This window comes from Cytobacillus sp. S13-E01, assembly GCF_029193815.1.
Taxonomy (GTDB): domain Bacteria; phylum Bacillota; class Bacilli; order Bacillales; family Bacillaceae_L; genus Bacillus_BV.
Genome location: NZ_JARFVC010000006.1, coordinates 115343 through 160701, shown reverse-complemented (window position 1 = coordinate 160701; position 45359 = coordinate 115343). Strand labels below are relative to the sequence as shown.

The window sequence follows — 45359 nt, the reverse complement described above, 5'->3', positions numbered from 1 at the left end:
CCTTCATTTAACAACTTACAAGGGTAGTAGTTTCAATTGGGCTTGTCAAGGAAAGCACTTGACAAGCCCAATTGAAACTACTAAATGGTCTGTAAGTTAAATGAAGGAGTTACTCTGATAACTCTGTTACCCTTAGGTTCAACCCACCGGCAATAAGATAGATCATTGTTATTAAGTTTTTAGTTGAACGGTATCCTCTTGCTTGTCGTTTGGCTGCTTGGATTAATCCGTTTGTTGCCTCAAGTATGCCATTATTGATACGACTCTTAAACCATTGAAGGATACCACCACGATGCTTGTGTACACTTTTGGCCACCTTCACCATATCAGGAATCTGGGATCGTCTTGCCCAAGAAAGCCATTCATCCAAATAGGCTTCTGCTTCGGAGACATCCTTTTGCCAGAACCGTTGAAATGCTACTTTCAGTTGATAGGCTTTCGCCGTCTTTAGGTCTTGATCCTTTAATTTAAGCAATGTTTCTTTTTGTTTCGTGTTTAAATTGTCTTCATTTTTTATCCATGCATACCGGCTATTTTTTAACTCGGGATGATCTTTTTGCTCTTTACGACGTGTTTCATCCACCGCCTCATTAATCATCTTCATGACATGAAATTTATCGAAGGTAAGGGAGGCTTTTGGGAACTGTTCTTCAGCCCCCTTGATAAAGGCTGGAGACATGTCAATACTGAATTCTTTAATATTATCGGGGTGGCCGCCATGAACCATTAAATCATGTTTAAATCCCTTTAATGTATGTTGATCTTTGCCCTCTGTAACAGAAATAACCTTACGCTCTTCAAGATCCATGAAGATAGAGACATATTCGTGCCCTCTTTTTCTGGATGTTTCATCAAATCCTACCTGCTTTACAGAGGAATAGTCTTCTCTTTCGCGTGCTTCATTTACATAATGATGAAGGATTGGCCAAAGAGTTGTATCATGTTCACCAACAAGATTTGCCACCTTTTTAACGGGCATAGCTTTCATTAGAAGGATGACGAACGCTTCAAAGTACACAGAGAAACCAGACCGTTCACGGGCCCAATTTGGTTTTATTGTTTTAGCAGATCCGTCACATTCTGGACAATCTGTACGTGGTAGTCTTGCATGAAGATAGGCTTGGTACTGAAAGAAATTTAAGTGTCTCCATGTTCGTTCACGTCCATGGTCATAAATACGGGCGGGACTGCCACAAGTAGAACACTCAAATTTGCTGCCTTTTACCGTTGAAGCATATATGTGTAATTCTTTATCATCGGGATTGAATTCTACATGATCTACTTTCCATCCAGGGCCTAAATTTAGTGCCATTTGTAATAACTCATTTTCTGTCATTTTTAAACTACCGCCTTATCAATTATATTGGTAGTATCATTGTTGACAGATTAATTCCATACTAAACTGCGATGAACCTGATTTCTGTTTATCATAGAAGACCCACCACTTCCGCTTTTGTCCAACCTTGGCATTCATCATTTCAAAAATTATCGTGATTAACGCTGCTGGAAAAAAACGTTTTATATTGCGCTCTCCTAAAAAAAATACCGATAACCAAGGAAACAAGATCATCGCAATATTAAAAGACAAATGCTGTTTTGATAGCATAATAAACACTCCTTTCGCTTTTTAATAGTTTCATTTCTCTATAATATACACCGGATAGCAAAATACATTTACTTCTGTGAAGGGTTTACAAGTGACTATTCCTATTATGATACATAAAGATAATAATTATTTGCGAATGCAAATAATCAAAGCAAATAAATTTTAAATCCTCGACTATCCTTTCTAAACCATATGCGGAAAGCCTGACAAACAGAAAACAAGCCGATATTTACAAGTGATGTTAAATCTTGTAAATCGGCTTGTTAAATTTATTACAAATGGACTCATAAAATTGAAGTTGTTTAAGGTTTAGACGTTGGTTTGCTTACTATTTCAGTTAAAGATTTTGTTACAAATTCACTGAATGGTTTGCCTATTAATTCATTAATTAACAAAGAAGAAACTTTAATAAATTTAGAAAAATCTTCTTTTGAAACTCTATCGATTAATTGAACTATCTGTAAATCCGAGTTTCTTGAATTTTCATCTATAAAGTCTTGTACAAGTTTCCGTCCATCTTTTGCTAAGGATATTTTCTTTGTCCGGGCATCATTACCATTTTCAATTACAACTAAACCATCTTCTTTAAGCTTAATTAATTGTCGAAATACATTTGAGATATTTGTTTGAGCTAGGTAAGTAAGATCTGACATTGTTATATTTGTATCAAAATACAGAATCCATAAAATGCGAAAACTAGGAAAAGTTAATTTATTATTTTTTAGCACTTGTCTTATATCGTTTTCAATTACAAAATTGAGACCTCTTATAAATGCAAATGCTACATAACTATTAGCAAACTGTTCTCTGGATATATCCATGTACCCTCCTAATAGAATCTTTGAGATTCCCTTACAAATGAAATTTTTACAAATCTAACGACGAGGACTCTCTATATATTATTACCAACTAATCTACCTTTAAACCTGATATAGGACGGAGGGATATGTTCATTGTCCCGTTTGACTCTCAAATTTACTCCTTTATTAGAAAATACTGCATGGATTATAAGAACATAGTATACACATGCTTAACCTGATGTATCTTTTCCAAAGTCTTTTAACAAATCCTCCCGTTTCGTATCATCTGTTGCAAACTACCTGCTACTTTTTTTGCCTTTCTAACATTGTAAGCTATACTCCTAGTAATTTCTGAACACTTAAAAGCGTATGTAATTACTTAATATAATACTTACCACTACAATGGAGATTAGGGAAATATAAAGCAGTTTTTTCATACTATTTCGCCTCAATGTTTCTATTTCTATTAATCTAGTTTATTCGTATTTAGCTAGTGCATGCCAAGATTATGTTAATCTTACCCTTCCATGTTTCCACTATCATAAAAACAAGAACACTTGTTTCGTTTTGTTCTGGTACATTTAAAAGAAACGTGATAATATGAATCTAGTAACTACATATGCAGGTGGGCAGTTCACCCATTTCCCTTACGTTAGGGGGTAGATCAATGACGACGTACGAAGCAATTACATTGGCACTTCAATCTAACTTAGTTTTAGTAGGCGTGTTAACAATTGTAGTTATGCTATTCGTCGCAAACAAAAAGAAGTAACTGCTCCCACCTGGCCAGGTCTATGAGTAGTTACTTCTTTATTGTAAGTACTATTATACTTTGGGTTAGCCGTTCACTTTGCGGCTGTAGTCGCATTGATCAGATGTTAGAGCATCTGGTCTCTTTTTATTTATACTAATTATAGAATAAATTATACATAAGAAGCAACATTTTTAAATAAGACCATTTATTAGCATTCATTAGTGGAGTCAATGCAATTTTAATTTTAAAAGTAATCATAGAAACAAGAATCTCATTTCTAATACCACGAAGATACGTTTCTTTCTGTGTATTTTTCTAGTTGAGGCAAGTGGGATAATAATCATAGAGAAAAGCCAAATATTTATAATTAGTTAATATCCTAAGACGTTCAACAATAACTTAGAAAAAGGCTAATCTTTTAAACTTTAACGCAGCAGGGATTAGGCCCTATTTTATTTTGGTTTCATCAATTTTCAGGAGTCGGACTTTTACTACTTCCTGTAATAGTTCTTCTATAGGTGCCATCTCTTCTTACGCATTACATATAAATCTCGTCGCTAACTATTATAGATATACAAATAAGCAGGTTTAATTTCTTGCCAAGTTAAGAGTATGAAATTTTAATTGATTAATCGCAATATTCTTCAACTGAGCTAAGCGCAAACTTAGACAGTGTCTAAGTTTTTAAAGGTAAAATGTTGGGACAAGAAACCTGTCCCCTTGTCCCTTCTCCCCTTGTCCCTTCTATTTTTTAAAATTCACCTTTTCTGCTAACTCCCCAAAAGTAATTGTTGTTTCACTTGGTTTCGTTTCAGAAATAATTTTACCGTTACGAATAGAGTAGCGAACTACTGCTTGCCTCCGAATCGCCTCATATTCACTTTCGGCCGCTAATACGATAAAATTAGCTGGTTTTCCCTTTTCTATTCCGTAGTTTTCTTCAATGTTTAACGTCTTAGCACTATTATTTGTAATTAAATCGATAGAATTTTTAATTTGTTCATATCCCATTAATTGTGTAACATGAATGCCCATATGCAAGACTTGAAGCATATTCCCAGTGCCTAGCGGGTACCATGGATCAAAGATATCATCATGCCCGAAACAAACATTTAACCCAGCTTCCTGCAATTCCTTTACTCGTGTTAGTCCTCTTCGTTTTGGATATGTATCAAATCTACCTTGAAGATGAATATTCACAAGTGGATTTGCTACAAAGTTAATGGAAGATAACTTTAATAGTCTAAATAATTTATAGGTGTAGGCATCATTATACGAGCCCATCGCTGTTGTATGACTAGCTGTTACACGATTTCCTAATCCTCGCTCATAACTTTCCGCTGCTACAACCTCAACAAATCGGGACTGTTCATCATCAATTTCATCACAATGGATATCAACCAGGCGATCATATTTTTCAGCAAGATCAAAAGCTGTCTTTAATGACGCTACCCCATATTCTCTTGTAAATTCAAAATGGGGAATACCACCGACTACATCAGCACCCATCTTTAGTGATTCTTCCATTAACTCCGCCCCATTTGGATATGAAAGAATCCCCTCTTGTGGAAAAGCAACAAGTTGTAAGTCAACATATGGAGCCATCTCTTCTTTTACTTCAAGCATCGCTTTTAAAGCCGTTAAGTCTGGATCAGTAACATCTACATGTGTACGGACATGTTGGATTCCTTGGGAAATTTGCCATTTTAAAGCCGTTTTCGCCCTTGTTTTCACATCTTCATGTGTTAAGCTTTCTTTTCTCTGGGCCCATCTTTGGATCCCTTCAAATAAAGTCCCGCTCCGATTCCACTCAGGCTCACCTGCCGTTAATGTTGTATCTAGGTGAATATGCGGCTCGATAAAAGGCGGGATGACAAGAGAACCATCTACATCTATGAGCTGTTGATTTGTTACTTCCATTATACCTTGTGAAATTTCATTTATCTTTCCGTCTATTACCGCTATATTCCATAACCCATCTTTTCCTCTTAGTTTTGCATTTTTAATAATCACTCTATTTACTCACCTTTTCCATTTCAGTTATAATGATAGGTTTTACCTCTGTATTCGCTGTCAGTTTGGAAACCAGTACAAACGTAACGGCAGAGCCTAATAGTGCATTAATTGGAGGCACACCTGGAACAAAATTCGCAATTGCTACCCCAGCGCCCCATGCTACTAGAGCTACCCAATTGACTGCTTTAAAGTTCATGTCTTCAAACCTTTTATATTTTCCACGATTCACTATGAAGTAATCGGCTAAAATAATGGCCCCAATTGAAGGTAATGTCGACCCTAAAATCGTAAGCCAGCCAACGAAGTTATTGTATAACCACATTGCAGCAATTGTACCAACTATTCCGTTAAATACAACTACTTTGCTTTTAGCGATTTTCGTAATATTAGAAAATCCTAAACCAGAAGCATATAGTGCATTATCGTTCGTTGTCCATATATTTAAACCAAGTACAATAATTGCTGGAATGATTAATCCTTGAAGAAACATCACTTCTGAAATGTCTGACTGGCTTGTAGCAATGGCACCGACTGCCCCAAAGAGAAACATTAGAGAATTCCCGATAAAGAAAGCAATTACTGTTGTGATAACAGCTGAACGTTTTGTTTTTGCAAAGCGTACAAAATCAGGTGTTAATGTTCCAGCACTAATAAATGAACCGATACAGATTGTTAAAGCAGCCGCCAGACCAATCGCTTCATTCGGTTGGTGTTGAAGTAACCCCTCTAAGCCACCTATAGTTTCTGTTGCTTTAAATACAGAAAAACTACCTAATATTGTAATTAACGGCACAGCTATAAAGCTAAGGATCGCTAATGCCTTCATACCGAAGAAAGCCGTTATTGTCATTAAAATCCCTGCGATCGCTATAAGCAAATAAGTATCTAAACCCGTAACTTTTTGAACTGGTATCGCAAACATTGCTACCCCAACGCCAAACCATCCAACTTGTGTAGCCGCCAGTAGAAATGATGATAAGTAAGACCCTTTTTCCCCAAAAGCATAACGAGTAAGTAAATGCGTAGATAATCCTGTCTTTGCTGCAATATAACCCAATGCCCCAGTGTACACCCCTAGAATTAGATTACCCGCTAAAACAATCCCCATAAATTGCATGAATGTTAATCCCGTACCTAATGTTCCGCCAGACCACATACTAGCTGAGAAGAATGTAAGTCCTAACATTACCACAAGCATTTTCCAGAATCCATTTCGATGTGCCTGTGGTACCGCCTCTAACGCAAAATCCAAATCCACCTTTTTCATACCAATTCCTCCAATATCATGTAGTTTTTGAAGCTGGTACCGAAGAATTCTTCGATTTGCTAGACGGTTAGGGAAAAAAACAGGCTTCTTGCCATTTTTCGACAAGAAGCCCGTTTATCTTACAATGAGCCCTAGATTAAGAATATCCATATCCATTATCCATAGTCATCATAATTTCCGTAGTCCTTGTCAGCCTCACGGGACTGAATTAAAGGTACCAGTATTTAATTATTTATATTATTACAAGAAAAGATATTGTTGTCAATATAAAATTAGGGGATTTATTAGCATCACTAAGTACATACATTAGGCAAGGGAAAGTCCGTTAAGTAGAAAAATTGGTTGAGTTTAATCGTTAAGCTTTCTTATAAACACAACCTTAAGATAGTTTCCTTCCTTAAATTGCTTACTTGTTCTAAAGTCATCAGGCAGTGAAAATTCCTCTTTTAGGCTATATTTCAGGTTAGATTCCTTAAATGCCGTATCAATGAAACCTTTAAATTTTTTCATGTCAAACGTAGCACAGTTTGTCGAGGCTACAATTAAACCATTATCCTCAGTAATTGCTATCGCTTCTTTCAGGAGGTTCTTATAGTCTTTAGCAGCACTGAAGGTGTATTTCTTAGATCTTGCAAAACTAGGTGGATCTAGAATGACCATATCAAATATTTTCTTTTTCTTACCTGCGTATTTAAAATAATTAAACACATCTTCGACAATAATATCATGTGCTTCGTAATCAATTCCGTTCACACTGAACTGTTCAATCGTCTTGCCTAAACTACGATTAGCAAGATCGACGCTTGTTGTTTTTGTCGCCCCACCTAAGGCTGCAAAAACAGAAAATGCCCCAGTATAGGAAAATGTGTTTAATACCTTCTTTCCTTCCGCATACTTATCACGAATCGTTCTTCTCACATCGCGCTGGTCGAGAAAAACACCGACCATAGCTTCTTCATTTATGTATACCGCAAAATGAACTCCATTTTCTTTAACAATAATCGGAAACTGACCTCTTACGCCAGTAACAAATCCATCTTCTTCACTATTTTGTTCAGTAGTGTTAAAACGCTTTTTTTGATAAATAGCTTTATAATTAACTAGCTTTTTTAAAGATGAAAGCACGTACTCGCTATACTTGTATATTCCTTTACTATACCAATTGATTAAATAATAGCCGTCAAAATAATCAATCGTTAAGCCTCCAATGCCATCACCTTCTGCATTAAATAAACGAAATGCGTTCGTTTCTTGGTTATCAAAAAATGATTGTCTAATGTCTAACGCAGCTTTAATTTTCTTTTCAAAAAACAACTGGTCAATTTTTTCTTTTTCATTTTGAGTGAGGACCCAGCCATATCCTTTATTTTGCTTGCCATAATAACCTTTTCCAATAAATCTATTTTCTTCATCAACAAGTTTAACAAGATCACCTTCTTCAGTTAGGGCGTTCATGTTAACAAGCGCATCTTTAAAAATAAGTGGATAACCCGCTTTATAACTTTTCACAAATTTTGATTTCACTTTGACCACTACTTCTAATCCCATTTTCTTCATCCTACCTTTTCGTTTCTTAAGGGACGGCGGGTCAGGTCCATTGTCCCGACTGTCTGTCTCTCTCACAATTGTTCGCTATATTGATGAGTAGTATACTTTGGCTTGTTTTGTTAGTTAACCTCTGAACAAGATTTTTTTCAGATGTTTCTATAGCATACCTGTCAAACTTTACTTAAAAACACTTACAGCTCCTAAATTCAAAGAAGCTTGACAGGGTCTACGCCAATCTATTTTGTTCTTATTTCAACCAAGTGGTCCAGACAGAAACCTGTCCCCATGTCTCCCACACCAAAAAAAGCTATTGAGTTATAAATCTCAATAGCTTTTATAAAAAGACATTATTTAATTTCGAGAATACCTTCACCTGTTATATCATAATTTATTTTTGGCACAAATTTATAATTATAGTCAAATTGTGAACGATCGACAGGAACAAACTCTTTAGGAGTGTAGAAACGTAAGAGATCCCCTTCTACAAGACGGTCAGAGTATCTTAGTTTCATATCCACAGCTTCTTGTAAGCGATTTGTTTCTTCAGTTGCTTTTATTTCAATTCCAGTGGATGAATCATAGAATTCGCCACCAGTATATGATACTGTCGGGCCTACAAAATCTCCATTTCTAAATGGGATTAATTCATCATGTTCTTCTGATAATAAATCAGTTCCAAATTGTACATATTGTTTTGTATCGATCCCTAATAAATGCATTAACGTTGGAAGTACGTCAATCTGTCCTCCATATTGACTCTGTGTACCACCTTCAACTCCAGGCACACGAATAAATAAAGGAACTCTTTGTAAGCCTGCACTTTCAAAAGGTGTAATTTCTTTGTCTAACACTTTTGACATTGCTTTATTACGATTATCAGAAACTCCATAATGGTCACCATACATAACAATCATTGAATTATCATATAAGCCAGATTCCTTCAAGTAATCAAAGAATTCTTTTAAAGCCTCGTCTGCATATCGTGCTGTCTGGAAGTAATTGTCTACAGTCTTATCACCAGTTGTATGTGGCGCAATGGTTGCCTTCTCTTGATCCATTGAATATGGATAATGGTTAGTAACTGTAATAAATTTTGTATAAAAAGGCTGCGGTAATGATTCAAGCAAAGGGATAGACTGTTCAAAGAATGGTTTATCCATTAACCCATACTCTGCTTGATCTTCTGGGTTCATATCATAATAACTTGAATCAAAAAAATTGTCATAGCCAAATGATTTATATATTTCATCACGATTCCAGAAAGACCCACTGTTACCATGGAAGACTGCTGAAGTGTAGCCATTTTGTCCTAAAATGGCAGGTGCCGCCTGGTATGTGTTTAACCCTTTGGTTGAAAACGCAGAGCCCTGTGGAAGTCCGTACAAGGAGTTCTCTAATAAAAATTCAGCGTCTGACGATTTCCCTTGCGCGGTTTGTTGGAAAAAGTTATCAAAATACATCGTGTTAGATTCTTTTGTTAAAGAATTTAAAAATGGTGTAACTTCTTCACCGCGAAGCTCATAATTGATAAGGAAATTTTGCATTGACTCAAGATGAATATAAATCACATTCATTCCTTTTGCTGCCCCAAAATATTCTGGGTTAGGGCTTGCATACTCCGATCTAGTAAAGTTAATCACTTCAGTAATATCATTACTATCTGCCATCGCACGTTTTGCAGATGCTTTCATACTCTGAACAGCGTCATAAATTGTGTAATTGTACATTCCTAAATATTTTACAATATAGTTACGGTCAAATGTTCTTGTCAATAATTGTGGGCGATCTTTCTCAGCCAAGCCTAAATTTACTGACATAATAAGAATAGCAGCTATAAATATAGTACCAATTCTTCTGCGCTCGATTTGAAAGACTTGATTTTTTTTATGTCCAACTATTACTAATACAAACAATACAATTGTATCTAGGAAGAATAATAGATCATAAGGTTTTAACAGTGAAGGCACACTTCCACTAACATCACCAAAGTTTTGGGTCTGCATTAACGTTGGTAATGTGATAAAATCACTAAAAAATCGATAGTACACAACATTTGCAAATAATAAAAAGCTTAATAACAAGTCTATTACAATGAGCCATATATATTTTCTTCTTCCCTTTGCTAATAAAGCAAACCCGAGGAAGAAAAGGGCTGAGCCTAAAGGGTTAAGAAATAGTAAAAATTCCTGTAAACCCTTTTCTACACCTAAATTAAATTCATTAAGCTGAACCAAATATGTTTTTATCCATAATAAAACAACAGCTAATAGGAAAAGGTTCATATAATTATCTTCGAATCTGATTTTGTTAATAAAATTCTTCATAATTCCACCTCTTCTAAATTTTATTCATAATTTCAGTTATATATTAAATAAATGTATCTATCTATTATTCTATAAAAATCACAAATTCCTCTTAAGGACTATACTAGATATTAACTCATTCTATGAAAAAGTCAAGAATCTAGAAATGTATAAATTCACGTAAAACTCTGTAACATTCGTAATGAAAACGCTTAGAAAAATATTTTACTTTATCACCAACTGCAAGATACAACAAACCATTTCACACTTGAGTATTTGAATATTTGAGTATTCACACTCAACAACAAAGAACACTCGCTTTTATATTTGTTTATAAATAAAGACTATTTTTGTTTTTATCTTACCCTCGAATTATTTCCCTAAGGATGATTTCCTTAACAGAAAATTCCTGTCTAAGGCACTTTATTGGACTAAAATAGACCAAGGTAGGTATACTAAATTGGATAAAGGAATGGAGGTAGACACGATGTTAATTGAAATGTGGACTGATTTTGCTTGACCGTTTTGCTATATTGGCAAAAAGCGTCTGGAGGACGCTCTTAAGAAAATTGACCAACCCGTTAAAGTTGTATATCGAAGCTTTGAATTAGATCCTACGGCAGAACGGGATATAAATGATAATATGTACGAGAAATTAGCAAATAAATATGGAATGAGCATTGAACAAGCAAAGGCAAACACCCAAAATTTGAAGCAAATGGCAAGTGAGGTTGGGTTGGACTTTCAATTGGATACACTGATTTTAACTAATACATTTGACGCCCATCGACTTGCATTCTACGCTAAAAAACAAGGTTTAATGAATGTGATGACGGATCGGATTTTACGCGCGTATTACACCGAGTCAAAGCATATTGGCGATCATTCAACTTTAATTGAGTTAGCGAAAGAAGTTGGCTTGGATGGAGACGCTGTTGCCAGCATGCTTGAAAGTGGTGACATGAGTAATGAGGTTCGTGCAGACGAACAAGAAGCAGCTGAGCTTGGTATCAGAAGCATTCCGTTTTTCCTCATAAACCGAAAATACACTGTCACAGGGGCCCAATCAACTGAGACATTTATACAAGCGATTGGCCAAATCATGGAACAAGATGGTCCATTTACAGATATTAGTGAATAGACTATGTCATGTGATGAAAATGGATGCGAAATTCCAAAACAATAAATCGGAAATAAAAGACAGTGGGTGAAAACTTCCGCTGTCTTTTGCATTTTGGGTCCCCAGTCAATTAATCCTTTACCGAACTTGGGGACAAGCCTCAAATATTAATTTTCTGTATCTGAACTAATGACTTTCAAGCCAGTTTCTAAAAAAGCAGCACCGTTGTGGTACTACTTACTTGTTTTGAAGCTCATTTCTATCGATTGCCATGGGTGGTTGCTCTAACCATCCATACTCAATAGTTAACCTCGCACCTTTTTCAGCATATTTTCCAATCTGAGCACCTAACTTTGTATACATAGCCGCAAGATCACGTCTTTGACTTGTTGCGATAGAGATTCCATAGTTACCAATACCAGTAGCAGTTGCCACACCAACATGGTACAACATTAGATAATCTGAAAACGCAGGTTCTTTAGAATCAGTTACCTCCTGAACCCAAGACGGTTGGTAAGAAAGAGAGTCTTCTGCTAATAATTGGGAGAACTTTTCCACCTGCTCTATTGCTACCTTATGTCCATCTTGAAAATACTCCCTAAGTTTTGGTTCTTTTGCTGTTTGACTAAACGCTGTCATTAGCGAAGTTCCCAGGAGATTATTTTCTATATTCATAAAGACTTTCGTGATCTCAATAGAGGTTAACGGTCTATTTTCACCAAACCATTCCCCCAAAAAGTCTTTGTTTTCCACAAAATCTACTTGTTTCGGTGTTGGAATCTCAGGTGGTCGAGCAGTAAGTCCTTTCTCTAACATTAATTTCATCGTTTGGTTAAAAAGCTCAGTGTCCTCATGTATACAATGCATGAAATACATCCTAATATCTTCTCTGTGTGAACTTGAAAAGGCTAGTGAGTAATTTGCTATCCCTCCGCGAAGTGCTTGGATAAGATAATACAAATAAAATTTATCAGTGAATAGCCGTGGTGCCTCAAGATTCACATCTTGTTCCCCAAATCCATGTGGTATTGGGAAATCTTCCTTTATAAAAAGATCCTTTGCTTGTTGAATATGTTTATTGGCAAGATCTTTCGCGCTAGATACGATATTTTCTATGTCTTTATCATCAATGTTACGAAGAAAGTGTTCGAAAATACAAACTAACATAGTATCTCCTATGTAATTTCGCCAAAGAAAAGACATTTCTGCAGTTGATAGTCCGACATTATCATGATGAACTTCCATTAATGGTTTAACCCCCTTTATTCATTCATTCATTCAGTAATAGTGTGGCTTTTTTGGATACGTTTTATAACTACAACTAAATAACAGAATTGCAAAAGAGCAAAAGAAAATATGCCTGACCCATCTTACAAATCCTTTGGATTCCGTGGTTATTGGGTAACCAATATGGTTTCCTCGGGTAACGCGATCAATATGATGTCCAATACTAAACGTTAAAGATTACTTTTTTGATGAGACCTATTAAAAACTATTACAGTATGAAATCAGAATTAACTGGATTAAATCTTGGTCGTATTAGGAGTATGAATATGAAGAAATTAACAGAAGACAAGCCTTTTAGGCTTGTCTTCTCATTATTTTTCATTTTTCTTAGCAAAGCGGTCTCTTACCTTTTTTAATCTATCCCGGTAAGAAATAACCTCCACGCGTGCCTTTTCTGCTTCGGGTGCAAGTGGTCTTAAGTTTTCTAGCTCCCAATATTCTACAATAACATCTAATACTTGGTCAAAGTATTCAAGAGGACCATAATTTGCTTCTTTAGCAATGATGCTCATTCTGTCTTCGAAGTCTGGCATTACGGTTCCAGGCATTTGAAAATTTTTAATAACATGACCAAGATAATAACAATAATTCGGCTCAATTTGTAAATGGAATTTAACAACGTCACGGTAGAAAGCATAATGTAAGATTTCATCTTTAGCTAATCTTCTTAAAAGAGTACCTAAATCTTTATCGTGTGTTCCAGCAACTTTTGCTACGTTGTTGTAAAAAACCATTGTTGCAAGTTCCTGAAGTGTCGTATATACCATTGTTTCAAAAGGAGTATGAAAATCAGGGGACCAACCGGCCTCAACTGTTTGTTTATGAAGTTCATGTAATCTTTTTGGGTCTACGTTTCGTGTAATTAATAAGTAATTTTCAATAAGATTGGAGTGTTGGTCTTCTTCCGCTGTCCAAGTATGCACGAAATCAGTAATAACTGACAATCCGCCTTTAAACGTTTGTTCCAAGTGAGAGGTAAACCAAGGTAGGTTTACTTCAGTTAGCAAGGCTGTTTCCACTGCTGTTATTATACCACTAGGAAGTGTAACTTGGCTCTTATCCCACGGAACTCTTCTAAAGTCTTGAGCTTTATCCCAAGGCAAAAATTCATAATAACCCCAATCTATTTTTGCAGAGCGCACTTTATGCTCTTCGTATATTTCTTTAATTTTAGCTTCTAATCGAAAATCCAAGTGGTTTGTTAGCAATTTAAAATCTCCCTTGCTACATATTTTTCCTCTTTAAGAATAGCATCTTTTCCTATAGATATACATATTTTAAGCATTCCTTATTTTCTTAAATTTGTACTGAGAAAATCCATTGTACAACTGCCTTCTTTGTAGTGAATAAAACATATCCAAGAAAAGGATTCTTTTTATTTATTTTCACTTGGAAAGTGAGTTCCTTAGATAAGGGTTTCTAGCTTTTTTGTGTTTTTCGATGAATAATGTAGGTTCGAAATAAGTTATAAAAATTATGTCGCATAGCATATTAATAATAAACTGCTAATATGAGGAGTGACATTGCAAATTTCAATTTTTATTTACTATATCTTATTTTCACTAATAATTACAGGATGCACTAACGATGTAATTAAAACAAATAAAAGTAGTATTAAATCGGAAGGTTTACCAGAAAGTAGCGAAAATTTTCAGAAGTTTGAAGGGTATGTATCAAAAATTAATTTTAAAAGACGGAAAAATACTAATTATTAAAGAGACTGATAACAAAAAAGAAGAATCTATTTGGTTAATATTGTCAAGCACAAATAAAGTCAAAGTGGGGGATAACATCATTGCTTATATAGAAGGACCAATATTTTATTCGAATCCTTTACAAGCAACATCAAAAAAATTGAAATTAATGATTATGAATTGTGTTAATAAAACAACTTATAATCTTTCGCCTAAAAATTGGCTACTTTTTAGGCGAAAGATTATTATTGAACAAGATTATCCTAGTTAAGCAAAGGATATAATCCTACATCTTCATAAATATTTCTTGCATGTATATAGATTGTAGGATAAAACCCTACTCCACCTTGAACAATTCCTTTTAATTCACTTCATAGTATACTGTGCCTTCACTATCTCCGCCTGTTGAATTCATTGAAGTTCCTCTGATATTTTGAAAATGTATACCATCTTGATATTACTAGCGCTTTTTAATTCTTTTAGCAACTTATATAGTTCATATCGATATCTACGTTCAACCTCTTCCACATAAGCAGGATATTTAGAACCATTGAATCTAACAAATCCACTCGGCAACGATAATAGCTGGAACGAGGAACCTTTAGAACCTGTAAAATCGCGGGTAATACTGTACTTTTTATGAAATTTTTCTACCAACTGTACTACTACTCTTTTTTTCACTCTTTTTCATTGTTATATTTAGTCCAAACCCATTAAAGATATCCATTTTTTTTTGCAATTTTATAACGACTTTTTTCTATGAACGAGCTTTATCCTTTTTTATTTGCTTACTTCTCAACTGGCCACATGCAGCATCAATATCTGAACCTTGTTCTACGCGAACACCACAATTAATGCCATGCTTCAACAATGTTTCATAAAACTCGAGTATTGCCTTCTTCGTACTTCTTTCGTATTGATTATGTTCATCGACAGGATTATAAGGTATCAGATTGACATAGGATAAATGTCGTTTGTTTTTAAGCAATTTAACGAGTTCGATTGCTTCTTCTTTATGATCATTTACATCCTTTAGTAGGATATACTCAAATGTTATTCTGCGGTTAGTTTTTTCTAAGTAATAGTCGATTGCAGGCATTAATTCTTCGAGGGGATAGGCTTTATTGATTTTCATAATCCGAGTTCGAAGTTCGTTATTTGGTGCATGCAATGATACTGCTAAGTTTATTTGTAGATTTTCATCAGCAAAATCTCTTATTTTTTTGGCTAGACCACTTGTCGAGACCGTAATATGTCTTGCTCCAATAGAAAGACCTTTCTGGTCATTTACCACACTGAAGAAGTCCAACATATTATCATAATTATCAAATGGTTCTCCAATTCCCATTACCACAATATGGCTGACTCTTTCATCTTTTCCGCTTTCATCAAGATGATGTTGAACATTCATGATCTGCTCAACAATTTCACCACTCGATAAATCGCGATTCTTTTTTAACAAACCACTTGCACAGAACGTACAGCCAATATTACAACCCACTTGCGTTGTAACGCAGACAGACAATCCATAATTAAATCGCATTAACACGGTTTCAATTAGATTTCCATCCTGCAGCTTAAACAAGAATTTAATCGTACCATCCTTTGATTCTTGCTTAACTTCTTGTTTTAGTGATTGTATATAGTAATGATCCTCTAATAATTTAATGCTATTTGCGCTAATATTTTTCATTAACGAAAAATCAGTGACTCTCTTTTTATATAACCAATCCCAAATTTGACTAGCGCGAAATTTTTTCTCACCATGTTCAACCAACCATTCTGTTAGTTGTTCGAGTGTTAACCCGTATATAGATGTTTTTTCCATAATAACCCTCTTTTCGAACTTTACCTTTTCTAAACTTCTATAGTACTTAAGTTTTGTCAATGTAGCAACCAATATATACTTAGATAAGTTATATAATACCCTAAAACAAACAATTTAATTTTATTTACCTGAATGTAGAAACTCTGAGCTACAATAGCAAGGGCTTTATTGCTGTATATCTTTTTATCGATTAATGTCGTACATTTTTCAATATTTTATATCTTAAATATTAACCTATTTGTAGACTATCTTAAATGAAAATAGACGCTAACCCCGTATAAGAGGATAGCGCCTACTGATAAATGGAATTGTTTTTCTTTTTTATAAAACGTATTCCAACTGTACTTACCTCAAATTTCAGAAGCTGTTTTCAAGCTCATCAACTAAAAATCCTACATAAGCCACAGCCTTCTTAATCGGCTCTGGACTAGACATATCCACTCCAGCTACTTTCATTAACTCAAGCGGCTTCAATGTCCCACCTGCTTTTAAAGCAGAAACCCAGCGATCAATGGCTGTTTGACCTTCTGCTTGAATATGTGGCGCTAATTCTGTATGAATGGTATCTAATTGATTATGATACATTTCCTTTGTCACTTGTTGTTCATGTAAAAGCATATCCGTAACTGAGTCATAGTTGCGTAATTTTGCTTCAATCACTTGTTAACACCATTAATACTTTTATTAGTTACTATCGATTCCTCACCAAATATTAATGTATAAGTACCTTCATTATGCTGTATTCCAAAGTCGCCCATCACATCTAACTCCAATAATATATTGCCCACGCCGCTGACACATTCACACTTATCGGCTATCTTATAAAAGGTAGTTATTTTTATGTATTATGTTATTACCTTTTAAACTATCACGATTTTAGGTAAAAAGTTTCACAATCTTAATGATTTTTTCGCCATTTATTGCCATTTTCCCTTTAAAAAAATACTCTACAATTTTTCCTATTAAACAAATAGGACGCTAATCCTTTTACAAGGATAGGCGCCTGATTGCGGGAATTGATGAAAAGCTACCTTAACAAACTCCAAACCCTTTTAGTTTTAGCTCGAAACAAACATACGTGTAGAGAAAAATAAGAAAAGTACAAATCATCCCTAACGGAGACAATCATAAGAAGAGTCGACTATTGTTAACCTTCTGGACGGATTGACTTAAGTTGTCTTTAAAACTAACCTCTCCAAAAGGAATCATTTATTTATTATGCGTATATCGCGCCGATGATTATTAACAAAATGAATAACACAACAATTAATACAAATCCGTTATTACCAGTAGGTGCTACTACTGGTTGAGCAACAGGTCTTGAGCACCAAGGAGCACCAAATCCGCCGCCGAAACCACCTAAGCCATAGCCACCATAGTTACCGAATCCCATTTCCTTTCCCCCTTACTATTGTCATTTAGTAATTTCTATTTAGTTTATGCTTTCTGACTTTAATCTGTAAGGGCGCATATCGTCTAGTATTTATTTTTTATTATGATCTTAAATTCATACCCTTCTAAAAACAACCTACGTTGTCTAGTGCAGGTTCTTATGACTTTGTGCCCAAATGGTCTAAAAATGGTCAATTACCCAGTTCAATATTTGACCATCATACATACAGTAATAAAGAATGGATGGAGGTGTTTTTATGAGCGGTGTAGTTGAAGCTGGATATGGTGCTGGTGGTGGATTTGCATTGATTGTCGTGTTATTTATCCTACTAATTATTGTAGGAGCTGCTTACGTTGGCGGCGGGTTCGGAGGAGCTTACTAAAGAAGTGTGTTAGGAGGCGTTTGATGGCATATGGTTATGGTGCACTGGTGGGAATGATTTCATATTAAATTATTCATTCTTCTCATTATTGTAGGCACTGCGTTATGTTAATTTCCTCTTAATGTTTCCTAATACCTGGGATTTAGTTTTATAAAAAAAGGTTGTTTGCTAAGCAACCTTAAGCTGTTGAGAAATTCTCGACAGCTTTTTTATTGTTAAGGAATTTATATATCCTATCGCATAAAAATCTAATCTGTTAAAGAAAGGATAAAAAAATCCTTTTATCCCTGACTTACTCTTTCCTTTTCAACTTTCTGAAGTCTATCTTTTACCTCTTCTTCTGTTAATCCATGTTCTTCTATATAACGGTTTCTTGGATGTACACGACATTCATGTGTACAACCTCGTAAGTAAAAATGTTCATTTTCCTCAGAAACAATAATTTTTTTATTACACTCAGGATTACCACAGTTTACATACCGTTCGCACGGTTCACCTGTAAAGTGATCTTTCCCAACAATAACATGCTCTACTTGGTTAATTGGCACACTAATTCTTTCATCAAACACATAACATTGTCCATTCCATAGCTTCCCTTTTATTTCCGGATCTTTTCCGTATGTGACAATACCACCATGCAATTGCCCTACATCTTCAAAGCCTTCATTTAATAACCATCCAGAAAACTTTTCGCAGCGGACACCACCCGTACAATAGGTCAAGATTTTTTTATTTTCAAATTGCTCTTTGTTGTTGCGGATCCATTCTGGAAGCTCACGGAATGACGTAATATCAGGTCTTACTGCTCCCTGAAAGTGCCCTAAATCATACTCATAGTCATTACGGGCATCAATCACAACCGTATTTGGCGCTTGCATCTGCTCATAAAATTCTTTTGGGCTTAAATAATTTCCGGTCACTTTTCGTGGGTCTATATCATCCTCTAGCCTTAGTGTGACTAATTCTTTTCGATATCTAACATGCATCTTTTTGAATGCATTCTCGTCTGCCTCGTCCTCTTTAAACACCATGTCTTCAAATCGTGGGTCATTTCTTAGAGCCGCCTTATATTTTTCCGTTTGCTCTACAGTTCCAGAAACGGTACCATTTATTCCCTCATCTGCTACTAAAATGCGTCCTTTTAACCCAAGATCCACACATAACTTTAAGTGTTGTTGCGCAAATTCCTCAGCGCCCTCGATCGGAACATATTGATAATAAAGTAACACTCTATATTCTTTTTCCATTATCTAAAGTAACCACCTTTTAAAAACTAATGTTAAAATCTAATCTATTTCGATATTATTATAAACCAAGGTGATCAAATTCTATATATATTTGCTCTACCAACCTTTTCTACTTTTTCCCAAGTTACTTATACATCGCCAATCTATTTTCTTTTATCTTTAAATTCATACGTAGATATTATTCAATAATACCGAAAAAGAATGTTATAAAATGGAAAGGGCGATTATGAATGCACATAGTCGCCCTTGTTTACCATTATTATTTAATTGCCTTGCTAACTTTCAGTTTTTTTCCTTTAATTGTTGTATTCTCCATCGCTTGTAAGACTACTGAGCCTTTTCCATTAAGAATATCAACATAGGACAAACTATCTTGGATCGTTATAATTCCAATATCATCTGCGGTTACCCCAGGGATATTAGAAATGGTTCCAACAAAATCTACAGCTCGAATCTTCTTCTTTTTCCCGCCTGTAAAATGGAGTTTCATAATATCTTGGTTTATTCGTGCCGTTTTATTATTTTTCACCACTCGGCGGCCACCGATCTTTTCTTCAAAAGCCGCTTTTCCTCTTGCAACTTCCTGTGGTATAGGGGGTTCGGCTTTAGGGATCTCAAAGCCAATGTATCGTTCAATTGATCTAACGAATTTTTCTTCATAAGGTGTGGCTAATGTTATTGCTTTCCCTCTATTACCAGCACGCCCTGTTCTTCCAGTCCGGTGTACATAGCTCTCTTTTTCCATTGGAACATCATAGTTAATGACAATCGTTACATTATCAACATCGATTCCTCTTGCCGCCACATCGGTTGCTACAAGATAACGGAAATTCCCCATTTTGAACCCATTCATAACGGCAAATCGATCTTCTTGTTCTAATCCTCCATGGAGTTTTTCACAAGCATAATTGGATTCTTCTAATTCCGTATACACATTATCAACGTGTTCTTTCGTATTACAAAAAATAATACAGCTATCTGGGTTTTCAACGACCGTAACATCTTTAAGCAGTGCCATTTTTCCTTCTTGTTTCACTTCGATTAAACTATGATCAATCGTATTCGTAGTGATACCTGTTGAAGCAATTTCAATATTAATTGGAGTTTGCATATATTTATGACAAAGATTTTCAACATCTTTCGGCAATGTAGCAGAAAATACCATTGTTACTCTGCTTGAAGGCATCTCTTTTATGATCGCTTCTACTTCATCGATAAAACCCATATTAAGCATTTCATCTGCTTCATCTATAATGAGATATTTTATTTGGTCTAATACTAATGTGCCTCTTTCGATATGATCCATCACACGTCCAGGGGTACCAACAACTACATGTGTTTTTTGTTTCAATTCTTCTTTTTGTTTCGTAAAAGGTTCTTTTCCATAAACGGCCATAGCCTTAATACGTTTAAACCTTCCAATATTCGTGATGTCTTCTCGAACTTGAGCAGCAAGCTCCCGAGTTGGGGTAAGTATTAATGCTTGTGGTTTTTTTTCCTCCCATGCAATCATGTCACAAATAGGTATACCAAAGGAAGCAGTCTTGCCACTACCTGTTTGAGATTTCACGACAAGATCTTGATTTTCAAGTGCTCTAGGTATAACTTCAACTTGAACCTCTGTTGGCGTTTCGTATTTTAACACATCAAGTGCTCTTGTTATTTCATCACTTAAATTATAGTCCTTAAACCTTTTATTCATGTAGTAACCTCGTTTTTTTATATTATCCGACTTATATATAGGATTCTCTAAAAGAAAGATCATATTCAAAATCTGACTAGGTTCATTATACTTCAAAAGCCCAATGAAACGACCTTAAATTAAAATTAATAAGCAGTCGATATATTTTTATTGTCGTGATGTAGGGTAAAAATTAAAAGAAGAACGTCAAACCGCTAAAGGAAAGAAATAACAACAAACCATTTAACTTTACCAAGGGAAAGTGTTAAAATCGTAATATAAAAGTAAGGATGTGAGAAAAATGTCACTGCCATATTTAAAGGAAGCAATAGCAAATGACGATCATGAAAAGCTTATTCGTTATGTAAGATTACACTTTGGTGACGGAAATGAGGATGCAGGGCGTAAAGAAATTGATAAATCATGGGTTGAAGCGCTTAAACTTTTACTTGATTCACCGAATACAGATCGGGAGTTTATATTCGAAACGCTAGAGAAAAAGGATGCAGAAACATTAGCACATTTATACTTTCATCTACACTTTTATTTCTTAAAAAGATCGGGGGATTGGATTCATGATGGAAATCTCTAAACCAACACAAATCAGACCAGGCCTTTGGAATACAGTTAATGATCGCTATCCTGGTTCAATGATTACCAAGCATGATTATGTCCCACTTGCAAAATTAAAAAAACCGTTATCTGAATCAAAATTAACCTTTGTTAGTACTGCAGGTGTTCAGCCTTCTGGAACCATGCCTTTTGATACTGTCCATCCGATTGGAGACTATACATATCGTAAAGTACCTTCTCATTTAAAGCCTGAGGATTTAGAAATCCATCAGCTAAAATACCCAACAGTCGGTGCGAACGAAGATTTAAATGTCATCTTTCCGATTGAAAGATTGCAAGAGCTTGCAGAAGAAGGTGTAATCGGTAGTCTAAGTGATCACCTTTTTTCTTTTATTGGATACAATATGGACCCAGATAAACTAGAAGAAACTCTGGCTGAAGATATCGCAGAAGCGGTTGTAAAAGACCAAGCCGACATTGCCCTTTTATCACCCGCATGACCGATTTGTCACCAGTCTGTCGCGCTCGTGCAGCGCGCTTTAGAACGTAGAGGAATACCAACAGTTTCATTATCAGTGGCGTTAGACGTAACAGAACATGCAAAACCACCACGTGCTGTATTTTTACCATTTATGATGGGACATCATTTTGGCGTTCCATATCACAAGGAACTTCAACGCAATATTATCCTTGAAGCTCTCGACCATCTGGTATATGCGAAAGAGAGTGGAGAAATCCGTTTTCCACCATTTAAATGGTCTACTGCCCGTAAAGAAGGAATCGCAATTAAGAAAACATTAGGGCATAAATAATTATTTCCCTACAAATATAGCCTGATCCCTGGTGCTTTATCGTACCAGAGGTCAGGCAGTTACTTCAATTCTATTTCTACCTTTACTTTTTGCTTTATACAAAGCTTTATCAGCTTCTTCGATTAAGCCCTTTAATGTTTTATCCCCATAAGAGTGACTAATCCCTATTGAGACTGTAACATCTTGATTTGGTTGGGTTTCTTCCCCATAAAACTCATATTTTTTTACTTTCAATCTAAATTGATCTGCAAGCTTTCTGATATTCTCGATATTGCCAGGGTTTTGAAAACAAATTATAAATTCTTCTCCACCGTATCTTGCGTAAATATCTAGGTCTCTCATATTCTCTTTTAAAATCTGTCCAATTGTTCTCAAAACAACGTCGCCTGCCGGGTGTCCATGGGTATCATTGTAGTTTTTAAAAAAATCCACATCGAACATTGCAATGGCAATTGGTTTTTTTTCATAAATTAGACCTTCGACCTTTTCTCTAAAAAAACGGATATTGGGTATCTGCGTTAATTGGTCGTAATTCGATAGAAATTGAAGTTGCTTATTTTGAAGGGAAGCATTGTTAAAATCATTGATCATTAATGCCATTCCTACTACAGCAATCATACTAAATAAAACCATATTTAACACTATTATAAAAGTAGCTGGGGTTGTCCAAAGTAGTAAGGAAGCTTGGATAATTTCAAATAGTAAAAGTGCAGACATCAATTTCTTTATATTTATAGTAGTGTTGAATGCCTTATATTTTTCACGATTATGGATGACATGAAATAAAGCACCGATAAAAAAAGGCAGAAAAATACCTTGCGTAATCCCTTCCATCACTGTTGGGCCACCCAAATATAAGCGATAAATAGCTGGAAGAATAATAGAAATCACACCTAATTTCCATCCACCCAAATAAGCGATTAAAAAAAGAGGTGCACTTCTTAAATCTAACCGAATTCCATCAAAATGGAAGGGAATATACATCATAACCCAAAGTGATAAAAAACTAAAAAATAAAGGAAATGTCAAATTATTAAATATAAGTGAATTTTTAATTTTTCCTAATAGTGAATTCTGTAATTTTAAACCTAAAAAAACAAAAGCGATAATAAACGCCATGTTCTCTAAGAGTGAATAGAACACAGGGTGCATAGGTATTAGCTCCTTAGTTAGAAAATGCTATATAAAATATATCAAAACCCCGGGAAATGTCTAGTGAATTTTTTTAAACCCATAACTCACTTTATTTTCAGTCATTTTGATCACGACTTCTTTTCTCCTTAGGATTCATATACCCCATCTCTTTAGTGTTCTAGAGTACCAGCTAAGTCAGGAAATGGTGTTTTTTGAGAAACAGGACAAGTTTTGCATGTAATTTAGCTCTATTGGATAAAGTAACTACAGCTTTAATTTTAAGGAGGTCATTTTTATGGAAAATACACATGATTACGTGAAAAAATTACATGAAAATCAGAGGAAAGACATGGAAAATAGAAAACATCAGGGAAATGAAAATCCGAGTAAAAAATTGCCACAAAAAAACAAGCAATAATTTTTATAATTAGGCTCTTCCCCCGGTAGATTAAATACATCTCGTACCGGGGGAGAGCCTAAATAAATTACTAATGCTCAAAGAAAAAACATCTTAAAGCGATAGAGAGTTAAAATAATTGGGGATTTTACAGGGGAATATCATCAAATTGCTAAGTCATTTTCAAATTGAGGAAGCTGGCTTTAGATGCGTATCAAATTGAAAAGTTATTAATCTAAGCTAACGATTAGCCACCCAGGCTCGTTAGCCTTTCTTACCGTTGCTTCCAAGTCTAGTATTTCTTTTTTTATGAATCTTAAATCGGATTCTTGGATACTCAACTGCCTTTGGGCTTTTAATGAAGATACTATATATTTAGCAAATTTCGTGTAAATATTCATAAGTTATTCCTCCCTTTTTCTTTCTATACCCTATATGAAAAAATGCTAAACAATTAATTTTTACAGTGTTGAAATCTTAGTACACATGCCCTTTTAAAAGAGCATGTGTACAGAAGAATTATTCGTTTTTATCGGTAATGTTAGTAGGAGTTAATTCATTAGCAAACTCAGCCAAAACAGAAAAAGATTTATTGCCAAAAGGCTTATCAAAATTTAACATTAGATCTTGAACTGGCTGTAAAATATTTTTGATTTTGTTTGTTCTTAAGCCCAGTGCTATTACACTAACTGCTATGCCTATTAGAGATGCCCATATCATTCCCCTGTTGTTATTTCTTCTTCTACTAAATTTTTTCAGTAGTGGCTGCCTGCTTACTGCATTTAATAACGTTATAATCGACTGTAAATTTTTAAAATTCAACCCTAATCACTTCCCCTATAAAGATTTGGAAAATATAATTGCCACACTTTCCATTTATATATTTTTACAAAATAAAGCTTTTACTATCCCTGTCAATCATTGCTTTTAAGTGGCAAAGTTTCAATGTAAATAAATATAAATGGACAAAAGGGTTTTATTCTTATAGAAAAGTTGGTAAATTTACAAATTTGTGAGGAGTTAAACAAGAAAGAGAAGGGCAGTGCCACTTAGTTCAACTAACAATCAGTGGGGGATGAAGAAAACCCCCGCTAGTTTACTTTATCCTCAATTCACATAAATTCAAAAGTGTACCTACCAAAAACGTCGGTACACCTTCCTAAATCTTTTAGTGATTTATTTCTTCGTTTCGTTAATTTAATCTAACCCATCCTCGCAAATGCACTCCCACGTTTTTTCGCACGAATATTCCCTTTAATGGCTTCATATATTTGATCCTTCGTTCCTTTAATTTCATGTCTCTTACCAATAAGGGGAATAAAAAGAGGTCTTGTCTATTCAAGTGGACAAGACCTCTTTTATTGATGGATTTTAATCAGGTGGTTCCTAAATATTTTTTCCTGCTTTTGAGAATATTATGCTTGATGGATTAGTATAGGAGGTCATTTAATGGATCATGATCATATTAGGTTAACGGCAAGTGAAGTGGGAAAATTATGGGGTTCCTATCTAAATGATACGTTAGGAATTTGTACGATTTCTTATTTTTTAAAGGATGTAGAAGATCCTGATATTCGTGAAGTATTAGAGTATGCTTCAGATTATCAAAAAGACACATCGAAATAATTGCGGATATCTTTAAAGAAGAAAAATTCCCTATTCCTGTGGGATTTATTGATCAAGATGTGAATTTAAATGCTGCAAGGCTTTTTACCGATGAGTTTATGCTTTATTATATTCAAAATATGGGTATGATGGGGATTAATAGTTATAGCATAGCTTTACCTAGTTCGGCTCGGATAGATATTCGCGAGTTTTATACAAATTGTATGCAATCATCATTGGAGCTTTTTAATCGGGCAAGTAATGTATTGCAGGAAAAGGGGCTTTTTATTCGTGCACCTTATATTCCTTATCCTATTCAAGCAGAGTTTGTTCATAAGCAGCATTTTATGGCTGGATGGCTAGGGAAACAACGACCACTAACAACAATTGAAATCTGTTTTTTATTTGATAATTTGTACAGAAATTCGCTTGGAAGTGCATTATTAACAGGATTTTCCCAAGTGGCACAATCAAATGAAGTTCGTTCTTATATGGTGCGCGGGGCAGAAATTGCCAAACATCATAGTGCCGTTTTTAGTAAGTTTTTAAGTGAAGATAATATTCCTACCCCGATGAGTTGGAGTTTGGCACCATTAACGTCAAAAGAACCTGTATTTAGCGATAAATTATTAATGTTTCATACTACAGCATTAAATAATGCAGGAATGGGTTACTATGGGGCAAGCATGGGAGAATCTGCAAGAAAGGATTTGTTCGCAGCTTATACTCGTTTAAGTGTGGAAGTCGCGGAATTCGCAGGAGACGGGGCAAATATTATGATTGATAATGGGTGGCTTGAAAAACCGCCTTCAGCACCAGATCGACAAAACCTGGGAAATGGTTAAAGCGATGTGGATGCAAAGGAAACGTTACTTTGGAGCATTGCCCTTCCTGGTTTCGGTCAATTTTTAAATGGAAAACTGATAAAAGGTATTGTTTTGCTGTTTTTAGAATTTCTGATTAATGTTCAGGCGAACTTTAATCATGTAATTTTGATTTTGGATAAACCAGCTGTACTCTCAAATGTAATAGTTACGTTTATCTACAGTATTCGGAACTTTTTTACCATTAGGCACACTTCACTGATATTTAGTTCTAATCATCTCCTAAAAGGCTTGTAATCATTTCAGTGATAACAGCAATTCCATTAACCATTGCTTCTTTATTAAATGTCATAGTAGGATCATGTAGACCTGGGGAAACATCTGCACCAATAGCTAAATATACAGCCTTAATATCGGTAAGCTTTGTATAATAATGAAAATCTTCACCGCCTGGAGTAAAAATCGGATCGACAACGTTTTCGGTTCCTAAAACCTTTTTTATTGCTTCACTAGCTACTGATACAAGATTTTCGTCATATTGCGGAGCAGGAACACCTTCACTAATCTGATACCTAATTTTTGCTTCATATTGCTCGGCAGTAAAATCCAAGGTTCGTTTTATCTTTTCAATTGTCATTTTAAGTTCATCATTGCTACCACTTCTAATATCCATAGCAAATGTGCCTTTATCAGGGATAACATTAAGCGAACCTCCACCGGCTGCGATTTTTGTAAACTTAACATTTGTAGCTGTGAGCGGATTTGAACGAATCGTATTTATACTTGTTAGTAAAGAAGTTAAGACATCAATGGCATTTATCCCCAAATGAGGGCGGCCTCCATGTGCTGTTTTTCCTTCAATCTCTCCCGTAATTATAGATGCCGCACTATGAAGTAATGCTGGTGCCATTTTTCCAAATGGACATTCCGAATTCATTCTCAAGTGGTAGCCAATTAAATAATCGACATGATCAAGAGACCCTGCTTCTGTCATCGCTTTTGCACCTTGCCCTATTTCTTCGGCAGGTTGAAAAATAAACTTAATGCTTCCATTTAAATTTGAACTATGCTCAATCACTTGTTTTGCAACCCCTAATGCAATGCTTGAGTGTGCGTCATGACCACACGAATGTCGATAGACGATTGTCTTTTCATGTTCATGAATGATACAATCCATATCAGCTCGTATTGCTATGCATGGATGTTTTTGCTTACCTTCAATATAGGCCGTAACCCCTGTTCCTGCTAGTCCCTTCATTACTGTATAGCCCATTTTTTCTAATTCACTAGCAATGAAAGCAGCTGTTTTTGTTTCCTGAAATGCTGGTTCTGGAATAGAGTGTAAATGTTTTTGAGTCTGATACACATACTTTTTAATCTCTCCACTAATCTTTGTAGTCATGGGCTTCCTCACTTCCTAGAACAGAGTCCCTTGTTTTTTCTAAAATATAATATTGTATATCTCTTCCCTTGTGCATTTCGAAGTCGACGATTGCGTATCCATTCTGAAAATAGTAAGTCAATGATTCTCGTAAAAATACTTGCCATCTTTTTGCTATATTACTGTTCATCGTTTTTATAAATTGAATATTATCTGGTACCGGTATTGCAACAACAGGTGCATTTATTGGTGACCAGCTTGAAACTAAAGGGACGGTTTCCTCTTCTTTTATCCCACATGTGACGACTGTATAACTATAAACCTTTCTTTTCTCCGTTGAAACTAACCATTCTACTAGAAGTCGATCTGAATCTGTACCTGTATTCAATTCATTCCCCATATGACCATAAAAGTTTTGTTTATATTGGTTTGATACAGCTCCTAATTTATGAAAGTTAAGAAATGCATTCTTACTTTGCAAAGGGTCAAACGTCCATACAATTTTTTTAAATCCATCCTTCTTAGCAGTCTCTCTCTGAAGGTTTTTCAGTCTCCCACCTATACCATAATTACGATAATCAGAGTCAACGGCTAATAGATGAGAATATAAAAATATTTCCAATCCTTCTTTCCCAATAAACCCATAGTTCACACCGACTAGGTTATTTTGATAAAATGCACCAAGTAAGCAGCCCCCTACATGGGATTGTGCAATAAAAAGAAAAGGACTGATTGTCCCTTCTTCTCCCCATACCTTTTGAATTAATTTCGTGGCTTCATGCATCTCTTTTATTGTCGTTAATCGTCTATATTTGATCTCATCCATATCTATACCAACACCTAATCTACCAATTTTAAAAATTGACGCGTCCGCTCATTACTAGGATTTTCAAAGAATGTTTTTGGATCGGCTGTTTCGATAATCTTTCCTTCATCAAGCATGATCACGCGATCGGCAACATCTCTTGCAAAGTTCATTTCATGTGTAACGACAACCATTGTCATTCCTTCTTTTGCTAGTTGTTTCATAACTTGAAGTACTTCACTAACTAGCTCTGGATCAAGTGCTGAGGTAGGCTCATCAAACAACATTGCTTTTGGTTCCATCGCAAGTGAACGAGCAATTGCTGCCCGTTGTTTTTGTCCCCCTGAAAGCTTGTCTGGATAAACATATGCCTTATCACTTAAGCCTACTTTTTCTAATATTTGTAACCCCTTTTCGGTAGCTTCCTCTTTATTCATCTTCTTGACAATGATAGGTGCTTCAATTACATTTTCAATGACAGTTTTATGAGGAAATAAGTGAAAGTGTTGAAATACCATACCAACTTCGGCTCTTACAATTGGGAGGTTATCTTTATTTGAATTGATCGATTTTCCATTAATGATAATTTCACCACTGTCAACATTTTCAAGGAAATTAAAACATCTTAATAATGTACTTTTCCCAGATCCACTAACACCAACAAGTACCACGACCTCTTTTGGCAAAACATGCACATCTATTCCCTTTAACACTTCGATCTTTCCAAATGACTTATATATGTTTTTTCCAATTAGCATAATGAATTCCTCACCTCACTTTTTCTACATCAAGCTTATTTTCGAGTCTGTTGAAAAGGAAAGAGAACATCATCACAAGGGCAAGGTAATATAGGCCAGCCACAAAGAATGCCTCAAATTGTTGGAATGATTGAGCAGCCTCCATATTTGCTATTGAATAGATCTCTGCTACACCAATCACATAAACTAAGGACGAATCCTTTAAACCGATTATGAATTGGTTACCTAATGCCGGTATAGACCGTTTAAATGCTTGTGGAAAAATAATTCTTCTCATACTTTGAGTTTTTGTCATCCCTAGTGAACTACTTGCCTCATACTGTCCTTTGTCAATGCTTTGTATTGCCCCACGAAAAATTTCTGCAATGTACGCTCCATTATGAATACCTAGTGCAAGAGCACCTGCCCAAAAGCCCGATAACACAATAACAGAAGAAATCCCAAAGTATAAAAATGAAATTTGCACGATTAATGGAGTTCCTCGGATGATTGTAATATACAATGCAGCAATACTTCGTAGTGTTTTAGATTGTGAGATTTTAAAGAGTGCAAAAATAAGGCCCAGCAGTGTGCCCAAAATGAGCCCTACTGCTGTCAACTGAATCGTAATCAAGCTAGCCTCTAAAAATCCCGAAAGTGTTCGAGTAAAAAGATTAATAATATCAATCACACAGCATCACCCTCCTAAAACGAGAAGCAGGATCACTATTCAAGTACTTCTATACCTTCTAGATCTACTTCAAGTAAATTAGTCCCAAATAATCCATTCGAGATTTCTTCATATGTTCCATCCTCAATAATTTCTTTTAACGCCTTATTTATGGCTTCTAAAAGGGCTTCATCGTCTTTGCGTACTGCAATACCTGCTTTTTCAATCCATAAAGGTTCGCCTGCTTCCATGATTTCTAAGCCGGCAGCTTGTGCTTCATATCCAACTACTGGTGCTGTAATAACTGCATCAAGTCGCCCTTTAACCGTTAGGTCATTTAGAGCTGTTACATCACTGTTATAGTATTTAATGTCATCCGTATATTTTTTTGCTGCATCATCATACGTGCTTTGAGCAACCACACCAATTCTTTTTCCTTTTAAATCTTCTACTGATGATATTTCACTATTTCCCTCTGCAACGAAAACAGTTCCTCCTGAGTAGTAATATGGGTCACTAAAATTCACTTCCTTTAGTCGGTCATTGGTAATTGCCATACTCCCTAAAATAACGTCAAATTTTTCAGCTTTTAATCCTTGTAAAATCGTTTCCCAAGGTGTTGTAATTGGATTTGGTTCCAAACCAAGTTTTTCAGCTATTGCATAGCCAATTTCAACATCAAAACCCTTTAGCTCCCCATTTTCTTTATAATTAAAAGGTTTATATAGTCCACTTGCTGCCCAAGTAAATTTTCCGTCTTCTTTTAAGTTAAACTCACTTCCTGCCCCCTCCTTTGTTGACGAAGAATTTGATCCACATGCTGTTAAGATGATAGCCATTCCTAACATAATAGATAAAATAATAATCTTTTTCATGACAGTCTCCCCTTTTTATAGTATTTCGGTGCTTTTAAAATTCAGAAGAATCATAGGTTTTTAATAAGGTTGTATACTTATTTAATTTTTCTAAATTAACATTTACACCAATTCCTGGTCCTTTTGGGACATTAATCATACCTGGTTGTGAAAATTGAATAGGCTCTTCTAAAATATCTTCTTCCCAATACCTCGATGATGGCGATGTGTCGCCAGGTATATTAAAGTTTTGCATTGATGCAAGAGCTATATTATGTGCTCTCCCAAGCCCTGCTTCAAGCATGCCACCACACCAGACAGGAATATTTCTAGACAAACAGTAGTCATGGATTTTCTTTGCTTCGGTTAGTCCACCCACACGTCCAATTTTGATATTAATGATTTGACAACTACCTAAATCCAACGCTTTTCGTACATCGTCTACCTGATGGATACTTTCATCTAAACAAATAGGAGTATTCAGTTCTTTTTGTAAAATGCTGTGGTCAATGATATCGTCATGGGATAGGGGCTGTTCAACCATTAACAAATTAAATTCATCGAGCTTTTTTAAAAGGTTTATGTCTTGTAAGGTATAAGCTGAGTTCGCATCAGCCATTAGAGGAATGTGTGGAAAATGGTTGCGTACTTCTCTTAATACATCGTAGTCCCAACCTGGTTTAATTTTTAACTTAATTCGGCGATAGCCCTCTGTTAGGTAAGAGTCAATTTTTACCAATAACTCACTAATACTGGTTTGAATTCCAATTGAAACACCAACTTCAATACTTTCTTTCTGACCAGACAAAATGGAGGATAGAGACTTATTACCTAGTTTGGCATGTAAATCCCAATAGGCGCTTTCAAGTCCTGACTTAGCAAGATAATGACGCTTAATTTGTTTGAAAATTGCTGAGATTTCGTCAGGATGTTGGATATATTGCTGATTTTTAAACATAAGTGGAATCAGAAATTCTTCCATAACGTGCCATGCAGTACCAACACACTCTTCATTGTATAAGGGTGCACTTTCAGTCACTACTTCCGCATAACCTACTTCCCCTTCACCATGGATTTCTACAATCATAAAGGTCCTATCTTTTATTGCACCAAAGCTTGTTTCAAATGGATCCTTTAACGGCATTTTCATTTTTCGTAAGATAATCCGATCAATTTTCAACTTTGTTCTCATCTCCACTTCTTTACCTTTATTTTTCTTTATAAAAGATGTTGTTTTCCAGGTAAACAACCTCCATGCGCAACAAATTTTTTTCTACCCTCTCTGCGTCTTGAATAGATACAGACCTCATAATGGTTGTAAGTAAAGATAGAACAGCAGTATAAGAATCAACATTAATACTTGGAGTAATAGGTACGTTTAATACAATGTCGGAATTAAGGCTTACAGGAGACAATTCCGAGTCTGTTATCGAAATGACAGTAGCACCCAGATTTTTTGCATACTCCACTGTTTCTAAAGTGCTTCTCATATACCTAGGAAATATTAGTGCAATAAGGACATCTTCAGAACTTATTCTTGATAGTTGATGATAATACTGGTCATCTCCATTTAAGACTAGTTCGCTATTTCCTAGAATAATATTCAGCCATGATGAAAAGAAATGGGCTAGGCCATAGCTTAGGAGATTTCCGGTTATATAGATTCTTCGCGCCCCAGAAATTTTTTCTACGACTTGTTGCATCCTTTTCTCATCTAACACTCTTTTTAAATGTACTATGTTTTCCACATCTGCATCCAATAGCTCTTGAACGAATGATTGATTGCACATAGTAGACATTTCTTTATACTGGGTAATTACCCTTTGCTTTGATAAATCCTTTTGGATGATTTCTTGTACTTCTGCATAGCCTTTATATCCTATCTTCTGGGTCAGACGAATAACTGTGGATTCACTTACATCTACATGTTTTCCGATTTCAAAAGCAGGAGAAAAGGCAATTTTGTTAGGCTCTTCAAAAAAGAGTTTCGCTACCTTTTTTTGTCCAGTACTTAATTGATCATAGGATTCTTTGAGTTTTCGAAGTAGCTCCTGCATCAACATCCCCCTTTCACTACTACTATATGCAGGCAATGCGTTAGGATATGCTATAGATGCAGTAAATCCATCGATTAATTTCAAAATTTTTAGAATAATCGTTTTTTACTCCTAACTACTGCACTTACTTCCCTTTCCATTCACACATCGGGATTTATTTATTTTTATAATTTTCTGATAAATCACAGGGTATTTAATAGTTTTAAAGAATACATAATGTAAGCAAGGGAGGGAGGGAGGGGGGGGGGTTGATGTAATGTGCCTTTATCATTTCAGTGGTTGGTGACTGAGGATCCTGCAGCTCGGGCAGTTTGCTCGATGGTATAATTATGGAAAAGCTTGCTGTTCCATCAGCATTCATCAGAACAGAACCTTTCATTTCCACAAGTAAAGCAACTGCCGTTCCTCAGGGTATTCCTGACTATCCGTTTGTAACGAATTCACATCCGATAGCAGCAACAGAAAAAACGATTCTATCAGATTGGGTAGATAACATTGTTGATGATGTTGAGGCAATACTTTTAACCGGCGAGACAATAAAAAAAAAGTGTAGATTAATAAGAAAAGCGCAAGGCGCGCCCGTATTAAGGAACGTCGATTAAATCGTCTTTTTTCGCGATTTCGGGCATCAGATTGCCCTTTTGGTTACCGTTTTTTAATTTTTTCGCGATTTCGGGCATCAGATTGCTTTTTTGGTTACCGTTTTTTATTTTTTTCGAGATTTTGGGCATCAGATTGCTCTTTTGGTTACCGTTTTTTATTTTTTTCGAGATTTCGGGCATCAGATTGCTCTTTTGGTTACCGTTTTTTATTTTTTTCGCGATTTTGGGCATCAGATTGCCCTTTTGGTTACCGTTTTTTACTTTTTTCGCGATTTCGGGCATCAGATTGCTCTTTTGGTTACCGTTTTTTATTTTTTTCGAGATTTCGGGCATCAGATTGCTCTTTTGGTTACCGTTTTTTATTTTTTTCGCGATTTCGGGCATCAGATTGCCCTTTTGGTTACCGTTTTTTAATTTTTTCGCGATTTCGGGCATCAGATTGCTCTTTTGGTTACCGTTTTTTATTTTTTTCGCGATTTCGGGCATCAGATTGCTCTTTTGGTTACCGTTTTTTATTTTTTTCGAGATTTCAGGCATCAGATTGCTCTTTTGGTTACCGTTTTTTATTTTTTTCGCGATTTCGGGCATCAGATTGCTCTTTTGGTTACCGTTTTTTATTTTTTTCGCGATTTCGGGCATCAGATTGCTCTTTTGGTTACCGTTTTTTATTTTTTTCGAGATTTCGGGCATCAGATTACCCTTTTGGTTACCGTTTTTTAATTTTTTCGCGATTTCGGGCATCAGATTGCTCTTTTGGTTACCGTTTTTTATTTTTTTCGAGATTTCAGGCATCAGATTGCTCTTTTGGTTACCGTTTTTTATTTTTTTCGAGATTTTGGGCATCAGATTGCCCTTTTGGTTACCGTTTTTTATTTTTTTCGCGATTTCGGGCATCAGATTGCTCTTTTGGTTACCGTTTTTTATTTTTTTCGAGATTTTGGTCATCAGATTGCTCTTTTGGTTACCGTTTTTTACTTTTTTCGAGATTTCGGGCATCAGATTGCTCTTTTGGTTACCGTTTTTTATTTTTTTCGAGATTTCGGGCATCAGATTGCTCTTTTGGTTACCGTTTTTTACTTTTTTCGCGATTTCGGGCATCAGATTGCCCTTTTGGTTACGGTTTTTTATTTTTTTCGAGATTTCAGGCATCAGATTACTCTTTTGGTTACCGTTTTTTAATTTTTTCGCGATTTCAGGCATCAGATTGCTCTTTTGGTTACCGTTTTTTATTTTTTTCGAGATTTTGGGCATCAGATTGCTCTTTTGGTTACCGTTTTTTATTTTTTTCGGAGTTATATTTTTTTGATACCCGACTCTATTTAGAGATCACTGATAGCAAGGTATCTTATTCCAAGATTTTTGTTCTATTATGCTGTTTTAAAGTCTAAAAGGATCAACATATAAAGTCTGATAGTTGTTCTTTAATCTTCCGGACGGATTGGCTTATGACCTCAGATCCGATGGCGCCTGGAGCTGGACGTAGATAGACAGAGACACGAAGTTATACACAACCTTACAATTTTATGAAATCCTTAACAAATAAAAATGTACCTGATCCCCACTGTACTACTGGGGATCAAGTACTAATCGAACTAAGGATTAAACCTCGTTCTACATTTCAACTATTCTCATTATCCTTCCAACAATAAATCCTCAGGGTCCTCTAACAGAGCTTTAATTTTCGCTAAAAATTGTACTGCATCTTTTCCATCAACTATTCGGTGGTCGTAGGAAAGTGCGATATACATCATTGGTCTTACTGCAATGGTATCCTCTTTATCAATGACAACTGGACGCCTTTGGATCGTGTGCATCCCTAAGATGCCTACCTGTGGTGCATTTAGAATCGGTGTTGAATAAAGTGAGCCAAATATTCCACCATTTGTTATTGTAAATGTTCCACCCTGCAAATCACGTAAGCCAAGTGTGTTCGTTTTTGCTTTTTCGGACAATACTCCAATTTCCTTTTCAATCCCCGCAAAACTTAACCGGTCAGCACCGCGAACAACCGGTACGACTAATCCTTCTTCTGCGGAAACCGCAATCCCTATGTCATAAAATTTCTTAAGTAGGATTTCATCACCTTGGATTTCTGCATTCAATAGCGGAAACTCTTTCAGTGCTCCAATTACTGCTTTGGTGAAGAAAGACATGAAGCCTAGTTTTACACCGTGCTTTTTATAAAATGAATCTTTACGCCGGTTTCGCACATCCATAATTGCTGTCATATCAACTTCATTAAAGGTTGTCAGCATTGCTGCGTTATGTTGTGCCTCGACCAACCTTTTGGCAATTGTTTGTCGTCTTCTTGACATTTTAATTCTCTCGACCATGTCGTCCTTCTCGTCAGCTTTTTGTTGTGGCTGTTGTTTCCTCACTTCTGGCTGATTTTCCTTACTTGATAATGATTTCTTGTAGGCTTCTACACCATCTACCCGAACCCTGCCAAGTGTATCTTGATATGGAACGTCATTTAAATCGATTCCCAATTCTCTTGCTCTCTTTCTAGCTGCTGGTGATGCTATAGGTTTCCTTTGGTTCTCTTTTTCCTGTACCGTAACGGCGTTTGTTTCCTGTTTTTCTTCAGTAGCAGTAGTAGGCTTTTGTTGTTGCTCTACCTTTTCCTCCTGTTTGGAGGCTGTAGCTACCTCATTTGTATCACCGGTAACAGTTCCATTTTCATCAAGCGTTGCAATAGCTTGACCTACCTCCACATTGTCACCTGGTTGGAATAAAAACCCACTTATTACACCGCTATATTCACTGTTGACCTCTACGTTCACTTTATCTGTTTCAAGTTCGACGATTGCTTCGCCTTTTTCAATATAATCGCCTTCTTTTTTTAACCATTGTGCTATCGTTCCTTCAGTAAGTGATTCTGCAAGTTCTGGTACTTTAATTTCAATCATTGATTTTCCCCACCTTTACTTAACAATAACGCATCCTCTAAAATCCAAGCCTGCTCCTGTTTATGGATATGCGGCTCACCACTTGCAGGACTGGAACGTTTTATTCGACCAATATAACCAACAGATAAGTTTTTAGAAACAATTTCAGGAAGAATGGACTGAATGAAAGGCCATGCGCCCATATTTTTTGGTTCCTCTTGAACCCAAATGACCTCTTCTAAATTGCTAAATCGTTCGGTTAGTTCTCTTACTTCCTTCTTTGGGAATGGATAAAGCTGTTCAACTCTCGCAATGTGTACTAACCCTAGCTGCTCATTCGTTAATTCCTCTATTTTAGACGCTAAATCGATTGCAACTTTCCCACTACATAAGATTACCCGCTTTACTTTATCTACTTGCTCTCCAGTCCCTTTTTGTTCAACCAATGGTTTAAACGTTTCATTGGTGAGTTCTGAACTTGTAGAACCTGAGTGTGGGTGGCGAAGTAAACTCTTCGGTGTCATTATAATCAAGGGTCTAGCGTCTGCTTTGTCAGAAATCAGCGCCTGCCTTCGCAAAATATGAAAATATTGTGCAGCACTTGTGACATTAGCAACTATCCAATTGTTTTCTGCCGCAGATTGTAGGAAACGTTCCATTCGACCACTTGAATGTTCAGGACCTTGCCCTTCATGCCCATGTGGTAAAAGCATGACAAGACTTGACTTTTGCGCCCACTTGGACCTTCCAGCTGCGATAAATTGATCAATAATAACTTGTGCGACATTTACAAAATCACCAAATTGAGCTTCCCATATCACTAATGCTTCTGGAGAGTGCACACTATACCCATATTCAAACCCAAGTACAGCTACTTCTGATAATGGGCTATTATAAATGGCAAAAGAAGCTTTTGCCTCTGGAATGTTGTGCAATGGAACAAACCTTTCATTTGTATTGAAATCATGCAAGACAAGATGGCGATGTGCGAACGTTCCACGTTCACTATCCTGACCCGTTAGACGAATTGGTATTCCATCAGATAAAATTGTAGCAAAAGCAAGCGTTTCTGCTAGTGCCCAATCCACCTTATTTCCTTGGTCTAATGCGGTTTCTCTTTTCTTTAAAATTCGCTCAAGCTTAGGGTAGACATTAAATGACTCAGGCCATTTTAAAAGATTTGCATTAATCGTTTTTAAAAGCTTTTCTGATACGGATGTATCAAGTTCTGGATATATTTCTTCAACTGGCTTTGGAATTGCTAGTTTATTTGCCGTATTTGCATCACTAGCAAGCAAGTGATCAAAAATCGTTTGTAGATTTTTGAATGGTATCTCTTCTTTTTCTTTTGCTTCTTTTTCTGTTAGGATCTTGCTTACAATCAACTCATTTGCATATTTTTCAGCAATCCGTGGGTGCTTATCAATCAGTTGATATAAAAAGGGTTGTGTTACCTGTGGGTCATCCATTTCATTGTGACCAAACCGTCTATAGCCTATCAAATCAATTAAGATATCTTTTTTAAACCTCTTACGGTATTTATATGCAAAAATGATGACTGCTAGGCAGCTTTCTGGATCATCCGCATTGACATGAATAATAGGGATTTCATACCCTTTTGCAACGTCACTTGCATATTTTGTTGATCGGGAATCAACGTTGTTCGTTGTAAAACCTAGTAAGTTATTAGCAATAATGTGAACAGTTCCACCAGTTTCATACCCCTTTAGCTGGCTCAAATTCAACGTTTCAGCTACCACTCCTTCACCCGGGAAGGCAGCATCACCGTGAATTAACACACTAAATGACGTTTGCTTGTTTTGAGTAGGAAATCCAGCTGTTTTCCTGTCCTCCTGTGAAGCACGTGTGATGCCTTGCACAACTGGATCGACAAATTCCAAATGACTTGGGTTATTAGCTAGGTTAACTCGAATCGTGTGTTCTTTTTCACCTTTTATTGTGCGATCTGCCCCTAAGTGATATTTGACATCACCTGACCACCCGTAATTAATCCCGCGTGATCCTTCAGATGGCACAAGCTCCTTATTCGGTGAATGATGAAATTCTGAAAAAATAAGTTCGTAAGGCTTCTCAAGAACGTGTGCTAGCACATTCAACCGCCCACGATGTGCCATTCCAATCATCATATTTTCGACTCCATCTTCAATCCCAGCTTGAATCATCTTATCAAGGATTGGAACTAACATATCAATTCCTTCAATTGAAAACCTTTTTTGGCCAACAAAAGTTTTGTGTAAAAATTTTTCAAAGCTATCAACTTGAAGTAATCTATCTAACAACTCAATTCTCTCACTATTAGAAAGCTTTGCATCAATATTGCCAAGTTCAACGTATTGATCCAACCATTGCTTTTCTTCCTCTATATGAATATGCCCAAATTCATAAGCAATGGACTGAGTATATACACGCTTTAGATGTTGATAAGCTTCCCAGCCATTTTGGATAGTCGCTGGTGCGTCCTCCCAGATCAACTTAGCCGGAATTTCAAGTAAATCTTCTGTTGTAAGGTTATATGTTCCTAGGTCTAAAAAACTCTGATAATCTCCAGTTGAACCATCCTGTAATGGATATATATCGGCAGCCAAATGTCCGCAGATACGTATATTTTGTAAAAGCTTTATCGCTGAAATGATTTTTTTTACATTTGTCTGCGGTAGAGCTTCTGTAGATGGTCGCTCCGTAGGTTCATTCACCGGTGGCGGACCTAATTCATCAAATAAAGATTTTATAGATGGATCAACAGAATCAGGATTTTCCATATACTTCTCATATACATCATAAATATAGCCAATATTCGGACCATAAAACTCTTCCCATATTTTTTTACGTTCGTGATTATTCATGTTTCCATGCCCCCAAAATATAAGTGTAGGTGTAAATATCCCCACACTAGTCGGTTTCTATGTTCGATTAGTAATTATTATTACATTCAATGACCATTCTGAATGTGAGGTAATGTGTGTATGTAACTTTGGTTTAATAGAAATTATTTTTTATTATTATACCCTTGATTATTTGGTTTCTAACACTACCTTCAATATTTATAGAAAGTAATTAAGAAAAGCGCAGGGCGCCCGCTTATCGGCGACAAGCATAAGACGGTTCCTTTAAGAAGGTGGTTTTTCCTTCTTAAAGGAAATGGCTTATACCATAGAGTCGATGGCGCCCGGAGCTAGACATTAAAACTAGGTACAAACTTTTATACTTTCTTACCTTTTAAGAAAAGCGCAGGGCGCCCGCTTATCGGCGACAAGCATAAGACAAGCCTGCTGGAAGGTTGTTCTTTACCTTCCGGACGGATTGGCTTATACCATAGAGTCGATGGCGCCCGGAGCTAGACATTAAAACTAGGTACAAACTTTTATACTTTCTTATCTTTTAAAAAAGAATGAAGTACATTATCGATTCTCTCGGGCAATATGCACTCCATTTATGGTAATCTAATCATAAGAAATAATTAGTAATATAGCCTTGATGCAAATCAAGTTTTAATAAAAAATGATCTCTTAAGATGATAAAATTATTATTGTGTTTTACTATCAGAGAAAAATTGGAAGGTGAAAAAATGCCCTGTGAACAAAGTTGTGACCAAGATACATCTTTTATTAGTCTTATACCAATTTTTCAGGGATTGAAATCTGAAGAAGTTCAAACTTTACAGAAAGTGTTCAACAAACTCGTTTTTCGTAAAGGAGACTTTATCTTTAGAGAAGGTGATCCATCAGAAACGCTTTATATTGTCTATAAAGGCTTAATCAAAATTACGAAGGTTTCAGAGGATGGCAAAGAACAAATTGTCCGTTTATTGTTTCCTGGTGATTTTTTTGGACAATCAGCCTTATTACAAACTGAAAATCATTACGCAAATGCAGAAGCAATTGATTCCACAGAAGTTTATACAATAAATAAAGGTGATTTTTTGAAAACATTGGAACGAAATCCTGATATGTCATTTCGCTACATACTGGCATTAAACGAGCGATTACATCAAGCTGATGAGTGGATGAGTATATTAAGTTTAATGGAGGTTGAACGTCGTCTAGCTTCTGTACTGCTTCTTTTTAGTGATAAAGCGAAAAGTGGGAATTTTAAGCTTCCTATTTCAAAAAAGCTGCTTGCTTCCTTAATCGGAACGACGCCTGAAACGATTAGTCGTAAATTAGTTACCTTAGTAGCAGGGAAGATTATCTCCATGAAGGGACAAAGAGATGTTCAAATATTAGACCTAGATGCTCTGAAGCGACTAGCGAAACCATAATTTTAGGGCCTGCCCCTCGGTATGTTAACACCGACGGTCAGGCCCCGATTAGTTATTTAATTGTTAGCTTCATAGAAATCAAACTTTGAATAGCTTCGAGGAAAAGATCGATTTCTTCCTCACTATTATATGGAGCCAGACCTGCCCGAATCCAACCACCGGTTTTATTAACCCCTAATTTATCCCCTAAGGTACTGGCGTAGAAATGGCCATCTGCAATAAAAATCGCATGCTCATTAGCCAACCATTTACATACTTCACTTGGCGCAAAGCCGTCAATGACAAATGCAATTGTCGGTGTTTTTGGTGTAGCTTCACCTGATTGAAAAAGTGTTACTTCAGGAATGGCAGCTAATCCCTTTCGTAATTTTCTTGCCAATTTATTTTCATACTCTTCTATTCTTTCATACCCATTTACTAGCTTTTCTCTTCTTGTCGAACCACTCCCCAGACTTGCGATAAAACCAATGGCGGCTGGAATTGCAGCTATTGCTTCATGGTTTTGTGTTCCTGTTTCTAGTTTATCTGGAATGTATGTAGGTGCAGGATTTAATTTGTATACTGGGAGCTTTTCAAATAAATTTTTCTTAATGATCGCAATCCCAACATGTGGTCCAAAAAATTTATAAGCTGAGCATAAAAGGATATCGGCACCTATTTCATCTCGGTTTATTTTAAAGTGGGGAACAGCGTGTACGGCATCAACCACAACAATCGCTCCAACTTCCTGTGCGCGTTCTGTTATTTTTTCGATATCGGTAATTGTACCAACTGCGTTTGATGCCAAAGTAACTGCGACTAGCTTCGTGTTATCGGTAATTATTTTGTCTAGATTTGAAAGGTCAAGTGTTAAACTGGCAGTATCAACGGGAATAAACCGTACATCCAAATCCTTGTCGGTTGCCGCTGTCACCCAACTATCAACATTGGCACGATGGTCCATTTCAGTCACTACAATGTTATCATCTATTGACCATAAGGAACTTAGTGAGCGTGCAATTGAAAATGCTAGTGACGTCGAGTTTTGTCCAAATGCAACCTCATCTGGATCTGCGCCCACTAGATCCGCAATTGCTTCACGGGCATTTGCAATATGTTCTTCTGTTTCAACACTTGATGGGAACTGCCCATGTAAGTTAGCTCCACCTTTTTCCATATATCCCGACATTGCAGCAATAACCGATTGCACAACTTGTGAACCACCAGGTCCATCTAGGTAAATTGCCTTCTTACCTTTATATTCACGGTTTAATGCTGGAAATTGACTTCTTACTTCTTCAATTGGATATTGCGCTGACATGTGTATTCCCCCTTAATTATGGATATAGTTCAGTAATTCTTGCTTTCTTACCTTTAAATAAATATATCATATATTCATAAAAGTCTAAATAATCTTTCCCTTTCTTTGGCACTTTACTACTTTTTTAAATTCTAAAAAAGGAATATTACGAATTTTGTAGAAATATTACTAGGTATTAGAGGTAACCAATAAGAAGGGAGAATAAAAAATGAGAGCAGTCATTAGTTTTTTTAATCGACTCATGCAACGTTATTTGCCAGACCCATTTTTATTTGTTGTCATTTTGACATTTGTTGTGCTTGGATTAGGTCTTATTTTCACAGATAGTACTGTAATGAACATGGTGCAGTATTGGGGTGATGGATTTTGGAGTTTATTGGCTTTTTCCATGCAAATGGTACTTGTATTAGTTACTGGATTTGTTTTAGCGAGTAGTCCAGTATTCAAAAAAGGATTGGGTGCATTAGCAAGTACTGCAAAAACACCTGGTCAAGCGATTATTATTGTAACAATTGTTTCAGTTATTGCTAGTTGGATAAACTGGGGCTTTGGTCTAGTTATTGGAGCTTTATTCGCTAAGGAATTAGCTAAACAGGTTAAGAATGTAGATTATCGCCTCCTGATTGCAAGCGCTTACAGCGGTTTCATTGTCTGGCATGGCGGATTTTCAGGTTCGATACCACTGACAATTGCAACAGAAGGTCATTTTTCTCAAGATCTAATAGGGATCATACCAACTAGTCAGACGATTTTTGCAACATTTAACGTTATAATCGTATTGGCACTTTTTCTTATTCTTCCAGTTCTAAACCGTTTAATGATGCCTAAAAGGGAAGAAACGGTAACAGTCGACAAATCAATATTAGATGATGGACCAAACCTACAGGCTGCTACGATTGAAAAAGGGTCTGTGACTCCTGCAGATCGACTTGAAAATAGTTTTATTGTTTCTCTAGTAACCGGCTTACTTGGTTTAGCATTTTTAGTTTATTATTTTGCTAATAGTGGTTTTTCATTAAACTTAAACATTGTTAACTTTTTATTCTTATTCCTAGGAATCCTGTTCCATGGCACTCCAAAGAGATTCCTAGACTCTGTCATGCAAGCAGTTAAAGGGGCTAGTGGAATTATCGTACAATTCCCTTTTTATGCAGGGATTATGGGGATGATGACCGCATCTGGGCTTGCGGCTGTTATGTCAGAAGCATTTGTTGGTATCTCAAATGAATTTACCTTCCCATTTTTCGCATTTATTAGTGCAGGGATTGTTAACTTTTTCGTCCCTTCAGGTGGAGGGCAATGGGCTGTTCAAGCACCTATCATGTTAGAGGCCGCAAAGGCACTTGATGTTTCAATCGCTAAAACAGCTATGGCAGTTGCTTGGGGGGATGCTTGGACGAACTTAATTCAACCTTTCTGGGCATTACCGGCACTAGCGATTGCAGGACTTAAGGCAAAAGACATTATGGGATTCTGTACAATTGTGTTATTCGTAAGTGGTATCGTTATTTCTCTTGGACTACTTTTCTTCTAAACGAAAAATATAAGAGCCTGGTTCAGGGTACATCATCTTGGGTCAGGCTCTTTTGCCTTTAAAATAGGAAGTTCTGATAGTTGTTAAAACTTTTATCGGGAATATACCTTTGTCCTAAAGATTAAAAGAATAAGGAACTGAATGGCTCAGTCCTCATTTATTATGTCTTCTATAGTAATTTCTTGGCAAGTTCCATATAATGCTCAAATAATAAAGAATGTTCATCATAAATAGCTGGCGTGTCATTAGATGATGGTGGCTCAATAGGTAGCTTTGCTAACACTTCAGAGTTTAACGCCTCTGCTAGTTTGTCTCCTCCACCTTCACCAAATATTGAATATTTTTCAGTCGAGTTTGGTGGTGTAAAGTATGACATATTTTCAACTACACCTAATACTTCATGATTTGATTTAATAGCCATTGTTCCAGCACGTTCGGCAACAAAGGTCGCAGCTGGATGTGGGGTTGTAACAATGATCTCCTTACTTTGAGGAATCATTTGGTGCATATCTAGTGCCACATCACCAGTACCTGGTGGTAAATCAAGGATGACATAATCTAACTCGCCCCAGATTACATCTTTTGTGAAATGTTCGACCATTTTTCCAAGCATAGGTCCTCTCCACACAACAGGATCATTACCACCTAACAAAAACCCCATCGACATAACTTTTACCCCATGAGATTCTACAGGAATTATTTTCCCATTAAATGTTTTCGGTTTATATGAAATGTTCAATAGTTTTGGAATACTAAAACCATAAATATCTAAATCTATAAGCGCAACACTTTTCCCTAATCTTGCAAGAGAAAGTGCTAGATTTACTGAAACAGTCGATTTACCAACTCCACCCTTACCACTTGTTATAGCAATTACTTGTCCTGATAACATTTTTCTAAACACTCCTTTCACACTATAGTTGAATTATAAACGAATACTCTCAACATTTTTGTGATACTTATCACATAGGTTAATTCACTCTGCTTGGGGTGATGTACATCACAGAAAATGATTACATCCTATATTTTAATATAGTTATGAGGTGAGATACTATCATGGAAAAAGACTGGTCCATTGATTTAGAACATGGAGAATATAAGGAAAATGTTGCATTAATTCTCGAGGATGCTATTTCTGCAGTCAAACAAACAGGCAGTGGGTATTTTGTTAATTTAGTGACACCGAGCAAGTTCGGAAAGCCTGAAGAATACCTTACTTCACTATTGCAACAAGAATTTGGAGAGACAATTGCGCTAAAATATATTAACGAATGTGGTTGTGGCGGCTATGTTCTGAGAGTGTGGAAGATATGTTGACTATCCTAAAACATTTAAGACAGTTTAAGAACCGACAAGTTGTTATAAATTTTTATGATGATGAAGAGTTAATCAAAAGAGATGGCTTCTATTTTGGTGAGATTGATAGTAAGGGGAGCAATCTAGTATTCAAAAATGATTCTAATCTTTTGTGTAGCTTGGACCTCAGTAAATATTTTCATTTTAAAATATCAAGGGATTTTAAAGACTATTTTGTCTTATCCCGAGGGAAACGATGGGTTGAGTTGTATTTCCCATAATGAATGCAATTTGGACTTTGGAAAAGATATAATTTACAAAGGAAGGAAACTATTTATAGTGACCTCTCAAAAAGGAGGCTTTTTATGCCCTATTACATTTGGATACTTGCTAATATAGCTTTTGTAGTCATGACAGGACTGTTTATTTGGCTATTCCAAACACAAGCCTCTAGTATTGTAACTTTTGGTCAATTGTTAGCACAAATTAGTATCATCTTGTTTCTGATTAATGTTAATATGTATTTTATTTTTTTTGTGATACGGAAAACACGTGTTCGAAAAGTAAAACTTATGTTAGCGAAACTTTCTCGAAAAATGATGAAAGCCCATATTCCACTTGCTTTAATTGGATCTTTTTTCATTCTCATCCATGGAGTGGTAATGCTTATCAATGTTGGAGAACG

The 45359-nt window shown here is 36.0% G+C and carries 41 protein-coding genes and 4 pseudogenes (1 of these 45 cut by a window edge); 16 read left to right on the top strand and 29 right to left on the bottom strand.

Annotation, left to right across the window (positions count from 1 at the left end; translation table 11 throughout):
• Positions 1 to 109 precede the first annotated feature (109 nt).
• The 3 genes from PY093_RS06810 to PY093_RS06800 form a co-directional block, all read right to left on the bottom strand.
• The gene (locus PY093_RS06810; RefSeq protein ID WP_275645129.1) at positions 110 to 1336 is read right to left on the bottom strand and encodes an ISL3 family transposase; all 1227 of its coding nucleotides are present in this window, start codon (positions 1334 to 1336) and stop codon (positions 110 to 112) included.
• Positions 1337 to 1372: 36 nt separating this feature from the next.
• The gene (locus tag PY093_RS06805; RefSeq protein WP_275645128.1) at positions 1373 to 1606 is read right to left on the bottom strand and encodes a hypothetical protein; all 234 of its coding nucleotides are present in this window, start codon (positions 1604 to 1606) and stop codon (positions 1373 to 1375) included.
• Between the two features lie 302 nt (positions 1607 to 1908).
• On the bottom strand, positions 1909 to 2427 hold the full coding sequence (locus tag PY093_RS06800) for a helix-turn-helix domain-containing protein (RefSeq protein WP_275645127.1): 519 nt from the start codon (positions 2425 to 2427) through the stop codon (positions 1909 to 1911).
• Between the two features lie 646 nt (positions 2428 to 3073).
• Here PY093_RS06800 and PY093_RS06795 point away from each other — a divergent pair.
• Positions 3074 to 3178: a putative holin-like toxin gene (locus tag PY093_RS06795; protein ID WP_275645126.1), complete on the top strand. Its 105-nt coding sequence runs from the start codon at positions 3074 to 3076 to the stop codon at positions 3176 to 3178.
• A gap of 726 nt (positions 3179 to 3904) precedes the next feature.
• Here PY093_RS06795 and PY093_RS06790 read toward each other — a convergent pair.
• From PY093_RS06790 to ltaS, 4 genes are all read right to left on the bottom strand, one after another.
• The gene (locus tag PY093_RS06790; RefSeq protein ID WP_275645125.1) at positions 3905 to 5173 is read right to left on the bottom strand and encodes a cytosine deaminase; all 1269 of its coding nucleotides are present in this window, start codon (positions 5171 to 5173) and stop codon (positions 3905 to 3907) included.
• Between the two features lies 1 nt (position 5174).
• On the bottom strand, positions 5175 to 6443 hold the full coding sequence (gene codB / locus PY093_RS06785; protein WP_275645124.1) for a cytosine permease: 1269 nt from the start codon (positions 6441 to 6443) through the stop codon (positions 5175 to 5177).
• 348 nt (positions 6444 to 6791) lie between these two features.
• Positions 6792 to 7991 carry a class I SAM-dependent rRNA methyltransferase gene (locus tag PY093_RS06780; protein WP_275645123.1) on the bottom strand — a complete coding sequence of 400 codons (1200 nt, stop codon included), beginning with the start codon at positions 7989 to 7991 and terminating at the stop codon, positions 6792 to 6794.
• A gap of 347 nt (positions 7992 to 8338) precedes the next feature.
• A complete protein-coding gene (gene ltaS, locus PY093_RS06775) occupies positions 8339 to 10315 on the bottom strand; it encodes a lipoteichoic acid synthase (protein ID WP_275645122.1) in 1977 nt (658 codons plus the stop codon).
• A gap of 511 nt (positions 10316 to 10826) precedes the next feature.
• On the opposite strand from ltaS, the gene PY093_RS06770 reads away from it, so the two are divergent.
• A complete protein-coding gene (locus PY093_RS06770) occupies positions 10827 to 11435 on the top strand; it encodes a DsbA family oxidoreductase (RefSeq protein WP_275645134.1) in 609 nt (202 codons plus the stop codon).
• A 216-nt stretch (positions 11436 to 11651) separates the two neighbouring features.
• Here PY093_RS06770 and PY093_RS06765 read toward each other — a convergent pair whose 3' ends face one another.
• Positions 11652 to 12659 (bottom strand): DUF3231 family protein, encoded by a 1008-nt coding sequence (locus PY093_RS06765; protein ID WP_275645121.1) that lies wholly within the window; start codon positions 12657 to 12659, stop codon positions 11652 to 11654.
• A 353-nt stretch (positions 12660 to 13012) separates the two neighbouring features.
• On the bottom strand, positions 13013 to 13909 hold the full coding sequence (locus PY093_RS06760; protein WP_275645120.1) for an acyl-ACP desaturase: 897 nt from the start codon (positions 13907 to 13909) through the stop codon (positions 13013 to 13015).
• 460 nt (positions 13910 to 14369) lie between these two features.
• Here PY093_RS06760 and PY093_RS06755 point away from each other — a divergent pair, with 460 nt between their 5' ends.
• Positions 14370 to 14666: a hypothetical protein gene (locus PY093_RS06755; protein WP_275645119.1), complete on the top strand. Its 297-nt coding sequence runs from the start codon at positions 14370 to 14372 to the stop codon at positions 14664 to 14666.
• A 486-nt stretch (positions 14667 to 15152) separates the two neighbouring features.
• On the opposite strand, the gene rlmN is transcribed toward PY093_RS06755, so the two are convergent.
• The 3 genes and pseudogenes from rlmN to PY093_RS06740 all read right to left on the bottom strand — a co-directional run bounded on the left by rlmN (position 15153) and on the right by PY093_RS06740 (position 17616).
• On the bottom strand, positions 15153 to 16223 hold the full coding sequence (rlmN, locus tag PY093_RS06750) for a dual-specificity RNA methyltransferase RlmN (protein ID WP_275645118.1): 1071 nt from the start codon (positions 16221 to 16223) through the stop codon (positions 15153 to 15155).
• A gap of 357 nt (positions 16224 to 16580) precedes the next feature.
• Positions 16581 to 16760 (bottom strand): annotated as a pseudogene (locus PY093_RS06745) (hypothetical protein); the annotation flags it as partial.
• 679 nt (positions 16761 to 17439) lie between these two features.
• Positions 17440 to 17616 (bottom strand): YjcZ family sporulation protein, encoded by a 177-nt coding sequence (locus tag PY093_RS06740; protein ID WP_275645117.1) that lies wholly within the window; start codon positions 17614 to 17616, stop codon positions 17440 to 17442.
• Between the two features lie 256 nt (positions 17617 to 17872).
• Here PY093_RS06740 and PY093_RS06735 point away from each other — a divergent pair, with 256 nt between their 5' ends.
• On the top strand, positions 17873 to 17998 hold the full coding sequence (locus PY093_RS06735; RefSeq protein ID WP_275645116.1) for a YjcZ family sporulation protein: 126 nt from the start codon (positions 17873 to 17875) through the stop codon (positions 17996 to 17998).
• A gap of 63 nt (positions 17999 to 18061) precedes the next feature.
• Positions 18062 to 18109: a YjcZ family sporulation protein gene (locus tag PY093_RS21395; protein WP_481769283.1), complete on the top strand. Its 48-nt coding sequence runs from the start codon at positions 18062 to 18064 to the stop codon at positions 18107 to 18109.
• A gap of 170 nt (positions 18110 to 18279) precedes the next feature.
• Here the strand turns inward: PY093_RS21395 and trhO are convergent, their stop codons facing one another.
• Entirely contained in the window at positions 18280 to 19245 is a 966-nt protein-coding gene (gene trhO, locus PY093_RS06730) for an oxygen-dependent tRNA uridine(34) hydroxylase TrhO (protein WP_275645115.1), read from the bottom strand.
• 259 nt (positions 19246 to 19504) lie between these two features.
• Positions 19505 to 20947, bottom strand: coding sequence for a DEAD/DEAH box helicase (locus tag PY093_RS06725; RefSeq protein WP_275645114.1), 1443 nt, complete (start codon positions 20945 to 20947; stop codon positions 19505 to 19507).
• Between the two features lie 280 nt (positions 20948 to 21227).
• Between PY093_RS06725 and PY093_RS06720 the strand changes: the two genes are divergently transcribed.
• The 3 genes from PY093_RS06720 to PY093_RS06710 are packed head-to-tail and all read left to right on the top strand — an operon-like array spanning position 21228 to position 22311.
• Complete coding sequence (locus PY093_RS06720; protein WP_275645113.1) at positions 21228 to 21518, top strand: hypothetical protein; 291 nt, start codon at positions 21228 to 21230, stop codon at positions 21516 to 21518.
• Positions 21502 to 21999: a glycine/sarcosine/betaine reductase selenoprotein B family protein gene (locus PY093_RS06715; RefSeq protein ID WP_275645112.1), complete on the top strand. Its 498-nt coding sequence runs from the start codon at positions 21502 to 21504 to the stop codon at positions 21997 to 21999. Before PY093_RS06720 ends, PY093_RS06715 begins: the two co-directional genes overlap by 17 nt.
• 27 nt (positions 22000 to 22026) lie before the next feature.
• Positions 22027 to 22311: a hypothetical protein gene (locus PY093_RS06710; RefSeq protein WP_275645111.1), complete on the top strand. Its 285-nt coding sequence runs from the start codon at positions 22027 to 22029 to the stop codon at positions 22309 to 22311.
• Positions 22312 to 22362: 51 nt separating this feature from the next.
• Here the strand turns inward: PY093_RS06710 and PY093_RS06705 are convergent, their stop codons facing one another.
• Positions 22363 to 23463, bottom strand: a complete 1101-nt coding sequence (locus PY093_RS06705; protein WP_275645110.1) for a diguanylate cyclase — start codon at positions 23461 to 23463, stop codon at positions 22363 to 22365.
• 277 nt (positions 23464 to 23740) lie between these two features.
• On the opposite strand from PY093_RS06705, the gene PY093_RS06700 reads away from it, so the two are divergent.
• Entirely contained in the window at positions 23741 to 23863 is a 123-nt protein-coding gene (locus PY093_RS06700; RefSeq protein WP_275645109.1) for a DUF4023 domain-containing protein, read from the top strand.
• A gap of 209 nt (positions 23864 to 24072) precedes the next feature.
• Here PY093_RS06700 and PY093_RS06695 read toward each other — a convergent pair whose 3' ends face one another.
• Entirely contained in the window at positions 24073 to 24243 is a 171-nt protein-coding gene (locus PY093_RS06695) for a hypothetical protein (RefSeq protein ID WP_275645108.1), read from the bottom strand.
• 118 nt (positions 24244 to 24361) lie between these two features.
• Complete coding sequence (locus PY093_RS06690) at positions 24362 to 24664, bottom strand: hypothetical protein (protein WP_275645107.1); 303 nt, start codon at positions 24662 to 24664, stop codon at positions 24362 to 24364.
• A gap of 627 nt (positions 24665 to 25291) precedes the next feature.
• Between PY093_RS06690 and PY093_RS21390 the strand changes: the two are divergent.
• Both PY093_RS21390 and PY093_RS21385 read left to right on the top strand, forming a co-directional pair.
• Positions 25292 to 25701: pseudogene (locus tag PY093_RS21390) on the top strand (DUF3231 family protein); the annotation flags it as partial.
• Positions 25702 to 25794: 93 nt separating this feature from the next.
• The gene (locus PY093_RS21385) at positions 25795 to 26292 is read left to right on the top strand and encodes a DUF3231 family protein (RefSeq protein WP_481769282.1); all 498 of its coding nucleotides are present in this window, start codon (positions 25795 to 25797) and stop codon (positions 26290 to 26292) included.
• Between the two features lie 250 nt (positions 26293 to 26542).
• Here the strand turns inward: PY093_RS21385 and PY093_RS06680 are convergent, their stop codons facing one another.
• From PY093_RS06680 to PY093_RS06650, 7 genes are read right to left on the bottom strand one after another with little or no spacing between them, the layout of a single operon-like run.
• Positions 26543 to 27673: an amidohydrolase gene (locus tag PY093_RS06680; RefSeq protein WP_275645106.1), complete on the bottom strand. Its 1131-nt coding sequence runs from the start codon at positions 27671 to 27673 to the stop codon at positions 26543 to 26545.
• A complete protein-coding gene (locus PY093_RS06675) occupies positions 27657 to 28478 on the bottom strand; it encodes a GNAT family N-acetyltransferase (RefSeq protein ID WP_275645105.1) in 822 nt (273 codons plus the stop codon). Before PY093_RS06675 ends, PY093_RS06680 begins: the two co-directional genes overlap by 17 nt.
• A gap of 14 nt (positions 28479 to 28492) precedes the next feature.
• Positions 28493 to 29215 (bottom strand): amino acid ABC transporter ATP-binding protein, encoded by a 723-nt coding sequence (locus PY093_RS06670; protein ID WP_275645104.1) that lies wholly within the window; start codon positions 29213 to 29215, stop codon positions 28493 to 28495.
• 10 nt (positions 29216 to 29225) lie between these two features.
• Complete coding sequence (locus tag PY093_RS06665) at positions 29226 to 29885, bottom strand: amino acid ABC transporter permease (protein ID WP_275645103.1); 660 nt, start codon at positions 29883 to 29885, stop codon at positions 29226 to 29228.
• Between the two features lie 35 nt (positions 29886 to 29920).
• Complete coding sequence (locus tag PY093_RS06660; protein ID WP_275645102.1) at positions 29921 to 30739, bottom strand: transporter substrate-binding domain-containing protein; 819 nt, start codon at positions 30737 to 30739, stop codon at positions 29921 to 29923.
• A 34-nt stretch (positions 30740 to 30773) separates the two neighbouring features.
• Entirely contained in the window at positions 30774 to 31898 is a 1125-nt protein-coding gene (menC, locus tag PY093_RS06655) for an o-succinylbenzoate synthase (RefSeq protein ID WP_275645133.1), read from the bottom strand.
• A 28-nt stretch (positions 31899 to 31926) separates the two neighbouring features.
• The gene (locus PY093_RS06650; protein ID WP_275645101.1) at positions 31927 to 32775 is read right to left on the bottom strand and encodes a MurR/RpiR family transcriptional regulator; all 849 of its coding nucleotides are present in this window, start codon (positions 32773 to 32775) and stop codon (positions 31927 to 31929) included.
• Between the two features lie 257 nt (positions 32776 to 33032).
• Between PY093_RS06650 and PY093_RS06645 the strand changes: the two are divergent.
• A pseudogene (locus PY093_RS06645) lies at positions 33033 to 33377 on the top strand (UGSC family (seleno)protein); the annotation flags it as partial.
• Here the strand turns inward: PY093_RS06645 and PY093_RS06640 are convergent.
• The 3 genes from PY093_RS06640 to PY093_RS06630 all read right to left on the bottom strand — a co-directional run bounded on the left by PY093_RS06640 (position 33360) and on the right by PY093_RS06630 (position 39129).
• Positions 33360 to 34628, bottom strand: a complete 1269-nt coding sequence (locus tag PY093_RS06640; protein WP_275645100.1) for a hypothetical protein — start codon at positions 34626 to 34628, stop codon at positions 33360 to 33362. The pseudogene PY093_RS06645 and the gene PY093_RS06640 sit on opposite strands and share 18 nt — an antisense overlap.
• A gap of 380 nt (positions 34629 to 35008) precedes the next feature.
• Complete coding sequence (gene odhB, locus PY093_RS06635) at positions 35009 to 36286, bottom strand: 2-oxoglutarate dehydrogenase complex dihydrolipoyllysine-residue succinyltransferase (protein WP_275645099.1); 1278 nt, start codon at positions 36284 to 36286, stop codon at positions 35009 to 35011.
• Positions 36283 to 39129 (bottom strand): 2-oxoglutarate dehydrogenase E1 component, encoded by a 2847-nt coding sequence (locus PY093_RS06630; protein ID WP_275645098.1) that lies wholly within the window; start codon positions 39127 to 39129, stop codon positions 36283 to 36285. Before PY093_RS06630 ends, odhB begins: the two co-directional genes overlap by 4 nt.
• Before the next feature lie 722 nt (positions 39130 to 39851).
• Here PY093_RS06630 and PY093_RS06625 point away from each other — a divergent pair.
• Positions 39852 to 40544, top strand: a complete 693-nt coding sequence (locus PY093_RS06625) for a Crp/Fnr family transcriptional regulator (RefSeq protein WP_275645097.1) — start codon at positions 39852 to 39854, stop codon at positions 40542 to 40544.
• Between the two features lie 52 nt (positions 40545 to 40596).
• Here the strand turns inward: PY093_RS06625 and PY093_RS06620 are convergent, their stop codons facing one another.
• Positions 40597 to 41844: a cysteine desulfurase-like protein gene (locus PY093_RS06620; RefSeq protein ID WP_275645096.1), complete on the bottom strand. Its 1248-nt coding sequence runs from the start codon at positions 41842 to 41844 to the stop codon at positions 40597 to 40599.
• Between the two features lie 208 nt (positions 41845 to 42052).
• Between PY093_RS06620 and PY093_RS06615 the strand changes: the two genes are divergently transcribed.
• On the top strand, positions 42053 to 43378 hold the full coding sequence (locus PY093_RS06615; protein ID WP_275645095.1) for a short-chain fatty acid transporter: 1326 nt from the start codon (positions 42053 to 42055) through the stop codon (positions 43376 to 43378).
• A gap of 169 nt (positions 43379 to 43547) precedes the next feature.
• Here PY093_RS06615 and PY093_RS06610 read toward each other — a convergent pair.
• Positions 43548 to 44252 (bottom strand): annotated as a pseudogene (locus PY093_RS06610) (Mrp/NBP35 family ATP-binding protein); the annotation flags it as partial.
• 182 nt (positions 44253 to 44434) lie between these two features.
• On the opposite strand from PY093_RS06610, the gene PY093_RS06605 reads away from it, so the two are divergent.
• On the top strand, positions 44435 to 44695 hold the full coding sequence (locus PY093_RS06605) for a CGCGG family putative rSAM-modified RiPP protein (protein ID WP_275645094.1): 261 nt from the start codon (positions 44435 to 44437) through the stop codon (positions 44693 to 44695).
• A 344-nt stretch (positions 44696 to 45039) separates the two neighbouring features.
• A protein-coding gene (locus PY093_RS06600) for a hypothetical protein (RefSeq protein WP_275645093.1) crosses the window boundary here: on the top strand, positions 45040 to 45359 show its 5' portion. 181 nt of this gene lie beyond the right edge of the window; 320 of the gene's 501 nt are visible here — the first part of the coding sequence; its start codon is at positions 45040 to 45042; its stop codon lies off the right edge, out of view.

What these genes read in the sequence shown, in the direction of transcription:
- PY093_RS06670 (WP_275645104.1), bottom strand. Translation starts at nt 29,215, where the DNA reads ATGCTAATTGGAAAAAACATATATAAGTCATTTGGAAAGATCGAAGTG.
- PY093_RS06725 (WP_275645114.1), bottom strand. Translation starts at nt 20,947, where the DNA reads ATGAATAAAAGGTTTAAGGACTATAATTTAAGTGATGAAATAACAAGA.
- PY093_RS06650 (WP_275645101.1), bottom strand. Translation starts at nt 32,775, where the DNA reads ATGCAGGAGCTACTTCGAAAACTCAAAGAATCCTATGATCAATTAAGT.
- PY093_RS06800 (WP_275645127.1), bottom strand. Translation starts at nt 2,427, where the DNA reads ATGGATATATCCAGAGAACAGTTTGCTAATAGTTATGTAGCATTTGCA.
- codB (WP_275645124.1), bottom strand. Translation starts at nt 6,443, where the DNA reads ATGAAAAAGGTGGATTTGGATTTTGCGTTAGAGGCGGTACCACAGGCA.
- PY093_RS06625 (WP_275645097.1), top strand. Translation starts at nt 39,852, where the DNA reads ATGCCCTGTGAACAAAGTTGTGACCAAGATACATCTTTTATTAGTCTT.
- PY093_RS06660 (WP_275645102.1), bottom strand. Translation starts at nt 30,739, where the DNA reads ATGAAAAAGATTATTATTTTATCTATTATGTTAGGAATGGCTATCATC.
- odhB (WP_275645099.1), bottom strand. Translation starts at nt 36,286, where the DNA reads ATGATTGAAATTAAAGTACCAGAACTTGCAGAATCACTTACTGAAGGA.
- PY093_RS06615 (WP_275645095.1), top strand. Translation starts at nt 42,053, where the DNA reads ATGAGAGCAGTCATTAGTTTTTTTAATCGACTCATGCAACGTTATTTG.
- PY093_RS06700 (WP_275645109.1), top strand. Translation starts at nt 23,741, where the DNA reads ATGGAAAATACACATGATTACGTGAAAAAATTACATGAAAATCAGAGG.
- PY093_RS06680 (WP_275645106.1), bottom strand. Translation starts at nt 27,673, where the DNA reads ATGACTACAAAGATTAGTGGAGAGATTAAAAAGTATGTGTATCAGACT.
- PY093_RS06765 (WP_275645121.1), bottom strand. Translation starts at nt 12,659, where the DNA reads ATGGAAGTTCATCATGATAATGTCGGACTATCAACTGCAGAAATGTCT.
- PY093_RS06620 (WP_275645096.1), bottom strand. Translation starts at nt 41,844, where the DNA reads ATGTCAGCGCAATATCCAATTGAAGAAGTAAGAAGTCAATTTCCAGCA.
- trhO (WP_275645115.1), bottom strand. Translation starts at nt 19,245, where the DNA reads ATGGAAAAAGAATATAGAGTGTTACTTTATTATCAATATGTTCCGATC.
- PY093_RS06715 (WP_275645112.1), top strand. Translation starts at nt 21,502, where the DNA reads ATGATGGAAATCTCTAAACCAACACAAATCAGACCAGGCCTTTGGAAT.
- rlmN (WP_275645118.1), bottom strand. Translation starts at nt 16,223, where the DNA reads ATGGAAAAAACATCTATATACGGGTTAACACTCGAACAACTAACAGAA.
- PY093_RS06780 (WP_275645123.1), bottom strand. Translation starts at nt 7,991, where the DNA reads ATGGGATTAGAAGTAGTGGTCAAAGTGAAATCAAAATTTGTGAAAAGT.
- PY093_RS06705 (WP_275645110.1), bottom strand. Translation starts at nt 23,463, where the DNA reads ATGCACCCTGTGTTCTATTCACTCTTAGAGAACATGGCGTTTATTATC.
- PY093_RS06740 (WP_275645117.1), bottom strand. Translation starts at nt 17,616, where the DNA reads ATGGGATTCGGTAACTATGGTGGCTATGGCTTAGGTGGTTTCGGCGGC.
- PY093_RS21385 (WP_481769282.1), top strand. Translation starts at nt 25,795, where the DNA reads ATGGCTGGATGGCTAGGGAAACAACGACCACTAACAACAATTGAAATC.
- PY093_RS06675 (WP_275645105.1), bottom strand. Translation starts at nt 28,478, where the DNA reads ATGGATGAGATCAAATATAGACGATTAACGACAATAAAAGAGATGCAT.
- PY093_RS06735 (WP_275645116.1), top strand. Translation starts at nt 17,873, where the DNA reads ATGAGCGGTGTAGTTGAAGCTGGATATGGTGCTGGTGGTGGATTTGCA.
- ltaS (WP_275645122.1), bottom strand. Translation starts at nt 10,315, where the DNA reads ATGAAGAATTTTATTAACAAAATCAGATTCGAAGATAATTATATGAAC.
- PY093_RS06805 (WP_275645128.1), bottom strand. Translation starts at nt 1,606, where the DNA reads ATGCTATCAAAACAGCATTTGTCTTTTAATATTGCGATGATCTTGTTT.
- PY093_RS06795 (WP_275645126.1), top strand. Translation starts at nt 3,074, where the DNA reads ATGACGACGTACGAAGCAATTACATTGGCACTTCAATCTAACTTAGTT.
- PY093_RS06720 (WP_275645113.1), top strand. Translation starts at nt 21,228, where the DNA reads ATGTCACTGCCATATTTAAAGGAAGCAATAGCAAATGACGATCATGAA.
- PY093_RS06630 (WP_275645098.1), bottom strand. Translation starts at nt 39,129, where the DNA reads ATGAATAATCACGAACGTAAAAAAATATGGGAAGAGTTTTATGGTCCG.
- PY093_RS06640 (WP_275645100.1), bottom strand. Translation starts at nt 34,628, where the DNA reads ATGCCCAAAATCTCGAAAAAAATAAAAAACGGTAACCAAAAGAGCAAT.
- PY093_RS06695 (WP_275645108.1), bottom strand. Translation starts at nt 24,243, where the DNA reads ATGAATATTTACACGAAATTTGCTAAATATATAGTATCTTCATTAAAA.
- PY093_RS06810 (WP_275645129.1), bottom strand. Translation starts at nt 1,336, where the DNA reads ATGACAGAAAATGAGTTATTACAAATGGCACTAAATTTAGGCCCTGGA.
- PY093_RS06605 (WP_275645094.1), top strand. Translation starts at nt 44,435, where the DNA reads ATGGAAAAAGACTGGTCCATTGATTTAGAACATGGAGAATATAAGGAA.
- PY093_RS06755 (WP_275645119.1), top strand. Translation starts at nt 14,370, where the DNA reads ATGTATCAAAAATTAATTTTAAAAGACGGAAAAATACTAATTATTAAA.